The sequence below is a fragment of the Roseibium sp. genome, assembly GCF_965233565.1.
In the GTDB taxonomy this organism is placed as follows: Bacteria; Pseudomonadota; Alphaproteobacteria; order Rhizobiales; family Stappiaceae; genus Roseibium.
Genome location: NZ_OZ247494.1, coordinates 2,221,980 through 2,279,650 on the forward strand (window position 1 = coordinate 2,221,980; position 57,671 = coordinate 2,279,650).

Genomic DNA, 57,671 nt, shown 5'->3' on the forward strand with positions numbered 1-57,671 from the left:
TGGAACTCGGCAAGTCGTTGCTTGAAAAATATGGCGACCGCTATCCCATACCGCGCAAATCCCTGCCCAAATGGATCGTCTGGGCCGTCGGCCCGATCATCGGCGGCATTCCGCGCAAGTTCGTGACCAACAATGTCGACATCAAATGGCGCGCCGACAATTCCAAGAGCAAACGCACTCTTGGCGCAAGTTACCGCCCATTCAAGGACTCCATGGAAGACATGTTCCAGCAGATGATCGAGGCGGGCGCGTTTCGGAGGTAAGAGCACCAAAATCCGCTGCCCCCTCGTGTTCGTCATCCCATGGCTAGACCATGGGATCCATGCCGTTCCATTTCCAATCGCACGACCTTGCTTGCGGCACCGCCACGGCATGGATTGCAGGGTCAAGCCCTGCAATGACGGAGGCTAGGTCTGGGTGGATTCGCGGTGACCCAATCCGAGAGTATTCCGGATCCATAAAAAAAGGCGCGGCCTTCCGGCCGCGCCTCCCGTTCTTCAAGATCGCTACCGGCAAGACCTACATCTTGCACTCAGCTGCATAGGCATCCGAGTGACCGGTCAGACCGGTGGCAATGATCTTGTTGGTGTAGACGTCACCTTCCTTGATCACTTCACGCACATAAATGTCCTGGACCGGGTGATGGTTGGGACCGAAGCTGAAATCGCCACGCGTGGAGGCGAAATCTGCTTCTTTCAAAGCTGCCCGGAAGGCATCTGCATCCTTCACATCCGCCTTGGCCATCGCAGACAGCAGCAGGTTGGCCGTGTCGTAGCCCTGCGACGCATAGAGAGACGGCAGACGGCCATATTCGGCCTGGAACGCTTCAACGAAGGCCTTGTTGGCGTCGTTGTCGAGATCCTTGTTCCACTGGCTGGTGTTTTTCACGCCGAGCGCCGCATCACCGACAGCCTGCAGAATGCCCTGATCGAAGGAAAAGGCCGGACCGACCACCGGAAGATCGATGCCGCTGTCGGCATATTGCTTCAGGAAGGAAATCCCCATACCGCCGGGCAGAAAGAAGAAGACGCTGTCAGCACCCGACGCACGGATCTGCGCAAGCTCGGCCGCATAATCCGTCTGTCCAAGCTTGGTGTAGATTTCGCCGGCAAGATCGCCGCCGTAGAACCGCTTGTAACCGGTCAGGGCATCCTTGCCGGCCGGATAGTTCGGCGCCAGGATGAAACTGTTCTTGTAGCCGGTGTCCTTGGCATAAGCACCGGCAGCCTCATGAAGATTGTCGTTCTGCCAGGCCACATTGAAATAGTTCGGATGACAGCCCTTGCCCGCCAGTGCGGAGGGGCCGGCATTGGGCGAAAGATAGAACTTGCCCTGCGCGGTGACCGACGGCACCACGGCCATCGCCAGGTTCGACCAGATGATCCCGGTCAGAACATCGACCTTTTCCGACTGCACCATCTTGTCGGCGAGCTGAACGGCAATATCCGGCTTGCGCTGGTCGTCTTCGACGATCACTTCCAGGTCGGCGTTACCGGCCTGTTTCACGGCAAGCAGAAAACCATCGCGCACATCGATGCCGAGACCGGCGCCACCGCCGGAGAGCGTGGTGATCATGCCGACCTTGACCGGTTCGGCCAGCGCGCTGCCCGTCACAAGGGCGAGCACACTTGCCGCCGCAGCGAGTTGTTTGAACATTGGAAATCCCCTCTCTTAACAATCCCGTCGAGCCTTCTTGCAAGCCCTTGGCGGGTTACTCTATCGGCACTGGCGCAGATGGCAAACACGCAATTGGTCCAAAGGCCGGCGACCTTCCGTGGGCCTCAGAGCGCGGTGCGCACGTGCCAGAGTTCGGGAAAGAGCTCGACTTCGAGCATGCGCTTCAGATAGCTCACGCCACCGGTTCCACCGGTGCCGCGTTTGAAGCCGATCACCCGCTCGACCGTGGTCACGTGATTGAAGCGCCAACGGCGGAAATAGTCTTCCAGGTCGACCAGCTTTTCTCCGACTTCATAGAGCGCCCAATGTGCCGACGGATCCTGATAGACGGTCTGCCAGAGGGCCATGATTTCCGGAACTTCCGTGTGAGGCGCCGCTGCCGGTGTGTCGGTCACCGCCTCCGGTACGGTCAGTCCGCGCCTGCGGGCAAATTCCAGCACCACCTGGTAAAGGCTCGGCCGCGCCAGTTCGGCCTCAAGCAGGGCAACGCTCGCCGGATCATGGTCATGCGGCCGCACCATCGCAAGGTTCCGGTTACCCAGCGCATATTCGATCAGACGGTATTGCAGTGACTGGAAGCCGGAAGACATGCCGAGCGCATCGCGGAACTGGGTGTAGTCGCTCGGTGTCATCGTCCTGAGCACGTCCCAGGCCGAATTGAGCTGCTCCATGATGCGGCTGACCCGTGCCAGCAACTTCATGGCCTCGGGCATGTGATCCTCGGAAATGGCCTCCCGCGCCGCATTCAGCTCGTGAAGCATCAGCTTCATCCAGAGTTCGGAGGTCTGATGCTGGATGATGAACAGCAATTCATCCGGCGCTGTGGAAAGCGGCGCCTGTGCCGACAGGATCTGCGACAGACCGAGATAGTCGCCATAGGACATCTTGTCGGCAAAGCGCATCTCTGCGCCTTCGCTTTCCGGATTATAGGCGCTGTCCTTGTCCCTTGTGTCAGTCATCACTCTCTCCCCTGGGGTGCTTTCAGACCCTTTGACAGGTTTCTATAACGCCCTGACGCGGGCGTTGGATAGGAGAGAATTCAAGAAGTTAGGAAAACCACCAGAGTGCGCTCAAACAACCAGCGCTATTTGGCAGGAAGGCTTAGGGTCGGCACCCTAGCTCCCGGCGGCTTCAAGGATGGCCTCGGCCGAAAAATCATAATTGCTGTTGCCCGTACGCGATTTGCAGAACTGCCTGAAATCGATCTTGTTCCAGTCTCCATCGCCCAGACGCTGCATATACATCTCGACATTCTCGGGCGTGATCGGCGACATCTTGAACAGGACGTCCACGAAGATCTCCCCCTGTGCGTCTCTGAAATAGTGGTCGCGCAGCATCACGACGGACCAGGCTCCGGCGAAGAAATGACCGCCATGGCTCATGGTCATGCCGGATGTCTTGACGGCCTCCATGCCGCGCTTCGACCAGTTCAACCCGGCGAAGAAGATGTCCTTGCCGGCCACCAGGCCGGCTTCCTCCGCAGCCCTTTGCGCTCCGATCGCCAGATCGTCGTTGGCGCCCCAGACGACATCCACTGTCGTGCGGGACAGAACGGCCTTAGTGTGCCGGTAGGCCTCGTCCTCACTCCAGTTGACGGGAATGGAATGCAAAAGCGTGACATGTGGATGTGCAGCCACGGCGCGCATCATGCCCAGTTCACGCTGCAGCGCAGCTGGTGTGGCACTGTCGCCCGTCAGGGCCAGCAGTCTCAATTCATCCTTGTCAGGCTGCAACAGTCTTGATGTCTCGATGAGACTTTCCGCCATATCAAAACCGGCTGTCTCATTGTCTGGAACGATAGAGGCAATGACTTTCTCGACATCGATGTTGCGCCGCGTAAGCTCCGTTTTCTGCTTCGGGGTAAGATTGTTGAGCAGGAAGAGCACTTTGCTTCCATGCCCGTCCATCAGCTGCATCAACCGCGCCGCAGACTGGTTCTCGTTGACCAGGATGAAATAGTCCGGCAGATCGCCTTCCGCGAGACGCCGGGCGAGCAGGGCTTCCATTTCGTAGGGTTGGCGGCCGGCATGCAAAACTTCCAGGTCGACATTCAGGTCAGACGCGGCAGCCGCCATGGTCCGCGTGACTTCACCCCAAAACCCGCGGTGATCACCGGGATTGATGAAGGTGACGCGAAAGTCGGCAGCTTGGACCGCAAAGGAGACGATCCAGAAACAGAAGATGCACACCAATCTGACGATCATCGCATTCCTTCGCTCAGGCCCGCATTCGATACGGGAGTGTTCCAAACCGAAAGCGGTAATTGTGCCATCATACTAGCGACATTGGCTGAGATCACCGGTTGACGCAGCCACTTACGCACAATTTAGTTTATTCGCCTTTACCAGGTTTCCCGAAAGGCTGCGAAACAACATGCTCCACCAACCGTTCACGACCTTTCCCGCAAGCAGAGTTCAGCCTGCCCTGCAAAAATCAGCTTTCATTTGGCAATTCCACGACACCAAAGTCAAATATCTAGCCGCATCATAGAGCGGAACCGTCGCAAAGTGCTTAACGAAATCAGTAGGAACAGCTGACGATTACTAGCAATGCAGTGGTCGTCCACGTTTCCCGTCATTCACGAAACAGGTGACGGGAGGCGGTTGATCCTGTCGCACCGTCATTGCCTACAGATTGACGTGGTGCCGGGTCGAGTTTTGTGAAACCCTGAGCCCGCATGTGACCGGTAGCAGTTCGGGGCCCAGAAAATGTCCATAAGAGCAAGCATTTATCATCTTACGCATTATCGTTACGACCGGCCGGTCACCTTGAGCCCCCAGATCATCCGGCTCCGTCCCGCACCGCATAGCCGCACACGTGTGCTGTCGCATTCCCTGAAAGTTTCTCCCTCGGGTCATTTCGTCAATCACCAACAGGACCCCTACGGCAACTGGCTGGCGCGCTTTGTCTTCCCCGAGCCTGTGCGCGAGTTCAAGATCGAGGTCGATCTGGTCGCCGATATGACGGTCTACAATCCGTTCGACTTCTTCATCGAGGAAAGCGCCGAGGAATGGCCTTTCGACTATCCGCCCGAGCTCAGCGAAGACCTCCAGATCTACAGACGCCTTGACCCGACCGGACCTCGCATGAAGGCATTCCTGGAAAAGGTGCCGAGGGACAGTCAGCGCACCGTGGATTTCATTGTCGGGCTGAATGCGCGCGTGTCGCAGGAAGTCGGCTACGTCATCCGCATGGAACCGGGCGTTCAGACACCCGAGGAAACGTTTGAAAAGGGTACTGGCTCCTGCCGGGATTCCAGCTGGCTTCTGGTGCAGGCGCTCCGGCATCTCGGATTTGCCGCCCGGTTCGTGTCCGGATACCTCATTCAATTGAAACCGGATCTGGAAGCCCTCGACGGCCCGTCCGGCACGGATCACGATTTCACGGATCTTCACGCCTGGGCCGAGGTTTATTTGCCCGGTGCCGGCTGGATCGGCCTGGACCCGACCTCGGGCCTGCTGACCGGCGAGAGCCACATTCCCCTTGCCGCGACCCCGCATTACGCCAATGCGGCCCCAATTGTCGGCATGGCCAGCAAGGCCGATGTGGATTTTGCCTTTGACATGAAGGTGGCGCGCGTTGCAGAGCACCCGCGCATCACCAAGCCCTTTTCAGACGAGGCCTGGGCGGCCCTGAACCAGATGGGCGAAAAGGTCGACCGGATCCTGGGCCAGGAGGATGTCCGCCTGACCATGGGCGGCGAACCGACTTTCGTATCCATCGACGATTTTGAAGCGGCAGAATGGAACACGGATGCCGTCGGTCCCACCAAACGGCAGAAGGCGGACACGCTTATCCGCAAGTTGCGCGACCGGTTCGCTCCCGGCGGGTTCCTGCATTACGGCCAGGGCAAATGGTATCCGGGCGAAACGCTCCCCCGCTGGACCTTCTCTCTCTTCTGGCGCCGGGACGAAAAGCCGATCTGGCATGACCCGGACCTGATTGCCGATGAGGGCGGTGACGCAGACGCCACCCCGGCCAAGGCTGAAGCCCTGATGACAGCGATCGCAGAGCGGTTGGAGATCGATCCGGACCATGTCGTGCCCGCTTATGAAGACCCGGCGCACTGGATGATCAAAGAAGCCAATCTTCCTGCCAACGTTACGCCGGAAAACTCGGAGCTGGAAGACGCGGAAGCGCGGCACCGGATTGCCCGGGTGTTTGACCGTGGCCTTGCCACGCCGGCCGGATATGTTCTGCCGGTGCAGCGCTGGCAGGCCCGGTCAAGCGAAGAGCGCCGCTGGCGCTCCGAACACTGGAAGCTGCGCCGCAATGCGCTGTTCCTGGTTCCCGGCGACAGTCCGGTCGGTTACCGCCTGCCGCTGGAATCTCTGCCCTATGTGAGTCCGGCCCAGTATCCCTATACCAATATCGCCGATCCGACCGTGCCGCGGGACCCGCTGCCGGAGTTTCCTGCCGGCCCGAAACCGGATCGCGCCCAGGACATTGCCCGTTTCACTGCCAGCGAGACCCAACAGGACCGACGCGAACAGACACTGCCCGAGAGCGAGTTGGGAGACGCCGCTGTCCGGACCGCAATGTCGATCGAACCCCGCGATGGCCGGCTTTGTGTGTTCATGCCGCCTGTGGAACGGATCGAGGATTACCTGGAACTTATCTCGGTCGCGGAAGCCGCCGCGGGAAAACTCGGCCTGCCGGTTCATATCGAAGGCTACCCGCCTCCGCCCGACCCGCGCATGAATGTCATCCGGGTGGCCCCCGATCCGGGAGTGGTCGAGGTCAACATCCACCCGGCGGCCAGCTGGCAGGACTGCGTTGCCATCACCGAGGGGGTTTATGAAGACGCAAGGCAATCCCGGCTCGGCGCCGACAAGTTCATGATTGACGGCAAGCACACCGGAACCGGCGGCGGCAATCACGTCGTGGTGGGCGGTGCAACGCCCCTGGACAGCCCGTTCCTGCGCCGGCCCGACCTGCTGCGCAGTCTGATCCTGCACTGGCAGCGCCATCCAAGCCTGTCCTACCTGTTTTCCGGCCTGTTCATCGGTCCGACCTCCCAGGCGCCGCGCATCGACGAGGCCCGCCATGACGGGCTTTACGAGCTGGAGGTCGCCCTGTCGCAGATCCATCGCCCGCAGGAAGGCCCGACGCCCTTCCCCTGGCTGGTCGACCGGCTCCTGCGCAATCTGCTGGTCGATGTCACCGGCAATACCCACCGCGCGGAAATCTGCATCGACAAGCTCTATTCTCCGGATGGTCCAACCGGCCGGCTCGGTCTGGTCGAATTCCGCGGCTTTGAAATGCCGCCGGACCCGCGCATGAGCCTCGCCCAGCAGCTGCTTCTGCGCGCCCTGATCGCCCGGCTGTGGCAACACCCGCTCTCCGGCGACCTGACCCGCTGGGGCACGACCCTGCATGACCGTTTCATGCTGCCGCATTTTGTCTGGGCCGATTTCATGGACGTCCTGAAGGACCTTGACCACCACGGTTTCCAGATGCGTCCCGACTGGTTCAAGGCCCAGGGCGAATTCCGCTTTCCGTTCTGCGGCGAGATCGAGGTTGACGGTGTTCATCTGGAACTGCGCCAGGCACTCGAACCCTGGCATGTTCTGGGGGAAACCGGCGCGATCGGCGGGACGGTCCGCTATACCGACAGTTCGACGGAACGGCTGCAGGTCAAGCTTGCGACCAGCGACCCGGACCGCTATCTGGTCACCTGCAATCGCCGCATGATGCCTTTGCAGAAGACCGAAACCAACGGCGTCTCCGTGGCAGGCGTGCGCTACAAGGCCTGGCAACCGGCCATGGCCCTGCATCCGGTCCATCCTGTCGATGCTCCGCTCACCTTCGACATCTTCGATCGCTGGAGCGGACGGGCCCTTGGCGGCTGCGTCTATCATGTCGCCCATCCGGGCGGACGCAACTACGAGACGTTTCCGGTCAATGGCAACGAAGCGGAAGCCCGGCGTCTCGCGCGGTTCGAGCCCCACGGGCATACACCGGGCCTCTACATGCCCGAACCCGAACGGCCGCATCCGGAGTTTCCATTGACCCTGGACCTGCGCAGACCGCACAATGTCTGATGACCAGATCCGGCGGTCTGGGTTAGAAGATCAGGCAAAACGGGCAGAGCTTCCCAGTTTAACGGAGCGCAAACAAGATGCGCTACGATTTCTGCCGAGATCAGCTATTGTCTGTCAAAAACCTGACACTGACCCGCCGCTTGGAACCGATGCATGAGTCTGGACGAAAACGCAGAAAAAGGGGCACATGCCTACAGCCTGTTAAAGGCCTATCGTCCTTTTCCGGATGTCTCGGACGAACTCCTTGATCCCGAAGGCCGAGTGCGCCGGGTCTGGCGACCCTTCCTGGACCACCTGTCCTCCCTGTCAGCTGAAGACATTCTGGAGCGCTTTGCCCGCGGCAACCAGTATCTGAACGATGCCGGCGTCTACTTTCGCCAATATGGTCAGGACGGCGCCAATGAACGCGAGTGGCCGCTCAGCCATATCCCGGTGATCATCAGCCAGGACGACTGGCAGGTCATTTCGGAAGGCCTCATCCAGCGGGCGGAACTGCTTGAGCACGTGGTGGCCGATCTCTATGGGCAGAACCGGCTTGTTGCCGACGGCTTCCTTCCGGCCAGCCTGATCGCCCGGAGCCCCGAATGGCAGCGTCCCCTGGTTGGTGTCACACCGAAATCCGGTCATTTCCTGCATTTTCTGGCATTCGAGATCGGCCGGGGGCCGGACGGCACCTGGTGGGTGCTGTCAGACCGTGCCCAGGCACCGTCCGGTGCCGGGTTCGCTTTGGAAAACCGGGTGGCAACGGGCCGCGTCTTCAATGAATTCTTCGCCAAGGCCAATGTGCATCGCCTGGCCAGCTTTTTCCGCCGCTTCCGCGATCAACTGGTCGACTTGCGCGGCGAACCGGACAGCAGGGTCTCGATCCTGACGCCCGGACCGTTGAACGACACTTATTTCGAACATGCCTATATTGCCCGCTATCTCGGCTTCATGCTGCTGGAAGGCGAAGACCTGACGGTCGAAAACGGGAGATTGATGGTCAGGACCGTTGCCGGGCTCAGGCCCGTCAGCGTGTTGTGGCGCCGTCTCGACAGTGCCTGGATCGACCCGGTTGAAATGAACGAGACCTCCCAGATCGGCACACCCGGGCTGGTGCAGGCGGTGCGCCAGGGTGCCGTCACCATGATCAACGCACTCGGCACCGGCATTCTGGAGACCCGGGCCCTGCTCGCCTTCCTGCCGAGGATCAGCGAACACCTCATTGGAGAACAGCTGAAACTGCCCAATGTTGCCACATGGTGGTGCGGCGAGGCAGCAACGCGAAGCTACGTCAAGGACCACGCCGAAACCATGATGTTCAGTCCGGCGCTCAGCACGGCCCTGCCGTTTGCCTCGGCCCAGACCGATTTCATCGGCAAGGATTTTCATCGGTTGAACCAGGGGGTACTTGATAGCTGGATCGACAGCAAGGCGGGCGACCTGGTCGCCCAGGAAGCCGTGACGCTGTCTACGACGCCGGCGTACCAGGACGAACGTCTGGTGCCGCGCCCCATGTCACTACGGGTGTTTCTGGCGCGCACCGCCAGGGGGTGGGAAGTCATGTCCGGTGGTTTTGCCCGCATCGGCCGCACGGAAGATGCCAGCGCTATCGCGATGCAGGCGGGCGGTTCAGCCGCGGATGTCTGGATCGTTGGCGGCAAAAAACCCGTCAAGGAAACCCTGCTGCACCAGATCGAGTCGCCGTTCTTCAAGGCGCAGAGCGGCACCTTGCCCTCCCGTGCCGCCGACAACCTCTTCTGGCTCGGCCGCTATGTGGAACGCGCGGAAGGCGCAGTCCGGTTACTGCGTGCATATCACGCACGTCTCCTGGAAACCGCCGATCCGGACGCACCGCTTGTTGCCCAGACAGCGGAATTTCTAGACAAGATCGGCGTCGCCCCCGATCATCCGGTCCCGGCCGGGCTTTGCGACATGCTGCAGGCAGCGGTGGGAAGCGCCGGCAAGGTGCGCGACCGCTTTTCGGTTGATGGCTGGCTGGCACTGAATGATCTCGCCCAGACCGCCAATGGCGCGCGGCGCACCATGCGCGAGAGTGCCGACGTCACCCGCGCGATGGGGCTGCTGCTGCGCAAGATCACCGGCTTCTCCGGCCTGGTGCATGAAAACATGTATCGCTTTACCGGCTGGCGTTTCCTGAGCATAGGCCGCGCCCTGGAACGCGCTCACCGAATGGCCGATCTGCTGACCGAATTCACGACCGCAGACGCGCCTGAAGGCGCTCTTGAACTGCTGCTGGAGGTCGGCGACAGCGCCATGTCCATGAGCCGCCGTTACGCCGTTTCCCTCAGTCAGTCCACTGTACTGGACCTGTTGGCAATGGACGCGAAGAACCCCCGCTCCGTGCTCTATCAGCTGAGCGACATGAAGGATCACATCGAGGTCCTGCCCGGCGCGACGGATCAGGGGCACCTGTCGGACCTCGCCCGTTCCGTTCTGCAGGTTCACACCAGTCTGGCCATCTCGACACCCGAAACTCTGACGCCGGAAAAACTGGGTGAGCTGCGGGATCAGATTGCCTATCTCTCGGTTGAACTGACCGATGCCTATATCCGCTGAAAACAAAATCGAACCGGAGCAGGTTATCTGCTCCAAACACCGCCAATGAGGCACCTGTGCTTTACGATCTGAATCTGGAGATCAACTACACTTATGCCAGTCCGGCCAATTCCGGGATCCATGCCCTGCGCCTGATGCCGGCGACAATCCCGGGTGAGCAAAAGCTTCTGGCAGGACAGGTACATGTGAAACCGGGTCCATCGGAGCGCCACGACCGCGTCGATTTTTTCACCAACGCAGTGACTGATGTCAGCTTCCGCAAAGCCCACAACGAACTGGTTTTCACGCTCAAGGCGCGGGTCGACCGAACAGCGACGCCCGAAGAGTTCGACATTTCCCCTCCCCTGCGGTCTCTTGCCAGGGAAGTGTCCGCAATACAGTCCCTTGGCCCGAACGAACCCGTGCATTTCCTCTCTGCCTCACCGAGATTGCCATCCGATCCCGCTTTTGCAGTCTATGCCGAGGAACATATTACATCCGACATGAGCGCCATCTCGGCTGTCGAGACGATCGGCCGGGCGCTGCACGAGGACCTGACCTTCGACCCCGACGCGACAACCGTCGACACGCCGGCCATTGAGGCATTCGAAAGACGCCAGGGTGTCTGCCAGGATTTTTCGCATATCATGATTGCCTGCCTGAGGAGCATCGGCGTACCTGCCGGATATGTCAGCGGGTTTCTGCGCACGATCCCGCCCAAAGGCCAGCCGCGGCTGGAAGGGGCCGATGCCATGCATGCCTGGGTAAGGGCCTGGTGCGGTATCGAGGTCGGCTGGATCGAATATGACCCGACCAATGCCTTGCGCGTCGGGCAGGATCACATCGTTGTTGCCCGTGGCCGCGACTATGGCGACGTCGCGCCCGTGAAGGGTGTCTTGCGCACGGCCGGCGGCCAGACGACAGGCCACAAGGTGGATGTCATTCCACGGTAACCCGGTTTGCGCGACGAAACTTTTCCAACCTTATCAAGGGCCTGGAATCTTATCGCGAGATATCCCCCGCTGACCCGAACCATGCTGTTCCCTCATGCCCGCTTTTGTTAAACTGTGGAGCGCAATCAAGAGGTAGATTTTCATGCTCTAGGGTGCGGGAGCTGGTGATGCGTTCGGTGGTATTTGCAGTCCTTGTCCTTCTTGTTTCGGCAGGCGCGAGCCTCGCCGACTACGATCGCTCGAAGGCCTGGTTCAACGAATTGACCTACCAGGAACGCATTCGGACACAGTTCCTGCTTGTCTTCACCGGCGACTACGAAACGATCGTCGACGGCGCATTCGGCCCACAGACTTACAAGGCCCTGAAGAACTTTCAAAAACATCGGGAGTTCGGCTCCGACGGCGTGCTGGACGCCGCGCAAACCCTGACCCTTCAAAGAGACGGACTGGATCTGGTCAAACGGGTCGGGTTTGAAACACGAAACGAAGCCCTAACCGGCATAACCTTCGGCATTCCTTCCAAGCTGTTTGAAGCCAGTTCAAAATCGGAACGCGGACACCGCTGGCAGGCTTATGACCACAGCATCGAACTTGAAACACTGCGCATTGCAAAAGGCGACACGTCCTACAAGGAGCTCTATCAGCGCCTGACATCTTCAACAAACGGCCGCTCTCTCAAAACACGCCTGTTTCGCAACGATTATTTTGTCGTCTCCGGCCAGCAGGACGGCCGCGATTTCTTCGTCAGGATCATGAAAACGCCGGAAGACAGTCGGGGGTTTTCCTTGTTCTGGGACAAGAAACACGCCGTCTTCATGAAACGTGTGGCCGTCGCCATGTCCAACAGCCTGCGTTACTACGACGGCGGTCCGGAGGCCGGAAAACTAGATGCCATGACATCCGCACCGGAGCTGAGGTCCCTGCCGCGGGCAAACGGACCACAGGAGCAAACCGACCCGCCTGGCCAGGTCTACAAGAAACCCGCCGGCTCTTCTTCCGGTTCGGGTTACGTCCTGACCAAAGAGGGGCATATCGGGACCAATGCGCATGTCGTCAGCGAATGCAGCTATCTCGACGTTCCCGGATACGGTACAGCCACTCTGGTCCAGGCCGATCTCGTCAACGACCTGGCCATCATCCAGCTCGACAGGAAACACGCTGACCACGTTGTCAAATTCCGGGCGAAACAGCCGATCCTGCGCGGCGAGGAAATCTTCGTCCTCGGCTATCCCTTCGCGCAGCTGCTCGACAACAACCTGAATTTCACACATGGCATCGTGTCGTCGCTTGCCGGCGTGCAAGGCGACATCCGCCATTTCATGGTGTCCGCCCCTGTCCAGCCCGGCAATTCGGGAGGCCCTGTTCTCGACCGCACCGGCGCGTTGATCGGCACCGTTGTTTCCCGGCTCGACAAGTTCAAGACACTTCGGGTTGCCGGCGATTTGCCTGAGAACATCAACTTTGCGATCCGGGGCCGGCTGATGGCGACCTTCATGGAAAGCCTCGGCCTCGGCCCGTCCTACAACACGATCACAAGCCTCAAGAGCCCGACCCAGATCGACGAAGAAGCCGCACGCTACACAGTGCTGATCCTCTGCAAGAACTGAACCCGGTTTCCTCAACGCATCTGGTCAAAGGTGCTGTTGGACCAGGCAAGGTAGTTACGCAGCCTTCACTTCTGCCAGGAAGCCGTCCACTTCAAGTTTAAGCTTGGAGGACTGGTCGGTCAGTTCGCGGGCCGCCATCGTTACCTGGCTTGCTGCCGCGCCGGTTTCTTGAGAGGCCTGAGTGACACCGGATATGCTCTCCGACACGGCCTGTGTTCCTCTGGAGGCTTCAGAGACATTCCCTGCGATTTCGCGTGTGGCAGCATCCTGTTGTTCCATGGAGGCTGCGATATCGGCCGATGTTTCGTTTATCCGGGCAATGATCGTACCGATCTCGCCAATGGATGATACAGATGTTTGCGTCTGGTCCTGAATATCCTTGATCAGTTCCGATATGCTGTCTGTCGCTTTCGCCGTCTCGGTCGCAAGCGCCTTGACCTCGCTTGCCACAACCGCAAATCCCTTACCGGCCTCTCCAGCCCGCGCGGATTCAATGGTTGCGTTCAGTGCAAGCAGATTTGTCTGTTCGGCAATGTCCGAAATCAGCGAAATCACTTCACCGATTTTTTCTGCCGTTTGCGCAAGCTGATTCATCTGTCCTTCGGTCCGGGACACCTCTTCGACAGCCTGTCTGGAGATTTCGGATGCTTGCGAAATACGCATGCTGATTTCACCGACCGAACTTGAGAGTTCTTCGGTGGCCGACGATACGGTTGCCACATTGGTCGATGCTTCTTCGGTGGCTGCTGCCACAGATGTCGCCTGACCGCTGGTTTCCTCAGCGATGCTCGACATCGACTGGGCAGTTGTCTGAAGTTCTGCCGAAGCCGACGACACCGTCTCCACGATAATGCCGATATTCGCCGCAAACCGTGCCGAGGCGTCCGACATGCGTTGCTGGCGTTCCTGCTCCATCAGGCGCTTATTGTTCTGGTCCTGTTCAAGCTCCCTGGCGCGGATCATGGTTTCCTGGAAGGTTTGATAGGCCTCCGCGACCGATCCGATTTCATCCCGTGAGCGGATTTTGACCTCCACTGTGTAGTCACCGGATGTCAGGGCCTGAATACCGGCAACGACGTCACTTAAAGGTCGTGTGATAGCCTTGCGAATGAAGAACATCGCAAGGCCGATCGCAGCGACGAAAGTGACAATTGCCAGTGCGAGAATGCTTCTCAGTGCAAAGCGTTCCGTTTCAAGCGCGGCCTGCGCTGCGTGGAGCGTGAAGGCTTCAAGTTCCAGGACAAGGGCTTCAAGCTCGTGGTTGAGAGCTTTCTCTTCTTTCTCGATGCCCGGGAGCATGGCCAATGCCTCGGTCAGTGCGCCCACCTCTATGAACTTGAAGGCTTCATAGACGTGTTCATCATAGGCCTTGTGTTCTTTTGCAATCGTGTCGAAAGCCCGGTGGACTTTTTGAAACTCCGTTCTTGCCTTGTCCGAATTGGCTGTCTCTTCGGCAAACCGCGCAAGCTCCTGAGCCTCGACGATCTCTTGGTCTACCTTTTTGGCGTAGGTCAAGAACGTATCGCGAGCCTGCGTGAACTCGGCCCGCGCGCCGTCATGCTCTTCCATCATGACGCCCGCGCGGAAAGCGCGCTCCAGGCTGATCGATTGTTCCAGCTGATGGATCGTGATCTGACTGACCGCGTTGGTCAGGGGAATGTCCCGCTCCGCCACTCCTTCAATCAACAAACCAATCTGATTGAGTTGCCAGAGGCCCAGAACGGCGACAAGAACAAGTCCGGCAAGACAGGTTCCAACAATGCCCATGATCTTGGTGCCGATGCCGATTGATCGGCCCGAGGTCGTGGTTGGTGTCTCTTTCCGGGTTGAATTCATCGGCCCCTCCAACGTTTTATGGCGAACCCGATCTGTCCTGTTCTCCCGGGAGGTTCCTGAAAACCAGCGCGAGGTTAACGCGGCATTTCGCGCTCCCGCCCAGCGCGACTGACCCAGACAAGGACACAGATCTTGCCAAATCCGGGCAACCTTAAGTGACCCTACGTAAATTTTGATTTAACCGCCAGAAGCAAGCTTAAGACTATCCATGAACAGAGGAATAGAGCCCCTTCCAAATTCCTAGGGAACGACCACAATTATACCTTAGGCTGAACTTGGAACCTTAAGTTGTATTGGCGCCTAGTTAAATCTAACGCACTGACTGTCCACTCGCGTCAAAGAAATGCATGCGGCTCTCGTCAAACCTGAGGCCGATGCGCGCCCCCTCTTCCACGGTTTCCGAGCCGCTGATGCGCACCAGAACGGTGTCCAGGCCGTCCAGCGCGACATAAAGGAACGTGTCCGCCCCCAGATATTCGGCTACTTCGACCGTGCCCACACAATGTCCCTCGCCGGATCCAACGATGTGCATATGCTCCGGGCGAATGCCGAGTTTGACGGGCAATTGCGCGGAGCCGGCATGCGGATAGTGACCACCGCCGTGGCCCTGCAGGGAAAACTGATCGCCTTCCACCGAGCACGGCAGCACGTTCATTTTCGGAGAGCCGATGAACTGGGCGACAAACAGATTGTCCGGCCGTTCATAGAGCTCGCGCGGTGAGCCGACCTGCTCGATCTTGCCGCTTTGCAGCACCACGATCTTGTCGGCCAGCGTCATCGCCTCGACCTGATCGTGCGTGACGTAGATCATGGTCGTGCCGAGGCTCTTGTGCAGACGCGCGACTTCGAAACGCATCTCGACACGCAGGGCGGCATCGAGGTTTGACAGCGGTTCATCGAACAGGAAGGCGCTCGGTTCGCGCACAATCGCGCGGCCGATGGCAACCCGCTGACGCTGACCGCCCGAGAGCGCCTTCGGCCGCCGGTCCAGGTAATCGCCAAGCTTCAGGACGTCCGCCGCGTCATTGACCTTTCGATCGATCTCCGCCTTGGGCACACCGGCCGTTTTCAGACCGAAACCGACATTTTCACGCACGGACATATGCGGATAAAGCGCGTAGGACTGGAACACCATCGACAGCCCGCGCCCGGAGGGAGGCAAAGCCGTGACGTCCTTGCCGTCAATGTCGATCGTTCCCCGGCTGGTTTCCTCCAGACCTGAGATCAGGCGCAGCAAGGTGGACTTGCCGCATCCTGACGGTCCGACAAAAATCACGAACTCACCGTCCTGAATGTCCAGATCGATGCCCTTGATCACCTGGAGACTGCCGAACCATTTTTCGACCTTGTTGAGCTGGATCGCTCCCATTTTCCGCTCTCCTACTCTTAAGCTGCCTGTTGCGCATGTGAGGGTGAGGCCCAGGTGAGCCAGATCGCCGCCGTCCAGGAAAAGGAGCCGCCACCGGCACCTGCTCCCGTTTCCGGGCTGAAATATTCGGCAAAGCCGCTCGTCTGGATGAGCGCTGCCGTATCCTGGCGCAACCTGTCGGCCCGCGCCGTGTCGCCGGCTTCGGCAAAGCCGCGCGCGATCATGTAGTTGATCATTGCCCAGACCGGCCCGCGCCAGTAGCGCAGATGTTCAAAACACCGGTGGTCGGGATCATAGGAGGGCATCATGTAGCGAACCTTCGACGCGATCCGGTCGAAATGGTCTTGCAAGGCCCCAAGCGTGTCAGCGTCCCGCAGACCGGCATAGGGCGCCAGGAACGAGGCACTGGAAATGCCGTCGGTCATCTGCCCGGACCGCTGATCAACGGCGACATGCGCCTTGAGCTCCGCATTCCAGAGCGTTTCGGCGCCGGCCTCCATCAGGCCAATCCAGCCGCGGATTTCCGCTGCCTCCTCGGTCTTGCCGAGCCGCTCGGCAAGATCAAGAAGATCACGATTTGCCCTCAGGAAAATGAAGGTGATACCGGGATCGGCCACAAAGAAAGGACACGTCTCGGCCACCTTCGCCGGGTCCCAGCCGACTTTCCGGCAGGCCGCTACGATGCTCAGGTAGCGATCGTAGTCTTCCTTGTGCGGGCGCATTGCCGGATCGACATGGGACGTGTCCTTGCGCTCATAGGGTGCAATGTCCTTCACCTCGACGGCGCGCAAAGCCTCGTCCCAGTCTGGCAGGTTGTCGCGGCCGGACTCCCAGGGATGAATCACCGCCATGACGCCTTTGCCCTTCGGATCGCGGTAGTTCAGGTACCAGCGGTGCCAGGCCATCAGTTGAGGCAACAGCGTTGCAGCCCGCTCAAGTCCCTTTCCGGTTCGGTCGCTCTTGACCAGATCCAGGATGATGGAAGCCGCAACCGGCGGCTGGGAGTGGCCCGAACTCGGGATCGGGCCGCCATCCGTGCCCCAGACACCCGGTCCCGGGAAATAGCTCGGATCATCTTTCCGAAACAGGATGTGCGGCACCATGCCGTCGCGCCACTGCCCCTGAAACAGCATTTCGATTTCCCGCCAGGCACGATCCTGGTCGAATTCCGCAAATCCCAAAGCGACAAAGACGGAATCCCAATTCCACTGGTAGGGATAAAGCCCCTTGGTCGGGATGGTGTAGCCGCCCTGATCGTTTTCGATCAGGATGGTTTTGGCCGTTTGGTCCAGATCTGTGTGTGCCACAGTCAACTCCTTGGGCGTTTCGCCGCCCTTCACTTTTGAAAATTCAACCCTTGACGCTGCCGGCCGTCAGGCCCTGGACAAGGAAACGTTCGAACCACAGGAAGATCACGAGCACCGGAACCGTCGCGATCACGGCCCCCGCCATCAGATGCTGTCGCGGCACCTCTGAGGAATTCAGCGAAACGACACCGCGTGACAGGGTGAAGATGTCCGGATCGTCCAGGAACATGAAAGCAAACAGGAACTCGTTCCAGGCGATCATGAAGACATAGAGCGAGACGGATGCCAGAGCAGGCAGGGACAGCGGCAACGTGATCTTCAAGATCACGCCGATCCGCGACAAGCCATCCATCAGACCGGCTTCTTCAAGCTCGGACGGCAGACCGCGGAAATAGCCCTGCAACATATAGAGCGCCACGGGAATGGTCGTCGCCGGATAGACGATCAGGAGACCGGTCAGCGTGTTGCGCAAGCCAAGCTGCGAGAAGACCGCGTAGAGCGGGATCACCAGCACGATGGCAGGCACCATGTAGATCAGCAGCACGGACCGGGCGAGCATGGCCTGCCCCGGAAACCGCAGCCGCGACACCGCATAGGCGCCGGGCACGGAGAACAACAAGGTCAGTACAACGGTGGCCACCGAAACAAAGGCGGAGACCAGCAGGTAGCGGCCGAAATTGAACTGGGTGAACAGTTCCACATAGGAGCGGAACAGACCGCTCAGGCCCTGGCTGACATCGATCGAAAGATCGAGCGGATTGGCCAGAAGCGCCTGCTGGCTTTTCAGCGACGTCATGACCATCACGTAGAACGGAAGCGCCACAATGATGGTGAAAACCACAAATCCGACGCCTTTCGCGATACGGATATAGATGACCTCGCGCTCATAACGGGACATGGCACCGAGCCGGGCGCCCGTCAGCGTGATCCGGTTGGCCCCGGTGACACAGACAACAAAGGCGATCAGGCCCAGGCCCTGCCACACCGGTGCTTTTCCGAGCGGAAGGCTGAATGGCGCCGCGAAACTGGCGACCATCAGAACCAGAAAGAGCACAAGTGCTGACAGTGCCCAATCCGGCAGTCCGCCCTTGGTCTCCGACGAATGGCGCCAGACAAAGGTGAGTGCAGCGAGCAGGCCGGCGAGGCCACCTGCCGTTGCCTGCGGCAGGGCGACTTCCCCGGTGATCAGCGTCAATGTGACAGCGATCACGAGAGTGGCGGTGACGCCCCAGACAAGGCCGGTCAGGGCTGTCAGTAGGATACTGCCCGGTCTCATAGGCCTTCCTCCTTCGGCGAGAAGCGGATGAAGATTGTGGCGAAAGTGACGAGCACGACGAAGACGACCACCGCGACGGCGGCCCCTGCCCCGAGATTGGAGAGCGCAAAGCCCTGCTCATAGACATCGACGGTCAGCGTGCGCGTGCCCGCATTGCCGCCGGTCAGCAGGAAGATGTCGTCGAACTTGTTGAAGGTCCAGATGAAGCGGAGCAGGAACAGCACCGACAGGATACCCATCAATTGCGGCAGCGACAGATACCAGAACTGTTGCAGCGGTGTCGCACCATCCATCTCGGCAGCTTCATACATATCGGTGTTGATCGACTGCATGCGCGCCAGGATGAACAGGAACGACAGGGGAAAGTAGCGCCAGGCCTCGAAGGCGATGACCGTGGTCAGCGCCAGTGGAAACTCCATGGGAATGCCGAAGAACGAGAACTCGATTGCCCGCTGACCGAAGAAATTGATCGGGTCGGAGACGACACCCATCTTGGTCAGAAGCGCGTTGAGCGTTCCGGAAAACGGATCGAACAGAACCACCCAGGTAAAGGCAACCGCGATCACCGGCGAAACATAGGGGAACAGGAACAGGCCGCGCATCAGCCCGCGTCCGGGAAAGACCGTGTGCAGCAGCTGGGCTGCAAACAGCCCCAGTACCAGGGCACCGCCGGTGCCAAAGATCGTATAGTAGAACGTGACCCGCAGCACCGACCAGAACTCGTCGGCGCTGAAGATCCGCTGAAAGTTCTCGAACGTGAAATCGAGATTGGTCAGGACATTGTTGGCGTCACCGCTCACCTGAGGTGTGCTGGCGCGCTCTGGACGGTCAGCGGCAAGAAAAGCCTCCGTCACGGTTCCTTCCAGCCGCAGCCGGTCGCGCCATCCGGGTTCGATCGTCCCAAGAGTACAGGTCAGCGCGTTGCCTTGAAGGTTACAGACATCCGGAACAGTCACAGCATCAAAACCTGCGGGGATCTGGTCTGTTATGACCACGTTGCGGATCTCTTCCTCCTGCGAGGAATTGCGCACGCGATACTCCAGGGTCGCGGTGTCGCCGGGCGCTTCCGGCCGGCCGCGCACACGCTCGTTGACCAGCACGGTGGGCGGGCGAAGATCGGCGAGCTGCACCGGCTTCACGCTGATCCAGAAATTGGCCAGGAGCGGCCCGGCGACAATCATCAGGATGATGGCAAATGTCGGCGCCAACATCATGTAGGCCAGCCACATTTCCCGCCGTTGCATGGGACCGACGCCCTTTGGCGGGCCTAAAGAAGCGGTGTCCTGATCTTGCGAGCTCATCGTTCCGGCCCTGTCGTTCGTGCGTGGTGTTCAGGTCTTGATGTGCCCTGCCCCCGGCGATGAGGGACAAAGCTTCCCCGATCTCCCGCGCATCGCGCAGGATCCATTCGAGGTGGACAGGCCGGCCTTGGTTGCAGGCAGCGCCTGACCCTTGTTTTTGTTGATGGTGATGGGACCCGTCCCGCCTTTTGCAGAAGGCGGGACGGTGCAGCGTTACTGGACCTTGGCCAGTTCTTCGTTGAGCTTGGCAACAGTTGCCGCTGCATCGCGTTCGCCGTCGATATATTCACGGACGTACCGGTTGATCACCTGGCTGTTGATGATCTTGGAGGCAAGCGACAGCTGACCCTCGGTCACGCCCCAGCGGCTGGCAGTATCCAGACCGGACACGATCACGTTGATCGTGTCTGCGTCATAGAGATCCGTCAGCGGCGCCTTGCGATCGACGCCCACCGGCAGCTTGGCCCAGCCATCGACAAAGGCGGTGGCATTGTCCTTGTTGCCGCGGCGCACCGGGAACTTGCCTTCCGGAGCGATCGACAAGGTCGACATGTAACCATCGTCCACGGAGAACTCGACAAACTGCATCGCCGCTTCCGTGTCCGCATCATTGGTGATGCCGAAATAGCGAATGTCACCCCAGGCTGCCCCATCCGGGTTGGACGGACCCTTGAGGGTCGTCACGATGCCGGTCTTGGAAGCAAGTTCCTTGGAGGTCGGGTCGTCGGTAATGGTTGGCGGAGCGCTGTCGCGCAGGCCAGCCAGTTCGTCCAAGATGAAGGGCGACCAGATGATCATTGCTGCTTTGCCCGCAAAATATAGTTCGCGCGACTGTTTCCAGTAAAGATCACCAGGAGGAGACGCTTCTGCGATGGCCTTGTAGAACTCCAGTGCTTCGATGGTTTTCTTTTCATCCAGCGCCTTGAACCCGTTGTCGTCGACCGGGGTCACGCCATTGGCCAGAAGCACATGCTCCAGCACCTGGCTCATGAAGTTTTCGTCGATCTTGGTCGCTGCGACAAAGGCGAACATTTCCGGCGGATTGTGCAGTTTCTCGACCGCGGCCAGAATGGCTTCGTAGCTGTCGGGCGCCGCCAGGCCGTTTTCGTCGAACAGGTCCTTGCGGTAGACGACCATCTGTGTCCAGCCATCGACCGGCACGGACGCGATACCGTCTTCCACGGCTGCCATGGCAACAGCGCCCGGCGCAAACGTGTCAGCGCCGAGATTTTCAAGAACTTCCGATGCAGCTTCCGTGTCCAGAATGCCGGCTTCAGCCCAGGGCAGGGCATATTGCAGCGTGTGATAGATCACGTCCGGCAAATCACCGGCTGCGAATGCGGCGGTTGCGCGCGTACCGAGATCGGATTCAGACACCGGAATGACTTCGACCTCGATGCCGGTCTTGTCCTTGAAGGCCGCCGCCATTTCTTCCTGCTTGGCCAGACGCTCAGGCTGCTCTTCCGTTGTCCAGAACCGCAGCGTGTCCGCCTGAGCCGACGTCAGACCAAGTGCGAGCACACCCGCGATGGTCGAGGCCAGGAACTTACTCCTCCCAAACATATTACTCTCCCTTCCTGCCAGAAATTGGCTGTTGGTTCAGCCGGTTCCGGAGCGCATCAGCCAGCGCCTCCGGTGTCTTGCTTGGCGCACCGTCAGACGCGCGCCGGATCAGGTCAGCCTTTGCAAGCGCCTGCAAACTCGACGGATCCTTGCCGTCCAGTACATCGATCAGCATGCGCGCGACGCGGCCACCGGCCTCCTGCGCGCTTTGCGAGAAGGTCGTCAGCGGCGGATCGAGATATTCGCCGACCGGAAGGCCGTCATAGCCGATCACGGTGACGTCCGAGCCCACCCTCAGACCGAACTTGCGACAGAACTGCACGGCACCGATCGCCAGCGCATCCGTGACACACAGAAGCGCGGTTGGTGGCTTGTCCTGCGACAACAGTTCCTGTGCACCGGCAAAACCGCCCTTTTCGCCGACACTCTGCAAACTCTCCAGACTTGGGTCATGTGCAAGTCCCAGTGACTCCAGGCCCTGGCGAAAACCATTGCGGCGTTGCAATGCGAAATTCAGGTCCAGCGAGCCACCGATCAACCCTATGCGCTCATGACCCAGGCTGTAGAGGTGACGCACGCCGTCAGCAAAGGCGGCTTCATTGTCGATATCGAACCAGGCATAGCCGGATGGATCCCGGGTGCGGCCGTGGGCAACGAAGGCGAAATTCTGCTCTTTCAGATAGGCAATGCGCGGATCGTCGACCTCGGTACGCGTCACGATGAAACCATCCACTTTGCGCCGTGCAATCAGGCGCTGCATCGTTTCGATCATGTGGCTGCGGGAATGCGCCGTTGTCACCAACAGGTCCAGACCCAGTTCGTCCAGCGCCCGCGCAATGCCGTCGATGAATTCCGAAAGGAACGGGTCTGCCCCGCTGCCATGGCCGACCGGAATGACGATTCCAAGCGTATCCTGACGTCCGCGTTTCAGGTTCCGCGCTGTCGCAGACGGTTGGTAGCCGAGATCCTGAACCGCTTTCAGAATACGCTTGCGGGTCTCTTCCGAAATGTCTGTGTAGTTGTTCAGAACACGCGACACGGTGCCCTTGGCGACACCCACGTGCCGGGCCACGTCGTCGATCGTGACGGAACCGCGTATCCGCGACATCTTTCCTCCCCAGGGCCTTTCGCCCCGACCATGCCGCAGTCTTGGGTCGCCGCAGCTTTTGTTGAAGAAAGTGTTACAAAACCGATTTTGTAAGTCAACAAAATCGGTTTTGGTGCCGCGCACTATTTTTTTCGCACAGCGGGAAGGCACTGTCACTGCAACAAAACTACGCTGCGGAAAGTTTCGGAACACAATTGCCAAAAAGAAAGCCACCAGCTTCTGGAGAGGAAGCAGGTGGCCTCATTTCACGACCGGGTCGTGCAATATTCTAAAATGGGACGCCCGAAACAAGAATAAGATTGGCGTAAGGCGTGCACTCGCCTGTCCGGATGACAGCACGCGCGCCGCCGGTCCGGTTCTTAAAGGCATCGTGCGGAACCCGCACATGCTCGATGGGTTTGCCGGTTTCGGCCGCCCAATGCGCCAGGCGGACCTCGATTTCCGTGGTGAGTTCCAGTGAAGCCTCATCGGCAAAGATGGCCTGTTCCACGATCATTTCGTCAATCAGCGCATCAAGGACATCGAATAAGCCCGGCACACCCGGACTGACGGCCAGGTCAATGACACCGACATTCGGCGGCACGGGCAAACCGGCATCGGCCACGACGATCTCGTCCAGATGCCCAAGCGAGGCTACAAGCTTGCTCAGATGCCGGTTCAAAAGCTTGGTGCGTTTCATGGCCTCTTCCTTTCCTTCGCCCGGGATCTCATGTCAGCGACACAAGGGCTTCGCAGAGCGGCACCGGATCATAATAGGGAGCGGACGTCCGGCTGACGAGGTTCAATCGTAAGATGCTGATGCCCCTGGCCCGGATTTCCTGTACTTCCTCTTCCGGAACACTTTCGTCGACAATGACAAAATTCAACAATTTGTGCACCGGGCAACTAGAACCGGCATCCCGCAACAGATAGGTAAGCAACGTGTGCACCTTGTCCGGCAGGGTCAGCTCGCCCGTTTCCGGATCCGGTCCCAGGCTGGGCACATAGACCTTCGGTACCGTGCGCGAGGCAACCGCCTGACCAACTCCCCTCGGCAACAGATTTGCGACGAGACTGGTATAGAAACTGCCGGGTGCGTAACAGATAAGATCGGCCGATTGCACCAGTGACCGGTTCCGGTCCGGAAAAACAGCCTCCGCCCGATTTTTGACCTTGAGACCCTGGTTGAGAAAGAAGTCCTTGATCGGCGAGATCAGCGGCGCATGTTCCTTGCCAGTCAGCAAATGCTGGCCGATAACCGTCTCGCCATTCGCCAGCTCCGCACCAAGATGCAGATTGTCGTCAGCAACCGCCCGAACTGTTCCCTGCACGCCGACCAGCTTGGACACGAGAAAGATGATCGGTTCAAGCTGCTGGTTCTGATTGAGATAACCACCGGCCAGGATCAGGTTGCCGATGCTGGCACCACGAAGATCGAAACTCTTCGGACAGGCAGTCCGGAACGTCCCGAGCTGGTTCTGAATGAGCGTGCGCATCGGCTGCTCGATCGCCTCGACCAGCGGATGCGTGCCGGAAATCATGGCGTCCAGTTCCCCGGCCAGATCGACCTTATCCGCCGTCCTGGCATAGCGATGCGTGAACAACCGGAAGACATCCGGATGCCCGAGAACCGTTTCATCGGCCAGCGCCATCAGCCGGCTTCTGAGGTCGCCGATGGCCGGCATGTTGAAGGCCAGACGCAAGCCCTGCGAGCTGCCGCCGCTGTCAAAAGGTGTGACCAGATGAATGGAATTATGTGTAAAGCGCTTCAGCTGCTGTGACACGCCATTGAGGGCTGAGCCACCACTGAAAAACAGCAGCCTTGGCCCCAATTTGGGGTTGGACAGGAACCGCTCGATCCGGAACGGATCCGGCATGCGCACCGCGCGGGTGAGGGTGAGTTCGCTCACGCGTCCCCCTTTCGAAGCGCCGGTAGGATCAAGGGGGCTCCGACCCGTTTCCTCAAGTCACACCGCATCAAGAGGCATCCCAGCTGAAGAGAATATCGGAGAAATCCTTTTTCCCGAGTTTTTCAGAACTGATAAAAAAATGGCCGACACCGGTATCCCCCCACATGATCCCGTTGTCTGGATCCGTGTCGATCTGGAGAAGCAGGAAATCTTTGTCTGTCTGGGCGTCTGCCGCGTCAATCGCCCTGGGATCGAACTGTACAAAACTCGGATAGCCACCAATCCTGTGCGCAAATTCGTTCAACGAAGCGCCATTTCCGAAATTATCGTTTCTGTCGAGATACTCTTCATAGAGATCCTCGAAAAAGTCCGGCGTCCCTTTATACTGCTCTTCGAAGCGATAATCAGAGCTCGTTATCGGCATCCGACCCTGGCTGAACGTCAATCGGTAGGCCTGATCCGGAAATTCGAACACCGGCAACCTGCTGCCATCAGTGGTTACCTTTTCCGAACTCAGTTCCGCCGTCTCCACTTCTTCGTGAAATGTAACCTTGAAGTCGTCGGTATCCAGCGGGTCGCCCGCATTGAGCCAGAACTGAAGCAGGCCTTTCTCCGGCAGGGGCTCTATATCGGGAACGTCGGCAAAATTGATCTGTGCAATCAGATACATTTTCCTGCCATCCCGCCCGCGGGGATAGGCCGTGTCTTTCGATAGATAGGGAACACCCTGGAATTTGCTGTCCCAGGGTTTCAGATTGTCCGCGGCAATGGCCTCGACCTTCACGTATGGAATGACCGTCGCTTCCACCAGCCGCCGGTGTTTTTCCATCTCCTGAAAGATTTCGTCCAAAGGCTCGACCTCACTGATAGAACTTCACGCTCTAACCAGCCGCACCACCGCAGCTTACGGCAACCAAACCGGCCGGCGACCACGTCCTCAACGGCTACCCGATCCAGATAGCACGGAAATCATTGACATTTGTTAGTGTCGGTCCTGTGACCACCTGATCGCCGATTTTTTCAAAAAAACCGTGTGCGTTGTTGGCATCTAGCGCTTCCTGAAGGTTCTCACCCGCATTTCTGGCTTTTAAAGGCGTTTCCGGACCGATGACGGCACCGGCGACTTCAGCCGCTCCGTCGACGCCATCCGTGTCACAGGCAATCGCATAGATACCGGGTGCTCCATCAAGAGCGTGCGCGAGCGCCAGCGCATATTCTGCGTTGGGTCCACCGACCCCGTTTCCACGCCGCGTTACAGTCAGTTCTCCGCCCGACAGCAGCACCAGCGGCTTACTGCCCGCCGGACGCTCAGCCTGCAAAGAAAGGGCGAGCGCCGCATGCTCTGCAGCCACCTCCCGTGCCTCTCCTTCCAGGGCATCACCCAGGATCCGGACCTCACAGCCGTCGGCTTCTGCCAGTGCCCCGGCCGCCTCCAGCGACTGGGAGGGCGCTGCGAAAATCGTATTCGTTACATTGGCGAGCCTTGGATCGTCCGGCCGCAGCACACCGGTTGGTGCGGCCAGAACCTCGCTTACAGCGGCAGGCACTTCAATATTCCATTGCTCTATGATCACCCTGGCGTCTGCCGCTGTTGTGCTGTCACCGACAGTTGGGCCGGAGCCAATTTCGGCCGGGTCATCCCCCGGCACATCGGACAGGAGCAAGGCGAGCAGTCGCGCCGGAGAGGCCGCCGCCGCCAGCTGACCGCCTTTCACGCGGCTCAGATGTTTGCGCACGACGTTCATCTGACCGATCGGCGCACCGGAGGCGAGCAGGCTCTGGTTGACCTGCTGTTTCTCGGCCAGGGTTATGTTGCCAGCCGGAGCGGTCAGCAGGGCAGACGCTCCACCGGAGATCAGGGCCAGGACAAATGTGTCCTCGTCCAGAGACCCGAGGTAATCCAGCAGGCGCTGTGTTGCCTCCTGGCCAGCCGCATCCGGCACCGGATGGGCCGCTTCGACGATCTCGATGCCTTCACAGGGGCGCGCATAGCCATACCGTGTGAGGACCAGACCTTCGCACGGCCCCCATTCGGCTTCGACCGCTTCTGCCATGCGCGCCGATGCCTTGCCTGCGCCGATCACGACCACACGGCCGGACGGCTTTTCCGGCAGAAAGGCGGCAAGGCTTTTCATCGGATCTGCAACTTCGACGGCACGCTGAAACAGTTTTCTCAAGAAGTCGTTTTGTGTGCCGTTCATAGGTCGATTTTCCTGCTTTGAAACCAGAGGCTCTGTTTGAGCGCAGGTCACAGGCGAATTTCAAGGTCAAATTGGCGGCGTTCGGTTCCCGGACCGATCCGTCGCAGACGAAATCTGCACAGCTGCCGTTCGCCGGTTGCGTCTTTTCGCACCTGAACCATATCAGTTTAAGCTGAAGGAGAGAGAGATGACCGCAACGGCTTTGCAGGCTTTCAACGACGCGATCCGAAACCCGGGCAATCCCGATCATCTCATGGTGATCAAGGATGTGCCCCGCCGGATACGGATCTACCACGGTGCAACGCTGATTGCGGACAGCACCAGCGCGCTTCGTGTTCTGGAAATCGGCAAATCCTTTTACGATCCGGTCTTCTATCTTCCGGAAGCGGATCTGAAAACCGGCCTGGAGCCGGTCGACCGGTCAACGCACTGCCCGATCAAGGGAGATGCCAGCTATGTTGCCGTTGATGGCACCGAAATCGGCTGGGTCTACCGCACCCCGATCCCGATGGCCAACAGGTTGACTGCGCATTACGCCTTCTGGCCGGCCAAGGTGCGTGTCGTCGAGGGAGAGTAACCTTGTTGGACACAGAGGTTCACCCCTTGCCGACATCCTCGACATAAACCAGCGCCCGGCCCTGACAGACCCGCGTGCCATCCGAGGTCTGGCAGATTGTCTCCAGGTCAACAAGATGCTTTTCAGGCCTCAAGCGCGTGATCGTGACCGAGGCCGTCAGCGGCTCACCAACGGGCGCAGGGGCAAGAAACTCCAGGCTCTGCTTCAGATAATTCGTGCCCCGGCCCGGAAGTTTCACCCCGAGCAGATAGGAAAACAGTCCGCCGATCAGCGGACCCGGCACGGTTTCGGGCACACTTGTGTCTTCACCGGCCAAAAGCGCGAAGTCCTTCATATCCTGAACCGTATAGCTGCGGGTCAGTTCCGAACGATTGCCGAGTTCCAGGGTCATGCCGCGCCTCCAAGCTTGCAGCTTCCGGAAAGGGTCACGGCTCCGTCGGCGCTGCGTTTGATCTCGATATCGATCGTCCCGGGCTCATCATTCCTTTCGAGAAAGGAAAAAGTCAGTTCCTCGTCGGCATAGGACGGGTTCGGAAACATCAGGTTTTGAACCGTGTGCGTCCGGCCGGGAAAAAGCGCCTTCAGATGGGCAAAGACCCGCGTGTAGAGCAGCATGCCATGCGAAACAGTTCGTCCGAACCGGGTTCTGGCCGAAAATTCGGGATCGACATGGATCGGGTTGTCGTCACCGGAGAGTCTTGCAAAGGCATCAAAATCGGCCTGTCGCGGGATCCAGGTGAATGTTGCGCTCAAGGGCGCGTCTGCGGTGAGGCTCATGTCTCACGCATCCTCCGGTGTTCTTTCGGTCTGAAAATTGTCTTTGAGCACGTTCTTGCGCACCTTGCCGGCCGCCGTCCGAGGCAGATCTTCCACCACCTCGAAGCTTCTCGGGATCTTGTAGGGCGCAAGATGGGTACGGCACCAGGCAGGCAGAGCGGCGGTGTCGATCTCCATGCCCGGCCGGGCTATCAGATAGGCGGCACCGACCTCGCCCCATTTCTCATTCGGCACGCCGATCACCACCGCCTCAAGCACCGACGGGTGGGTGAGCAACACCTTTTCGACTTCGGCGGGGTAAACGTTCTCGCCCCCCGAAATGAACATGTCCTTGATCCGGTCGACGATGAAATAGTAGCCGTCCTCGTCACGCCGGCCGATGTCGCCGGATTTCAACCAGCCATCCACGGTGAAGGTGCCAAAGGTTGCGTCCGGGTTGTCCATGTAACCCGGCGTGATGTTCGGACCGCGGAACTGGAGCTCACCTTCACCTGGTCCTTCGACAATTCCGCCGTCACCATCGATCAGCCTGACATCCGTCAGAAGCTGTGGTTTACCGACAGAACCAATTTTTCTGGCCGCATGTGCCTTGTCCATCAGGAAGACGGTCGGTCCGGTTTCCGTCATGCCCATGCCATTGCAGATGGTAACACCCCTGCCCTGAAATTCGGTCAGGAGTTGCCTGGACACGGGCGCGCCACCGCACCCAAGTGACCTGACCGCGTCAAAGCGGGCAGCACCGATCTTGGAAGACAAGGAAAGCGCCTGATAAATCGCGGGCACACCAAAGAAACAGGTCACCTCACCTGAATCGATCAGGCCGAGAACGGTGTCCGGGTCGAACTTGCGCAGCACCGTCGAAGACCCGCCATTCAAAAAAATCGGCAGGGTCGGCAGGTTGATGCCGGCCGTGTGGAACAGCGGCAGAAAATTGACACCCTTCTCGCCGACGGAAAGCCCGCTCGCCTGGCTGTAATTGATCATGTTTGCATAGGCCATGCCGGCCGTCTGAATGACGGCTTTCGGCAACCCTGTAGTGCCCGAGGTATAGAGCAGATACCAGGGCGCGTTCGCCTTGATGCGTCCACATCCGATCGCCGCCGGGCTTGCATCCTCCAGCAACTCATCCAGACGGCTGCTGCTATCCACAGAAGCGCCGAGCGGCAACAGGTCCATGCGGTCCCCATCAGCCAGCTCTCGTGCCGTTTCGGCAAAGGTCTCGTCGTGAAACAGCAGCTTTGCGCCAGATGCCGCCAGGATGGGTCGGAGTTCACCTGCAGGCTGGCGCCAGTTGAGCGGCACCAGGAGAATGCCTGTCTTCTGCGCCGCGAACAGCAGCGCGAAGAAGTCGGGATGGTTGAGACACAACGCCGCCACCCGGTCGCCCTTGGCGAGCCCCTTGTTCAGGAGCAGATTTCCGAGACGACTGGCCCGGGTATTGACGTCGCAAAACGTGAATCGCCGACCTGTTTCATGATCGATAAAGGCGACAGCGTCCGGCGTCAGCTCGGCGCGTTTCGCAGCCATATCGGTAAAAAAGTCCATGCATCCTCCCAAACACCCGGCGCTCCAGCGATAGAAGCGGTGCGTCTCAGGCGCGTTTTCTCGTGAAGTCCTTCATGCCTTCCAGGGTGCCTTGCCGGCAGATCAGATCGAGAAACCGGGCTTTTTCCTGGTCGAGCCGTCGCCTGACGTCGGCGCGACGCGATGCGTCCCAGACATTCTGACGCGTCACCTGATGGGTCTGTGCGTAGCCCTTGCCCAGGTCTGCCACCCAACTGTCAATCGTTGCCGGCAGGTCCGGAACTGGCCCCAGGGTTGCCGCCAATCCCAGTTCAACTGCCTCAGCCGCGCTGATCCGGGTGTTGCGGTACTGGATTGCCAGCGCACGGGAAGTGCCGATCCTGTCAGGCAACAGCGCTGTCCAGCCACCGTCCGGCCCGAACCCGACCTGGCTGTAATAGGGCTGGATGAAAGCTGTTTCGGCAATCGCAACCAGGTCGGTTGCCAGCATGAGCCCGGTCGAGCCACCTGTGACCGGGCCATTCACGGCTGCCATGACAGGCGCGGGAAAGGACAGAAGATCCAGAATGGCATCATGCAGACCGCCGACCAGAAGGTCAGCATAGGCCCTGAGTTCGATCTGCGATCGGGCGTGATCGAGAAACCCGCCGAGATCACCGCCGGTCGAAAAACTGCTGCCCCGTCCGGACAGGACAAGCGCGACCGGGTCCTTGTCCGCGGCTTCGGCAATTGCTGTTCGCAGGTCGAATACCAGCGCCGGGATCAACGCATTGTGACGGTCGGGCCGGCTAAGCCAGAGCCAGATAGCACCGTTGCGATACTCGGTTTCAACGAAACTCATCAGCTTGGCCTCACGGCTTGATCCCGTTTTCAATGAGGTCATAGGCGCTGGCGACAAGGTCGGGGATCGGTTTGTCCGACTTGAACACAACGAGCTGTTCCCCCAGCGATCTGGCGATGCCCATGAGCGCCCAGGCCCGGGTTTCGCTGTCGCCGCTGGAAATCTGGCCGGCCGCTTCGGCGGCCTCCAGTCCCGTGCGATAGCCAGAGGCAAAGGCCTTGTAGTATTCTTCATAGGCGTCCGGATCGACGAACAGCGCCTCCTGGACAATGCGGTAAAGATCCGGATGGGCCTGCACGAAATCCAGAAAGGCATAAAGACCGGCCTTCTCCGCTTCCAGCCGATTGTCGATGCCCTGGGTTGCTTCGGCGATCGTGTGACGCACCAGACGGCCCATTTCCAGCACCAGCTCGGAAAAGACCTGCTCTTTTGTCGTGAAATAGATGTAGAAAGTGCCTTGGGCGACCCCGGCCTCGCTGGTAATATGACCGATGGAAGCGTCATTGTAGCCCTTGGCACCGATGACTTTCTCGGCTGCAGCCAGAATCGCTCGACGCGTGGCCTCTCCTCGCGCCGTCTTGGGTTGGTTGGCTGCCACCTTGCTTGGCATGTCCGCCGCTTCGGCCGGTTTGCGCACGTCCGAGGTCCTCCCAAATTCCTGAAACATGAATCAGTATTCATGTTTGATGACTGAAAGCAAGAAGCTTCTTCGAAAAACGGGCGATTTAGCGGATTATCAGGGCTTTCGGGACATTTGCCGGAGCGACCAGGACAAATGCCGGATGGATTTAAGCTCCAAAACATGCAAAAAATCATATATGACGTATGGACGCAGGCACGCAATTGACCTTGATCAAGGCCAAAACTTTGCTAAGCAGTTTTGAATGGCTATAACGTAGCCGCTGGTCTTGGTCAGGACGGATTGGACTGAGGCTGGAATGAGGCGCAGGCAAAGGGGCCTGCGAAGAGAGGATCCCGAAGATGGACGTGAACGCGTATCTGGAAGAGCGCCTGGGCAAACTGCATGACAACGGTAATTACCGTGTCTTTGCCGACCTCGAACGCCAGGCCGGCAATTTTCCGCGCGCAAAACGCTATCGAGAAGACGGCAGCATCCAGGACGTGACTGTCTGGTGTTCCAACGACTATCTCGGCATGGGCCAGAACGACAAGGTGGTCGGAGCCATGCAGGACGTTCTGTCGAAATGCGGCGCGGGCGCCGGTGGCACCCGCAACATTTCCGGCACCAATCACTATCATGTTCTCCTGGAACAAGAGCTTTCGGATTTGCATGGCAAGGAAGCCGCGCTGATTTTCACCTCCGGCTATGTCTCCAACTGGGCCGCGCTCGGCACGCTCGCCTCTCAAGTCCCGGGCATGATCGTTTATTCCGATGCCCTGAACCACGCTTCCATGATTGAGGGCATCCGCCATGCCCGCTGCGAGAAGCGCATCTTCAAGCACAATGATGTCGAGGATCTGGAGCGCCTGATGGCAGCTGACGATCCGGACGCACCGAAAATGGTTGCCTTTGAAAGCGTCTATTCCATGGATGGCGACATCGCGCCGATCAAGGAACTGTGCGACGTCGCAGAAAAATACGGCGCGCTGACCTATCTCGACGAAGTACACGCGGTCGGCATGTACGGCCCGCGCGGCGGCGGCGTTGCCGAACGCGAAGGTCTGATGGACCGCCTGACGATCATTGAAGGCACGCTTGGCAAGGCCTTCGGCGTCATGGGCGGCTACATCACCGGGTCGAAGACGGTGGTCGACTTCATTCGCTCCTTCGCCTCCGGCTTCATCTTCACCACGGCATTGCCGCCGGCGCTTGCCGCAGGCGCGACAGCCTCGATCCGCCACCTGAAAGAAAGCCCGTTCGAGCGCAAGGCGCACAAGGACCGGGTCGCCCAGCTGCGCGCGGCGCTCGACAAGCGTGGCATTCCGCATATGGAAAACCCGAGCCACATCGTTCCGGTGATGGTGGGCGATGCCAAGAAGTGCAAGTGGATCTCCGACATCCTGCTCGACACCTACGGCATCTATGTTCAGCCGATCAACTACCCGACCGTCCCGGTCGGCACCGAGCGCCTGCGCTTCACCCCGACCCCGCTGCACACGGCCGAAGACATCGAACACCTCGCCACCGCGATCAACGATCTCTGGTCGCAATGTGCGCTGGCCCGCGCCGTGGCGTAACTGCGGGTAAAGTTTTCTGTTCATTTGGAGCCGCGCCTCTGTGAAGCGCGGCTTTTTTCGTCATCCCGGACAAGTGAGGCGCAGCCGAACGATGATCCGGGATCCAGACATAATTCGCGCCGTAGGCGCGTCCATCTCACCTTCGAAACGAGTTCGCTGCGCTCACCCTGACTTCTGGTTTCCGGATCAGCACGCAGTTTCACTGCGCTTGTCCGGAATGACGGTCACGGCGTTTTCGCATGCCCCCTTTGCCAGCCCCTCTCCCTGCCCTAGCTACATCTTGGTGTGCCTAGCCCGGAGCGATGCCTATGCGGATCCTGTTTGCCCTTCTTGCCTGGAGCCTTTGGGCCACCGCGCCCGTCGTTTCGGAGGAGCTTGATCTCGAACTGGTGCTCCTTGCCGATGCAACAGGTTCGATTGACGACGCCGAAATCCGCTTCCAGCGGCAGGGATACGCCGAAGCGATCACGGACCCGTCAGTGCTCGATGCCATTGCCAGCAACGCCTATGGCAAGATCGCCGTCACCTATGTCGAATGGGCCGACATGTTCTCCCAGGACGTGGTTGTTGACTGGATGGTGATCGACGGCCCGGCTTCTGCCCAGGACTTCGCCACACGCCTGATGGAGCCACCAAGACGGGCGTATGGGCGCAATGCCATCGGGGCAGCACTGCTGAAGGGCAAGGAACTCATCGACACGAACGTCTACAAGGGGCTTCGCAGAGTGATCGACCTGTCCGCCGACAGTGCAAACAACTGGAACGGACCGACCATTGCGGAGGCCCGCGAAGCCGTGGTGTCGTCCGGGATTGTCATCAATGGACTGGCGGTGCTTTGCCGTCACTGTTCCGGCCGTCCGGTCGCCTATGACCTGGAAGACCGGTTCTTCCGCAACATCATTGGCGGCCCTGCCGCCTTTGTCGTGACCGCTGACAGTCCGGAAACCTTCGCCGACGCCGTGCGCAAGAAACTGATTCTCGAAATCGCCGCCCGTCCGGACGACGCCGACACCATTCTCCACCAGACCGCCCGGCTTGATACCGGATTGTCACAGGTGCCCCCCCGCCCGGTTCCTCCCGGTTCCGAACTGAAAACTTCCCTTGCGGAATTTCACGATTGCCACACAGGAGTGTCATCTGCTTATGATTTGAGATGACGGAGCAGACCTGCCCTAATGACGCCGTGGGCTTTGGGAGAGAGATGATTAGATGACCACCGGTCTTCTGATGCTGGCGATGTTTACGGTCTGCTACACGCTGCTGGCAAAAACCCTGTCCAATGGCATTCTTACTGCCCCGATCCTGTTTATCGGTTTCGGCGTCATGATGGCGCAGACCGGACTGTTTCCCTTCGCCGAGGCGGAACATCTTCTGCATATCGTTGCGGAGGTCGCCCTGATCATCCTGCTGTTTCTGGATGCCGCCCAGATCAATCTGAAAGCGCTTCGCGCCCGCCATCAGTGGCCGCTGCGCATGCTGGTCATCGGCCTGCCGCTCGCCGTCGTCATCGGCACTGCCGTGGCTGCCCCTCTTCTGTCACCGATGCCGCTGCTTGTGGCAGCGCTCGCTGCAGCCCTGCTGGCCCCGACCGACGCCGCCCTCGGTCAGGCCGTTGTCACCAATGAAGCCGTGCCGGAACGGGTGCGCCGGGCCCTCACCCTGGAAAGCGGTCTCAATGATGGCATGGCGCTGCCGATCATTCTTTTGTTCGCAAGCCTGGTGGGCGAAATGATGCAGCCGGAAGCCACCGACTGGCTGCTCTTCGGTGCCAAGCAGCTGGTCTTCGGCCCGCTGGTCGGCGGTGTGATCGGCGCTGTCGGCGGCGTCATGTTCCTGGCTGCAAAACGGCGCAAGATGACTTCGGTGACCATTGAAGGCATCGGCGCCCTTGCCATGGCGGGCGGCGCCTATCTGGCCGCCGGCATGGTCGACGGCAACGGCTTCATTTCCGCCTTTGTCGCCGGGCTCTTCTTCGGCAATGTCATCAAGGGGCAATGCGCCTTCATCTTCGAATTCACTGAAAGCGAAGGCCAGATGCTGGCCTGGGGCGCCTTCTTCCTGATTGGACTTGCCCTTGTCCCGAATGCGATTGCCCACCTGGACGCCACCACACTCGCAATCATTCTGACAAGCCTCTTCATCGTGCGCCCGCTGGCCGTCTGGTTGTCACTTGCCGGAACAGACGCAGCGCCGCTCACGAAACTCTTTTTCGGCTGGTTCGGCCCGCGCGGATTGGCAACGGCCCTGTTTGCGCTGCTGATTGTCGACCAGCTCGATCACGACATCGGCGAATATCTTCTGAACCTTGCCGTCAACGCGGTTTGGATCAGCGCGGTACTGCATGGCGTCACCGCCGTGCCCTTTGCCAAATGGTACGGCGCACGCATGTCCGCCAATGAAGGCGCAGCAGAAATGAAAGCTTCGCCACCGATGAGACCCGACATTTCAACTGACAAGATTTGACCGAAACAGCCAGGGCGAAAACGCCGTTAGCCGGGGGACAAGATGAAAAAACAATCCGTTGCCAAACTCAGCACATTGCCGGACAGAGAGCCCCAATATGCGCTGGTCGCCGATGTCGATCTGGTCGTCGTGCGCTTCGATGATGACGTCTCGGTTTTTTACGGCCGCTGCCTGCATCGCGGTGCGCTGATGTCGGATGGCTATGTCCAGGGCGACAACCTGATCTGCGGCCTGCACTATTGGGACTACCGCCTCGACAGCGGCGTCTCGGAATACAATAATTCCGAGGCCCTGCCCAAGTTCCAGAGCTGGGTCGAGGGCGACGACGTGCTTGTCGATGAAGACGAAATCGCGGCCTGGGCAAAAGATCATCCGCAACCGTTCCAGCGCGATCAGTATCTCGGCCTTTATGCCGATACCAGCCACGGCACCGAAGAAGAACCTTATACCGGACTCATTCAGCAATATGCCCGCGACGGCCTGTCGAAGACCGGCCATCACGGACGTGTCGACGCCATGGGCGTGCCGCGCACGCAGCTGCCTGACTGGGACGATATCCAGATCCTGACCGCCCAGCTGCAGCGCTTTCCCCTGCTTGACGACGACCCCGTCGGCACCGATGTCGTGATCGGCCCGAACGCCCAGAAGCCGCTGCGCCTGAAGATCCCGCTCTTTGTCTCCGACATGAGTTTCGGTGCGCTTTCGGAGCCGGCGAAGATCGCGCTTGCCCGCGGCGCCGAGCTTGCCGGCACCGGCATCTGCTCCGGCGAAGGCGGCATGCTGCCGGAAGAGCAGGAAGCCAATTCCCGTTACTTTTACGAACTTGCCTCGGCGCGGTTCGGCTTTGACTGGCCGAAGCTCAACAAGGTACAGGCCTTCCATTTCAAGGGCGGCCAGGGCGCGAAGACCGGCACCGGCGGCCATCTGCCCGGCGCGAAAGTCAAAGGCAAGATCGCCGAGGTCCGGGGGCTAGAAGAAGGTACGGATGCCATCTCACCGCCGCGCTTCCCGGACTGGACGGAATGTTCTGAGGTGAAGGACTTTGCCGACGAGGTGCGAAGCCGCACGGGCGGCATCCCGATCGGCTACAAGCTTTCTGCCCAGCATATTGAGAAGGACATCGACGCCGCGCTTGAGATCGGCGTGGACTACATCATCCTGGACGGCCGCGGCGGTGGCACCGGGGCGGCCCCGATCATCTTCCGGGACAACATATCCGTGCCGACCATCCCGGCGCTCGCCCGCGCGCGGCGCCATCTCGACAGAAGCGGCCGCAACGATGTGTCACTGGTCATCACGGGCGGCCTCAGGAAACCGGCCGACTTCGTCAAGGCCATGGCTCTTGGTGCCGACGCGATTGCCGTTTCCAACTCGGCGATGCAGGCGATTGGCTGCATTGCCATGCGCGCCTGCCACACCAACAACTGTCCGGTCGGGATTGCCACCCAGAAACCCCATCTGGTCAACCGCCTGCAGATCGAAAAATCCGCCCGCCAGCTGACGAATTTCTTCGAAGCGTCCGTAGAGCTGATGCAGGTAATGGCGCGTGCCTGCGGCTATTCGCATCTGAACCAGTTCAACTTGGACGACCTGACGACCTGGAAACGGGAAATGGCCGATCTGTCCGGTGTCGCCTACGGCGGCGTTGCCTGACCTGAAACGACTTTGAGGGAGAGAGACTTATGGACACGAAAAATCTCGACTGGATCAAGGTCGGCACCACTGACGATCTGCCCGAAGGCCGGGTCAAGACGGTCACGGCCCGCACCACCTCGATCTGCCTGTCCCATTTCGACGGCCAGTGGGCGGCCATGGACAACCACTGCCCGCATCAGCGCGGTCCTCTGGGCGAAGGCTCCATCGAAAAGGGAACGGACGGCAAATGCTGGATCCGCTGCCCCTGGCATGGCTGGGACTTCGACCCGCTGACAGGTGCCCCTCCCGGTGGCCATGAAGATTCGGGCCAGAAGATTTTCCCGCTCAAGATCGAGGACGGCGAGATCTTTGTCGGCCTGGAAGCGGAGCCGCCGCACGAGCGAACGGTGACCGACGTCATGGCCGAGACCATGGTCAACTGGGGCGTGAAACGCATTTTCGGCATGGTCGGCCATTCCAATCTCGGCCTAGCGGATGCCATTCGCCTGCAGGTCAACAAGGGCAATCTCGGTTATGTCGGTATTCGTCATGAGGGTGCAGCCGCCTTTGCGGCCTCCGCCTATGGCAAGCTGACCGGCAAACCCGCCGGCTGCCTGACAATTGCCGGACCGGGGGCCACCAATCTCCTGACCGGGCTCTGGGATGCCAAGGTCGACAGGGCGCCCGTTCTGGCCCTGACCGGCCAGGTGCAGACCCAGGTGTTCGGGCCGGGTGCCTTTCAGGACATCGATCTGAAATCGGCGTTCGAGGCCGTTGCCCGGTTTTCGCAGCCCGTCCTGTCCTCATCCAACCATGCGGAACTGATGACGCTCGCGCTGAAGACCGCCACACTGGAGCAGGACGTCAGCCACCTGATTTTCCCGGACGACGTCCAGACCATCGCGAGCGACCAGGCTCCGTCCGGGCCCGAAGGACGGGTCTCCCGGTCCGAAATCAGCCCGCCGCCGGAGGACCTGCAAAAGGCCCGCGAGATGTTGCAGGAGGCCAAACGGCCCGTGATCATCATGGGTTACGGTGCGTTGCAGGCCCGTGAGAAGGTCATCGAACTGGCCGAACATCTGGGCGCACCGGTGCTGACGACCTTCAAGGGCAAGGGCCTGATACCGGACAATCATCCGAACGCCGCCGGTGTTCTCGGGCGGTCCGGCACGCCGATCGCAAGCTGGCTGATGAACGAGGCCGATCTGATCCTGGCGCTCGGCAGTTCCTTCTCCAACCACACCGGCATTGCGTCTTACAAGACCATCATCCAGGTCGACTACGAGCGCATGCAACTCGGCAAGTTCCATCCCGTTTCACTTCCCATCTGGGGCGAGATCGGCGCCTTCTGTGACGCAATCCGGCCGACGCTGGAAAAGTCCGCGCATGCGGCCTATCAGCTCGCCGAACTTTTCGAACGCTGGCAAATCTGGCGTGATGAAAAGGAAACCCGTCTGACGGAAGACCGTGGCCAGGGCATTCACTCGGCTGCAATCTTCAAGGTCCTGACGGAGCTTTGCCCGGAAGACGCAATCATTCCGGTCGATGTCGGCAACAACACCTATTCCTTCGGCCGCTATTTCGAACCGCGCGGCCAGCGCATCCTGATGTCCGGCTATCTGGGCTCCATCGGCTTCGGTCTGCCGGCGGCGATCGGCGCCTGGTGCGCCACCCGGGATTTCGAGGAATACCGAGGCCGCAAGGTGATCTCGATCTCGGGCGACGGTGGCTTCGGCCAATACGCGATGGAATTCACCACCGCCGTGAAATACGGCATGAACATCACCCATATCCTCCTGAACAATTCCGAACTCGGCAAGATTTCCAAGGAACAGCGGTCCGGCGAATGGCCGGTCTGGGAGACCACACTCACCAACCCCTCCTTCGCCGCCTTCGCCCGGCTTTGCGGCGGGCATGGCCACCGGGTCACGGACGCCTCTGAGCTAGGGGATGCCATCGGGGCGGCAATCGCCCATGACGGTCCGTCGCTGGTGGAAATCGTCACGGATGCGGATCTGGTGTGATGATTTGCAGATTTTTTGAATTGTCATCCCGGCCAAAGCAACGCGGAGAGCCGGAACCCAGAACTCCCGGGAAATACTGCGGTGGTCGACCGTCTGATGATGAAGGTTCCTGGGTCCCCGCTTTCGCGGGGATGACAAAACGAATGAAACCAAACCTCTTGGCAACGCAGCCGTCTCGGCTAGTCTGTTGTCAGGGCATTCCGAGCTGAGGGAGGGGAGCACGCAGTGCAGACAGCATCCTTGTTGCTAGAGATCGGCCGCTATTACCTGATGTCCGGCGGTGTGGTCGCCGCCGCCTTCCTGGTGATCGGCATTGACCGGGTCGAGCCCTCCGCGCGCGGCTCTTACGTCTTCCGGCCCCTGCTCATTCCCGGCATCTGCCTGATTTGGCCCCTTGTGCTCTATCGCTGGCTCAAGCTCGAACGCGGTGGGGAGGACGCAAGATGAAACGTGCCCACCGAACCGCCCACGCCCGGATCTGGACCGTTCTCGGCCTCCTGCTGCCCCTGGTCTTCTTCACGATCCTGGCCCTGAGGCAGACACCACCGGCCGACCGGCCTGCCGTCCTGATCGAGGCTCCCGCCGCCACCTCCGCCGGAGAGACCGCACAATGAGTGTTCAATACACCCCGGTCATCTGGAACCGGAACAAGATCTTCTACGACGCGGTCCTTCTGATTGCCGTTGCGCTCTATCTCTATGTCTTCATCCGCGTCGGCCCGTCTTATGAGGATGTCAGCAAGCCGATCGACGGCGCCATCCTGCGCATGCGGGCCTTCGGCAGCTGCGCCTTCCTGATGTTGACCGTGATCCTGTGCATTGGACCGCTTGCCCGGCTTGACCGGCGCTTCCTGCCGCTCCTGTACAATCGCCGGCATTTTGGCGTGATGACTGCCGGCATCGCGGCCGTGCACGCCAATTACGTCCTGACCTGGTACTTCAACTTCTCGCCGACGGATCGCTACGTCGCGCTTCTTTCTTCCAACACCAGCTATGGTCAGCTTCTCGGATTTCCGTTCGAGACCCTGGGGATCGTCGCGCTTCTGATCCTGTTCGTCCTGGCAGCCACCAGCCATGATTTCTGGCTGAGTTTCCTGGGCGCACCGATCTGGAAGGCGCTGCATATGTCCATTTATGTGGCCTATGCCTGTGTCGTCCTGCATGTCGCGCTCGGCGCCTTGCAGGGCCCGGCCGATCCGATCTTCACCAGTGTCGTGGCTGCAAGCGTCGTACTTGTCTCCGGCCTTCATTTTGCGACCGGTCGCATGGAAGCGAGGCGCGAACGCGGTGAACGCACCGCTCAAGCCTCGCTGGAGCGGCAGGGCTGGGTCGTTGCCGGTGACCTCGACGAGATCGATAACGACTGCGCGAAGGTCGTCACGCTTGCCGAAGACGAACGGGTCGCAATCTTCAAGTATGACGGCAAGCTGTCGGCGATCACCAATGCCTGTGCCCACCAAAATGGTCCGCTCGGTGAGGGCAAGGTGCTCTGGGGCTGCATCACCTGTCCCTGGCATGGTTACCAGTACAATCTGGCTGACGGGCGCGCCCCGGCACCGTTTACCGAAAAGATCTCCACCTACCGGCTGCAGCTGATCGGCTCGACCATCCTGCTGGATCCGAACGCCCTTCCCCCCGGAACCCATGTGGACCCTGTCGAGATCGGAGACGCGGCATGAGCTGGAGACAGACAAAAGATGCGCCGTTTTTCGTCGGCTACCTGAACGCAGTGCCAAAACCCCTAGTGATGTTCCTGGCCGTCTTCTCGGTCTGCTTTGCCGCTGGCCTCGGACTGGCGGCGCTGGCGCTGTCCTCCACCCAGAACGACCCGGGCAGCGGCGGCTTTCAGTGGGGCAACCGTTTTGAAAATGTCGGCATCCTGGAACTCCGCCCCTACCCCGTTTTGCGGGTCCCTTCAGACGGTGAGACACCTGCGCGGACCTACATGCTGACCGGACAGGGCAAACGCGGTGCATTTGACCAGGCCGAAACCAACAGGGGCGAATCCGTGACCCTGCGCGGTGTCCCTGTTGCCAGGGGCGACCTCACGATGATTCAGGTCGGCCGTGTTGAAGCCGTTGAAGGTGAAGTTGCCGGATTTACTCCGTCAGAACCTGTCCCCCTTGGTCGCTGGAAACTGACCGGCGAGATCTGTGACGGCAAATGCTACGCCGGAGCCATGCGTCCGGGCCGGGGCCTCGCCCACAAGGCCTGTGCCGATCTGTGCCTCACCGGCGGTATCCCGCCCGTGTTCGTCTCCTCAGGCGACGTCAATGGCCGCAACTTTTTCCTGATGGCCGACAGCGACGGCAATCTCCTGGGCGACGAGATCGATCCGCTGCTGGCGCTTTTCATCGAGGTGGAAGGCGATGTCGAACAGCTCGACGATCTCCTGGTCTTCAAGGTGGATCTGGCAAGTGCGAGGATCCTGAAATGAGCGACACACCACAAAAGCCCGCCTGGCAAACCATCCTGGTGGCACTGATCGCAACCGCGATCTTTGTCACCGCCGCCTATTACGTCTGGATCTACGCAAATATCGGTGTCAGGACGTTCGACCTCACCAAAGGCACGCTGTTCACCGACCTCAGGTTCTTCATCGGTCTGCTTGCCGTGTTTCTGGTCCTGTCAGTGCTCGACAGGGTCATCGAATTCGTGAAATCGAAAAGGGGCGGCGGACACTAGGCCTTATCTCTCCCTGTCATCCCCGCGAAAGCGGGAACCCAGGAAGCTTCCAAACTAGCAGCTTCAATCAAGTTGTTGTGGGGATCAGGGCTCCGGATCTCCGATACGCTCCGTCCAGGATGGCGATCGGTCTCCACCTTTTCACCTCATCCTGAGGAGGGCCGAAGGCCCGTCTCGAAGAATGGGCAGCAAACACTGGAACAAGCGACCACTCCTTCAAGACGCGCGCAAGCGCGCTCCTCAGGATGAGGCTTCACAGGGAGCTGGCTAGTTAACCGCGCACCAGGTCCTGCAGCAACGCGTTGAACTTCTCCGGCTCTTCCATGTGTGGCGCATGGCCGGAGTTTTCGAAGCCGTAGAAATGATAATTCGGCACGTTCGCGGCGTGCCAGGCATGCACGCCTTCACCATAAAGCTGGCTTTTGAGGCCTGCCACCAGATGGAACGGCACCGGGAAGTCTTTCAGGAGTGGCCGGAAGTCCTGTGCCGTCAGCGACGCCCACATCGGGCGCAGCATTTCCGGGTCTGCCGCAGCGATTTCCTTGCGGGCGGCGGCCAGTTGCCCCGGAGCGGGTTCAATCCCTTCCGCAAACAGCCGCAACGCGATCCGGCCGGGCAGTTTTGGCCAGTCGGCCACCATGGCCTCCAGCACATGCCGGTTCAGGTCCGCATTCAGGCCGTTCAGGGTGCCGTTCGCCCAGTCTGCCGTGTTCAGCACTTTCGGCGACATGTCGATGGCCACGAATTCTGCAATCCGGTCGGCGCCGTATCGCTCGATGAGCGCGTAGGAAACCAGTGCTCCCATCGACCAGCCAACCAGGATGATATCTTCAAGTTCCCGCTCGACCAGGGCGCCATAGACCGCATCGGCCGCCGAAGCGATGGAGAGCGGCAGGCGTCCCCCCGTTATCCCGTGTCCGGGAAGGTCTGGAACGATGCACCGCGCGTGCGATTTCAGCGCATCGATCTGGTCTTGAAAGAACTGCCCGGGACAGGACCAGCCATGGATCAGGACCAGCGGCCGGCCCGTACCTTCATCCCGAATATGCAGCAAATTGTCGTTCACGCACGCCCTGCCCGTAATCGCCCGACAATGCCTGACGGGAAGAAATAAACCGACAAAATAAACAGGACCCCCAGCCAGAGCAGCCAGCGTTCGGGCGCCACCAGTGTCGACAGAAACGGCACGGCACTGGTCGCTTCGGCCGCCACGCCCATCAGGTTCTGCAGATAGGTCTGCGCCAGGATGAACAAGGTGGCCCCGAGCACGGCTCCATAGAGCGTCCCCATGCCCCCTATCACGACCATGAGCAGTATGTCGATCATGATTTCCATCGAAAGTGTAGTTGCCGGCCCCGTGTAGCGCAGCCAGATGGCCAGCAGCGACCCGGCCAGGGCAGCCATGACAGCGGACAGAACCGTTGCCGTCGTCCGGTACCAGACCACCCGATAGCCGATCGCCTCGGCACGGAAGGCATTGTCCCTCACCGCCTTCAGCGTTCGGCCGAAGGGCGAGTTGACGATGCGCAGCATGACCAGGAACAGGATCGCGGAACCGAAGAACACCAGGTAATAGGCGAGCAGCTTGCCATTGATCCGGACCCCGAACACCTTCTCCTTCACCAGCTTGAAGGCAGGCGTCAGCTCTCGCGGGATCTTGTAGTTGAGCCCGTCCTCGCCGCCGGTGAGCCAGGACATCTGCGAGATGAAAACGGCAAAGGCGCTCGCGACCGCCAATGTCACCATGGCAAAGAAGATGGCCTTCACGCGCAGGGAGAACAGTCCGATGGCCAGCGCGAAGAGGGCCGCCACCAGCGCGCCGGCAGCCGTGCCCCAGATGAGCGACGTATAGGACGGGCCGGTGGAGGACAGCGCAAGCGCTGTTCCATAGGCGCCGATGCCGAAAAACATCGTATGGGCAAAGGACACGATCCCGGCATAGCCGAGCAGCAGGTCATAACTTGCCACCAGCACGATGAAGATGCAGATGCGCGCCGCCGTCTCCAGCGACTTGGTGCCCGGAAACAGAAAGGGGGCGAAAGCAAGCGAGATCAGTACGATCAGCAAGAGCGCGGTCAGGAGGCCGCTGCGCGGTGTGTCGCCCGAAAGAAGTCTTGTCAGCATGTCTCTTTCCGCCCCTTACTTCGCCTTGACCACGGGATAGAGCCCCTGCGGCCGCCACATCAGGATCACCACCATCAATGCAATCGTTGAAATCAGCGCCACCTTTGGCGCCAGGAACGCCGTGTAATTGGCCAGGAGCCCGACCAGCATCGCACCGATAAAGCAGCCCTCGACCGAGCCGAGCCCGCCAATGATCACGACGATGAAGACCAGCACCATGATCTCCGAGCCCATATGGGCCGTGATCGTTTCCTGGTAGAGCCCCCACATGACACCCCCGAGCCCGGCCAGCGCCGAGCCGGTCATGAACACGATCAGGAACAGGCGCCGGATCCGGTAGCCGAGTGACTCGACCATCTCGCCGTTTTCCACGCCAGCCCGCACCAGCAATCCGATCTTGGTGTTCTTGAGAATGTGGCGCATGGCCAGAAACAGCGCGACCCCGATGCCGACGGCGACCAGCCGGTATTTCTCGATGGCGGCTTCCCCGAGCACCCAGGACCCCTGAAGGGCCTCAGGTCGCGAAATATGCAATTCGTCCGGGCCCCAGACCACATAGATCATCTGCTGGGCAACGATCAGTCCGCCCATGGTCACCAGGATCTGTTTCAGGTGCTCGCCATAGACGGGCATCACAATCACCCGTTCAAAGGCATAGCCGAGCAGACCGGTGACCAGCATCGCGGCCAGAATGGCGATCAGGACGGCGACCAGATTCATCATCACGCTTGGCGAGGCCGTCCAGCCGGCAAGCCAGGCCAGGACAGTGAAACCGACAAAAGCGCCAACCGCCACAAAGGCTCCGTGGCCGAAATTGATCACGTCCATCAGGCCGAAGACCACCGTCAGGCCGGATGCCATGATGAAGATCATCATGCCCATGGCAAGACCGGCGACTGTCAGCGTCAGCCAGCTCGCCGGATTGCCGATCGCGACAAGGCCGGCAACTGCCAGCAGCGGCACGAGCAAAAGCGGCAGCTTCTGGAAAAACTGCTCGCTGAGCGGCACTTTCTCGATACGGGGTTTGATCGAAGTTTCGCTCATTGATGTGCCTCCAGGCTCAGTCCCATCAGCTTTTCCTGCAAGCCGGCGTCGTTCGAAAGCTCCTGCATGGAGCCGGAATGAATGATGCGGCCGTCATCCATGACGGCGACCGTGTCGCCGATCGAAGAGGCCATCGCGAAGTTCTGCTCCACCAGCAAGATCGTGGTGTCTGTTTCCTTCAGCTCCCGCAGCGCATCGGTCATCGCCCGGATGATTGCCGGTGCGAGCCCCTTGGTCGGTTCGTCGATCAGGATCAGGCGCCGCGGCTCGATGATTGCCCTTGCAACCGACAGCATCTGTTTCTGGCCGCCGGACAGGGTTCCGGCAGAAGAATTCCAGAACGTGCCGATCGGCGGGAACAGCTCCTTGATCCAGGCGAGCCGCTTGGTGTCCAGGGGGCCGCGGGCCGCGGCCAGGATCATGTTCTCCGCCACGGTCAGATCTGTGAAGATGCCCATGTCTTCCGGGACAAAGGCGATGCCCCGGCGGGAAATCTCCGGTGTCGACAGCCGTGTGATGACATGGTCCTCGAAACGGATGTCCCCCTGGCTGGCCGTCCAGAGCCCCATGATCGTGCGCAAGGTGGTGGTCTTGCCGGCACCATTGCGGCCCAGAAGCACCGTGACCCCGCCCACAGGCACGGTCAGGTCCACGCCCTGGAGAATGTGATAGGGGCCGATATGGGTGTGCACACCGGAGAGTGTCAGAAGATTGTCGGCCATCAGGCTGCCTCCCCGGCTGCGTCCGGCGCCTTGCCGAGATAGGCCTCCTGCACCACCGGCAGGGCAATCACCTCTGCCGGTTCGCCGTCGGCAACGAGTTCACCGTTATGCAGGACAATGATCCTGTCCGCGAGTGTGCGGATGACGTCCATCTTGTGTTCGACCAGCAGGATGGTGCGGTCCATATCTGCCTTCAGCTTCTGGATCAGCTCCAGGATCACCGGCACTTCATCGACACTCATGCCGGCGGTCGGCTCGTCGAACATCAGCACCTGCGGCCCGAGCGCGATCAGCAGCGCCACTTCCAATTTGCGTTGATCGCCATGAGGCAATGCCGAGACGGTCTGGTCGGCCTGGTCGATCAGCCGGACTTCGGACAGAACATGGTCGGCCCGCTCCAGAAGCTCGACATGGCTTTCGGCAATGGAGAAGAGATCGAAGCCCTTGCGTGCCTTGGCCTGAGCCACCAGCCGCACATTCTCGCGCACGCTCAAGGTCGGAAAGAGATTGGTGAGCTGAAATGCCCGCCCGATGCCGCGATCCGTACGGTCCGGCACGGACATCTTCGTGATGACTTCCCCATTCAGGAGCACCGTGCCGCTGGTCGCGGTCAGCTGGCCGGAGATCAGGTTGAAATAGGTGGTCTTGCCGGCCCCGTTCGGTCCGACAATCGCCGTCAGCGTGCCCCGGTCGAAAGCGCAGGAGACATGATCGACCGCCACGTGGCCGCCAAAGCGGATCGTGAGGTCCTTGGTTTCAAGAATCGGGTGTTCCTTGGCCACGGTAAGTGTTCCTAGGTTGCAACGAAGACGAAACTGTATCGGATGAGACACCGGCTGCACAGGCAAGCGAATGCCGGTCGAAATCTGACCTGAAGGTCGCGGGCGCGGACCACGAAGGCCCGCGCCAAGGGAATTCTACTGGTTGCGGATCGGAATGTTCATGTCCTCGATCTTGAGCTCACGCACCAGCTCCGGGATGCCCCATTCGACGTCCGGATCGACCCGGATCTTGAAGTGATACATCGGCTGCAGAGCCTGGTGGTCTTCGGCGCGGAACATCATCTTGCCCTTCGGGCTGTCGAATTCCATGCCTTCCATCGCCGTGATCAGCTCTTCGGTATCGGTGGACCCGGCCTTGCGGATCGCTTCAACGATCGCGATCCCCGCGGACATGCCACCTGCGGTGAAGAAGTCCGGCGGTGCATCGAAACGCTTCTGGTGTTCAGCCACCAGCCAGTCATTCACCGGGTTTTTCGGGATTTCATAATAATAATACGTCGCACCTTCCATGCCCGGCAGTTCCTTGTAGGCCTTCATGGCCGCCAGGATGTTTCCTCCGGTCGCGATCTCGACACCGAAGCGCTCCGGTTCCATTGCCTTGATCTTGCTGATCGGGTTGCCGCCACCGGCCCAGATCACGAACAGGAACTTGCGGCCCGGCTCGTCCTTGAGCGCATCAAAGACACGCTGCGCATTGGCCGTGAAATCCTTGGTATCGGTCGGCGCATATTCCTCGAACACCAGCTTGGCACCCGTGCCTTCCAGCGCTTCCTTGAAGGCGGCCACACCGTCACGCCCAAAGGCATAGTCCTGAGCCAGTGTTGCGATGGAAACGCCTTCCTGACCAAGCGCAACGGCATTGGCAATGGCGTCCTGCGAGGAATTTCGCGACGTGCGGAAAACGTAGCGGTTCCAGTTGGCACCCGTGATGGAGTCTGCCACAGCCGGCTCGACGATCAGAAGTTTTTCATATTCCTCCGCGACCGGCAGCATGGCCAGTGCAACACCGGAGGAAACCGGCCCCACCGCAACATCGACTTCATCGTCGCCATAGGCTTCGGCAAGCGCCGCCTTGCCGATATCCGGCTTGAGCTGCGTGTCCTTCTCGATCACCACGATCTTGCGGCCATCAATCTCCATCGTGCCGTCAGTGGCATATTCCAGCCCCATGAGAAGGCCGGTATGCGATTGCTTGGCATAGGCTTCGAACGGCCCGGTCTTGCCGTATACATGCGCGATCTTGATATCTTCTGCCATGGCACCTGCCGCAGAAGCCGCCGCGAAGCCGAGACCGGCCAGAACCGGCACTGCCCAGCGGAATACGCGTTTCGTCATGAATTCTCCTCCCGTTGCGCGCGAGGCTGGCGTCTTGACGAAGCCGCTCCCACAGCCCGCCAACGCCCGAATTGCCGCCTGACGCTGCAATATATGACACATGAATCAGTATTCATGTCAAGAAAGAAAACGAAGGATTTGCAAGCAGTTTGGTGAAGTTGCCGCTGTTCACCATGCGATTTCGAAGCGGTGGTGAACGGGTCAAACGCTGCAATTACACCGAGAGATCAATCCGATAACGCGCGCTTGACACGTCATGATGACAGAGGCCGCGTGAGCCCCGCAACCTGTAAGTTCAACAGTCGTGGCTGGTGCCCCTCGCCGCTGCTCCGGACAAGAACAAAGTCTCAGAACGAAAGACAGAGCGTATTGGAAGGCCCATCTGGTGATGCAGCTTCGCAGCAACATCAACACCAAGACGGCAGAGCGCACCTTCGCAGCCACAAATCTTCGAAAACACCAAGACAATGGCCCTCACTCCACATATGCTCGTCAAAAATGACAATTAATCGGGGGAACATCATGCCAAAGACCATCAAGGGACGTTTGTTATCACTGCTGCTGGCAGCATCTGGAGCCATTGTTGCCGTTCCGGCGCTCGGCACCGCAGAAGAGGTCATCACTGTCGACTTCACGAGCGCCACGACGCCACCGAGCAAATTCAAGATCAAGCAGGCCAAGGCCAAAGGCATCGAGCTGAAGCCAAAGCCGGGCTTTCCGATCTCCGGCAAGCTTGGCTTTCCTGAGAGCGAAGGCCCCTTTCCGGCCTTGGTACTGCTGCATGACTGCCAGGGGCCTCAGGACTTCCAGGACAGCTGGGCCGAAATCTTTCGCCGGTCCGGCTACGCCACGCTCCAGGTCGACAGCTTCTCTTCCCGCGATGTCTCGGGCACCTGCGAAGACGTGCTGGGCGAAGGTGTGAGCGGGCTCGGCGGGGAGCGTGTCATGGATGCCTTTGGCGCCCTGGCCTACCTGAAAACACACCAGAAGATCGATCCGGACCGGATCGGAGCCGTTGGCTGGTCGAGGAGCTCGACCACGGGCAGCGCTCTAAGGGACGGTTCGCGCCAGTTCTTCGGGGCGGGTTTCAAAGCGGTCGTCTCTTTCTATCCCAACTGCAAATCGGTGGCGTCAGCAGTTTTTGCCGATCCGATCCTGATCCTGAACGCCGGCAGGAATGACTGGACCCAGCCGGAGCTCTGTTCCTCCCTTGCCGCCGCGGATGCAAATGTCGAGATCGTCGAATTGCCCGATGTCCTTCAGGGCTTCGATGATCCGAAATGGGGCACGGAAACCGTGATGACGGACTATCAGAACACGCTGAAAAGCCCGACCTATGGCGTCACCTTCGGATTTGACGAAGCAGCGCGCGCCAAGGCCGAAACGTCCGCTCTGGAGTTCCTGAAGGAGAAAATCTAGGCGGGTCAAATGCAGTACCTGACCAATCCACCCCCCCTCTCCGCGAATGCGGAGAGGGGTGAGATCCCAATTCAATTGCCACAGGCTCAATTGACAGCTACTGGGAGGCTGATCGCGCGAAAGAACTCAGATTCGGACCTGAAATGAAGATTTCAATTGCAGCATTGAGCCTAGCCCTGATCGTCGCCGGCTGCTCTTCCGATCCGGCTCCCACCTCCTCCGACGTCGTTGCCTTTCTTGAAGCCAATACCCAAGGTGCTGATCAAGCGAAGATTTCGCTGGATGCCTGCCACCTCAAGATAACTTTTGAGAGTGATGTAAAGGGACCGAACGCGCTAGCCCTCCTGAGCAGGGCTGTGCTCATGGCCGATCTTTCGAAATTCGATTTTCAGACGGTCGGGATCCGGCCGCTGCAGGACGGTGGTTCCGTGCTCATCGCAAAATGGCTTGGTACGGCGGACGACCCGATAGCACTCGCAAGCAGGCTGCTCGATCTCTCAACACGGACCCACAAGGATTTTCAGCCCGGGGAGCTGACCCTAAAGGCGTCAGATGGCTCAGTCAGTGAAGAAAAACGCATGACAACGAGCGATCTACAGGGGGCCGATGCGCAGGATCTCGCGGGTCTCTTTCAAAAGCCCGGCGGAACAGTCAGTTTTCGCCTGAGCAGCCTCATGACCGGGGACGCGAACGGTGTCACCCAAACGCCAGCGCCGCACGAGGACGGCCCGGCGTTTCATGCATTCGCCGAAAATGCACTTACCCTGGAAAAGCCGGAGGCGCTGCTGGTCAACCTTACCTTTCTCGGTGACACCGCAGCCCCGGACCAGCTGTTTGGCGGCCTGGTGACGATCCCGAGACAGTTGACCTTCAGTGTCGGTTCCGACGAGAAGGCAAAGGAGCTCACAGGACTGTTTTATCACTACGTCCAAGGCTCCTGCGGCCCTTGAGACACACCACTGGCACTCTGAAGCAGAGCCGGCTTGTCGCTGCATCATCGCTGCAGGACATGATCAGCCCGCAGAATTGCAGTGGCGCCTGCCCCTTCTTTCGGACAAGCACATCACCAGCAAACTCTTGCAGATAGCTTCAGCAGGCGGGAGATTTCTAACGCAACCTCTGTTCCGTCTTGGCATCGAAGAACAGCGCCGAGGCCGGGTCGAAGCTGAAGGAAACCCTCCCGTCGGAAACAGGCGCATCTTCGCCCTTGGTCTCGACGATCACACGTTCTCCGGTCGGGCAGATGATGTAGGAATAGGCAACACCGCCGAGCTGCTCGCACAGGTCCACCTTGGCCCCTTCGCTCGCGGCTGAGACCTGCAGATGCTGCGGACGCAGGCCGACCAGCACCTTTTCTCCCTTGGCCGGCAAGGTGACGGAAGTCGGTACGGAGACATCGCCGAAGGCGGCAATGCTGACAGCCCCCTCACCGGCAACGCCTTCGACAAAGTTCATGCTCGGTGACCCGATGAAACCGGCGACGAACTTGTTGTCGGGATCGGCATAGAGCTGCATCGGCGAACCGACCTGTTCGATATTACCGCCGCGCAGCACCACGATCTTGTCGGCCAGCGTCATCGCCTCGACCTGGTCGTGGGTCACGTAGATCATGGTGGCGCCGATATCCTTGTGCAGGCGGGCAATTTCGACACGCATGTCGACGCGCAGCTCCGCATCCAGGTTGGACAGGGGTTCGTCGAACAGGAAGACTTCCGGTCCACGCACGATGGCCCGCCCAATGGCAACACGCTGGCGCTGGCCACCGGAAAGCGCCTTCGGCTTGCGCTTCAGATAGGGGTCGAGTTTAAGGATCCGGCTGGCTTCGGCGACCTTTTCCTGGATCTCGGCCTTGGGGTGGCCATTCATCTTCAGCCCGAAACCCATGTTCTCTTCGACCGTCATATGCGGGTAGAGCGCATAGGTCTGAAACACCATGGCAACGCCGCGCTCGGCCGGATCGACACGCGTCACATCCCGCCCGCCGATCTGGATCTGCCCTGCGGTGGTTTCCTCCAGGCCGGCAATCATGCGCAACAGCGTGGACTTGCCGCAGCCGGACGGGCCGACAAAGACGCAGAATTCGCCATGCTCAATCTGCAGATCCACCCCGTGAATGACTTCCAGATCGCCATATTGCTTGACGGCTTTTGTCAGTGTGACGCCAGACATGAAATTCTCTCTCCCAGGACAAGGTTCAGACGGGGAACTGCCAGTCTTCGACCGCCGAAGCGATCTTGGACGCGGTGTCGAGCAGAACCGGGCGCACGTCGAGGAGTTGCTCCAGGTTCTTCCGTTGTGTGGATGTGGTGACAGACAGGGCCCCGATGGGCCTGCCCTTTGAATTCAGGATCGGTGCGGCAATGCAGATAATGCCCGGCTCGTGCTCCTCGCGGTCAAAAGCAACACCTTCCTTGCGGATCTGGTCCAGATCGGCACGCAGGGCAGCTTCTGTGCTGAGGGTCGCGGGCGTATAGGCATAAAAGGACTGCTTGCGCAGCACGTGGTCGAGTTCGGAGGGTTCCAGAAACGCCATCAGCGCCTTGCCGACACCGGTGCAATAAGCCGGACCGACCTTGCCGGCCTGCGAATACATGTCGATGGCATTGAGTGGATTGCGCTTATCGACATAAAGCACCTGGCCACTGTCAAGTTGCGCCAGGTGAACGGTCTCGCCGGCGGCTTCGGAAAGGGTCGTCACGAAGGGCCGCGCGATCGGCGCAATCGAGCTCTGCCGCCAGGCCGCATGCGCAAGACGCACCAGCCGGATGCCAAGCGAATAGGTCTGCGCCGTGTCGTCATAGGCCAGCATGCCCTGGCTCACCAGGGTCTGCAAAAGCCGGTAAAGCGTTGCCTTGGGGTGGGTGCTGTCCGCCAGGAGTTCGGAGAACCGCACCGGCCGGCCGACGGCCGCCACACGATCCAGAACTTCCAACGCCTTTCCCACCGTGCCGTCGCCGGTCGTCGGGCCCGCCTGTTTGTTCATTCATTCCTCCATTCGTCCGTTTCTTTACGTCGGACCTGTTGACAACCTACCCCGTTCGCATCAAAGTATCAATATACAAAACTAAGTTTCACATAATGGAACCACAAGGGAGGACACCATGCGTTCCATGCTGAAAACGTCCGTAGCGGCATTTGCCATGTTGGCAACCGCGATGGGCGCTGCATCTGCTGACGGCCTGACCGGCAATCTGAAAATCTTCCTCGACACATCGAATCCGGCGCCCCGTGCGACCATGGAAAAGATGATCGCGGACTTTCAGGAACTGAATCCGGACCTCACCATCGAAACCACGGTGATCGACCGGGAAGCCTACAAGACCCAGATCCGCAACTTCCTGTCTGCAAACGCGCCGGATGTTGCCACCTGGTATGCCGCGAACCGCATGCGTCCTTACGTGGAAGCCGGTCTCTTTGAAGATGTGTCAGACCTTTGGGACGGCACGGAACTCGGTGAGAACCTTGCCTCCACGAAAGGCGCGATGACCATTGACGGCAAGCAGTGGGGCGTGCCCTACACCTACTATCAGTGGGGCGTTTACTACCGCAAAGACATCTTCGACGAACTGGGCCTGTCAGAACCGACAACCTGGGAAGAAGAAAAAGCCAACTGCCAGAAGATCATCGATGCTGGCAAGAAGTGCTACACCATCGGCACCAAGTTCCTCTGGACGGCCGGCGGCTGGTTCGACTACCTGAACATGCGCACCAACGGCTTCGACTTCCACATGGATCTGCTGACCGGCAAGGAAAAGTGGACGTCCGACAAGGTTCGCCAGACATTTGCGAACTGGCGTGAACTCATCGACATGGGCGCGTTCATCGACAATCACCAGACCTATTCCTGGCAGGAAGCCCTGCCGTTCATGGTCAAGGGTGATGCCACCGCCTACCTGATGGGCAACTTCGCCGTTGCACCGCTCCGCGATGCGGGCCTCACCGACGACCAGCTCGATTTCTACCAGTTTGTTGAAATCACCCCGGGCGTCGAAAAGGCTGAAGACGCACCGACCGATACGTTCCACATTCCGGCCAATGCCGAAAACAAGGAAAACGCACGCGAATTCCTGAAATATGTGGCGTCCGCCGATGTCCAGACCTGGATCAACGACGGCAAGAACCTCGGTCAGCTTCCGGTGAACTCCAAGTCCTCCGTGGACAGCGACAAGTTCCTGGAGCAGGGCTTTGAAATGCTGTCGACCAATTCTCCGGGTGGCGTTGCGCAGTTCTTCGACCGCGACGCACCGGCTGAAATGGCCAAGGTTGCCATGGAAGGCCTGCAGGAGTTCATGGTCAAGCCGGACAATCTGGACCGGATCCTGGACCGCCTGGATCGCGCTCAGGAGCGCATCTACAAGTAAGCGCCGTCTAACGCGCGCGGACGGGGAGACCTCTCCCCGTCCTCTTTACCGTTTAGCCAACGCGCCCAAGAGTTCACGACAATGGCCCAAGCGACCGTCACGGAGGCCCGCCAGAGTTCCTGGTGGCACCGCAACCAGCAACAGCTGACACCCTGGCTGTTCCTGGCCCCGGGGATCCTGTTTTTCCTGTTCTATGTGATCTTCCCGATCTTCCAGTCCTTCAACTTGTCCCTTTTCGAATGGGACGGACTGGGACAGGCGGAATTTGTCGGTCTCTACAATTACGAAGAACTCTACTATGACGACGCGTTCTACACGTCGCTGAAGAACAATGTCATCTGGCTGTTGCTCTATCTTCTGGCAATCCCGGCCGGCCTGTTCATCGCGCTTTTCCTGAACCAGACCGTCACCGGCATCCGGCTTTACAAGTCACTGTTTTTCTTTCCTTTCGTGATCTCCCAGGTGGTCGTCGGCCTCGTCTTCACCTGGTTCTACGATCCGACTTTCGGCATCCTGAACGTGCTGCTCGGCGCCGTCGGACTGCCGCCAGTGAACGTGCTTGGCGACGAGAACTGGGTCACGGTCGGCATTATCGTTGCCGGCCTCTGGCCCCAGACCGCCTATTGCATGATCCTCTATCTCACGGGCCTGAACGCGGTCGACCCGGAGCAGATCGAAGCCGGGCGCCTGGATGGCGCCAAGGGCTGGCGCATGCTCTGGTACATCATCGTGCCGCAGCTCCGCCCGGCGACCTTCATCGCTTTCGTCGTGACCATCATCGGCGCCCTGCGCTCCTTCGACCTGATCTCCGTCATGACCAATGGCGGTCCGTTTGGCGCCAGCCGGGTGCTCAGCTTCTACATGTTCGAGGTCGCGCTCTCCGAATACGGCTTCCGCATGGGCTATGGCGCTGCCATTGCCGTAGTGCTGTTCCTGATCATGCTGGCCTTCATCGCCTACTTCCTGTGGTCGATGTACAAAGAAGAAAGGGCGCGCTGAGATGTTTCCGACACCGATTGAACGCTCGCCCCGCTCCTGGCAGATCACCTACCAGGCCCTCCTGCCCCTGGCACTGATCCTGTGGCTGCTGCCGCTGATCGCGGTCGCAATCTTCTCCGTCAAGCCGGATGCGGATTTCGCCAACGCCAATTACTGGGGCTGGCCCTCCTCCTTCGAGGGCTTTACCAACTACGCGCTGGTCTTCACCGGCTCGGACATGCCTCAATATCTCCTGAACTCGTTCAAGATCACCATTCCGACCGTGATCGGGGCGGTGGCCCTGTCCTGCATGACCGGCTTTGCGCTCGGCATCTACAAGTTCAAGGCGAATATCTGGATCTTCTTCATGTTCGTCGCCGGCAACTTCGTGCCGTTCCAGATCCTGATGGTGCCGGTCCGCGACCTCACCCTGCAGATGGGTCTCTACAACACGATCACCGGCCTGGTGCTGTTCCACATCGCCTTCCAGACAGGCTTCTGCACCCTTTTCATGCGCAACTTCATCCGCGCATTGCCTTTCGAGCTTATCGAGGCGGCCCGGGTTGAAGGCATCGCAGAGTGGAAGATCTTCTGGTACGTGGTGCTGCCGCTGATGAAACCGGCCATTGCCGCTCTGTCCGTCCTGATCTTCACCTTCATCTGGAACGACTATTTCTGGGCGGTTGTCCTGACCCAGGGCGTCGAAAGCCAGCCCGTGACTGCCGGCATTACCTCTTTCAATGCCCAGTACCGGGCCGCCTATCACCTGATGAGCGCCGGCTCGATCGTCGCGGCCCTGCCGCCGGTCGCCATGTTCTTCCTGATGCAGCGGCACTTCATTGCCGGCCTCACACTCGGAGCCGTGAAGTGATCAACCTGCCCGTGAAGACCTGGCATCTGGGGGATCCGCACCAGAGCCTGGTGCTGGCCAGCTTTGACAACAGGTTGCCGGAAGCCGTCTATTGGGGCCCAGCCCTTCCCACAGGCGAGTCCCACAAGACGCTTTCGGCAGCCTCGCTCATGGATGTTACCGGTGGCATGGTCGATGAAAATGCGGCCATCAGCCTGTGCCCGGAAGCCTCGCAGACATTTCCTGGACAGACCGGGCTGACGGTCCGGAGCCGGGACGGCAATCCGCTGGCGCCGGCCTTCCGATATGAAAGCGAGGCTGCATCGGAGCACGGCCTGACCCTTGTCTTTGCCGACAAGGCGCTCGACCTCACCCTTGTTCTCGATCTGACGCTGACGCCGGAAACGTCGCTCCTGAAACTGCAGACCAGGCTGGAAAGCGCGGACATCGTCCAGGTTGACTGGCTTGCCGCCCCCGTTCTACCCGTCCCGGCCCATACCGGGGAGATGATCGAGTTTTCCGGCCGCTGGTGCGCGGAATTCCTGACCCGCCGCCTGCCGTTTGCGCCGGGCGCACGCCTGCGTGACAATCGCAGCGGACGCACGGACCATGCCCATTTCCCGGGTCTGATCGTCTGCACCCCCGGCACATCCAACACGCAGGGCGAGGCTTTTGCCTTTCATTATGGCTGGTCCGGCGGACACAGGATGGTCGCCGAAGAACTTGCCGACGGCCGCCGTCAGGTCCAGTTCGGCCATGCCGGCGGTTCGCAGGCCGCAGGGCGGCATTTCGTGACAGCGCCGCTTTATGCCACCTATTCGGCAGGCGGTTTCAACGGTGCGGCCATCCGTTTCCAGCGCCATGTTCGGGATGCGATCGTCCAGGACATGCGCACGCCTCGGCCGGTGCACTACAATTGCTGGGAAGCGGTCTATTTCGATCACAAGCTTGATGAACTCAAAGCCATTGCCACGCATGCGGCGGGCCTGGGTGCCGAGCGCTTTGTGCTGGACGACGGCTGGTTCGGCCTGAGAGACGACGACACGTCCTCTCTTGGCGACTGGATCATCGACGGCCGGAAATATCCGGACGGCCTGACCCCGCTCATCGACCATGTCAAAGCGCTCGGCCTCGAATTCGGCCTCTGGTTCGAACCGGAGATGATCAACGAGGACAGCAACCTTTACCGCGCGCACCCCGACTGGGTGCTCGGCCCGTCCGACCAGACCCGGGGCCGGCAGCAGCTGGTGCTCGACATGGCACGCGAGGACGTCCGCACCCATCTTCATGACCAGATCGCCGCTATCCTTCGCGACAATGACATCGGTTACATCAAGTGGGACCATAACCGGGTCCTGCCGCTTGTCGATGCCGCTCAGACCGAAGGCGTTTATCAGCTGATCGATCGGCTGCGGGCTGACTTCCCACAGGTCGAAATCGAAAGCTGCGCCTCCGGCGGCGGACGCATTGATTTCGGCATCCTGGAGCGCACCCAGCGGGTCTGGCTGTCAGACAGCAACGATGCCCTGGAACGCCAGCGCATCCAGCATGACGCGGCCCTCTTTCTACCCGCCGCTGTCACCGGTTCCCATGTCGGACCACGCCGCTGCCACACCTCCGGCCGAACGCTGGACATCCGGATCCGTGCCTGGACTGCAGCCCAAAGGCACATGGGCTTCGAGATGGACCCGAGCGAGCTGACGGAAGAGGAAACCGATGTCCTGCGTGAGGTCACGTCCTGGTGGAAATCCAATCGGGACTGGATGATGCGTGCCGACATCTTGCGCCTCGACAGCTCCGACCCGGCCGTGATTGCCGAACAGCAGCTGGCCGAAAACGGCGACCGATTTGCAGTGTTCGCAGCCCTGATACGTGCTTCCGACCAGATCCTGCCGCATCCGGTGCGGCTGACGGGGCTGGACCCGGCAAGCCTATACAAGGTATCTCTCGCCAATCGCGATCAGGCCCCGCGGCTTTCACGCGGATCGCCTTTCCTGAAAACAGAAGATCTTGAGGTCAGCGGACAGTATCTGATGTCCCATGGCCTGACGCTGCCCTGGCGGTTCCCGGACACAATCTGGGTGCTGGAAGGCCAGCGGCTCTGAGTGCTGTTGCACTTCGAATATCAATAGAGCGGCGTTGCCGCCAAACCGAACAGAGGACCGTCCATGTACGCGAATTTTCCGGATCTCAAGGACGCTTCGGTTTTCATCACCGGCGGCGGCTCCGGCATTGGCGCTTCCCTGACCGACGGCTTTCTCGCCCAGGGGGCGAAGGTTGCCTTCGTGCAGCGCTCCGACGCCTCGGCCTTTTGCGACGAGATGGAACAGAAGCACGGCCGCCGGCCGCTTTATCTCCCGTGCGACATCACCGACATGACAGCCCTCAAGGCGTCCCTCGACAAGTCCGCGGAAGCACACGGTCCGGTGACCGTTCTGGTCAACAATGCGGCCAACGACAAGCGGCACACGACCGAGGAAGTCGACGAGGAATTCTGGGACTGGTCCCAGGCGATCAACCTGAAAGCCTATTTCTTTGCCTGTCAGCACGTAGTGCCGGGAATGCGGGCTGCAGGCGGCGGCTCGATCGTCAACTTCACCTCGATTTCCTACATGATGGGCAACGCCGGATATCCGGCCTACACGACCGCGAACTCCGGCATC

At 59.9% G+C, this 57,671-nt stretch carries 50 protein-coding genes (2 of these 50 cut by a window edge); 23 read left to right on the forward strand and 27 right to left on the reverse strand.

All coding sequences use genetic code 11. From position 1 onward, the window contains the following. Positions 1-263 carry the 3' end of an NAD-dependent epimerase/dehydratase family protein gene (locus ACO6TG_RS10220; RefSeq protein WP_422378076.1) on the forward strand. It extends 793 nt beyond the left edge of the window, so only the last 263 of its 1,056 coding nucleotides appear in the window; its start codon lies beyond the left edge, outside the window; the stop codon is at positions 261-263. 256 nt (positions 264-519) lie between these two features. Here ACO6TG_RS10220 and ACO6TG_RS10225 read toward each other — a convergent pair whose 3' ends face one another. From ACO6TG_RS10225 to ACO6TG_RS10235, 3 genes are all read right to left on the reverse strand, one after another. Further along, positions 520-1,656, reverse strand: coding sequence for an ABC transporter substrate-binding protein (locus tag ACO6TG_RS10225; RefSeq protein ID WP_422378077.1), 1,137 nt, complete (start codon positions 1,654-1,656; stop codon positions 520-522). A 125-nt stretch (positions 1,657-1,781) separates the two neighbouring features. Then, positions 1,782-2,636, reverse strand: a complete 855-nt coding sequence (gene kynA, locus ACO6TG_RS10230) for a tryptophan 2,3-dioxygenase (RefSeq protein WP_422378078.1) — start codon at positions 2,634-2,636, stop codon at positions 1,782-1,784. Positions 2,637-2,792: 156 nt separating this feature from the next. Then, positions 2,793-3,881 carry an ABC transporter substrate-binding protein gene (locus ACO6TG_RS10235; protein WP_422378079.1) on the reverse strand — a complete coding sequence of 363 codons (1,089 nt, stop codon included), beginning with the start codon at positions 3,879-3,881 and terminating at the stop codon, positions 2,793-2,795. A 504-nt stretch (positions 3,882-4,385) separates the two neighbouring features. Here ACO6TG_RS10235 and ACO6TG_RS10240 point away from each other — a divergent pair. The 4 genes from ACO6TG_RS10240 to ACO6TG_RS10255 all read left to right on the forward strand — a co-directional run bounded on the left by ACO6TG_RS10240 (position 4,386) and on the right by ACO6TG_RS10255 (position 12,819). Next, complete coding sequence (locus tag ACO6TG_RS10240; RefSeq protein ID WP_422378080.1) at positions 4,386-7,721, forward strand: DUF2126 domain-containing protein; 3,336 nt, start codon at positions 4,386-4,388, stop codon at positions 7,719-7,721. Positions 7,722-7,874: 153 nt separating this feature from the next. Further along, positions 7,875-10,280: a circularly permuted type 2 ATP-grasp protein gene (locus ACO6TG_RS10245; RefSeq protein ID WP_422378081.1), complete on the forward strand. Its 2,406-nt coding sequence runs from the start codon at positions 7,875-7,877 to the stop codon at positions 10,278-10,280. A 56-nt stretch (positions 10,281-10,336) separates the two neighbouring features. Further along, positions 10,337-11,212 carry a transglutaminase family protein gene (locus ACO6TG_RS10250; RefSeq protein WP_422378082.1) on the forward strand — a complete coding sequence of 292 codons (876 nt, stop codon included), beginning with the start codon at positions 10,337-10,339 and terminating at the stop codon, positions 11,210-11,212. Positions 11,213-11,379: 167 nt separating this feature from the next. Then, positions 11,380-12,819 carry a trypsin-like peptidase domain-containing protein gene (locus ACO6TG_RS10255; RefSeq protein ID WP_422378083.1) on the forward strand — a complete coding sequence of 480 codons (1,440 nt, stop codon included), beginning with the start codon at positions 11,380-11,382 and terminating at the stop codon, positions 12,817-12,819. 54 nt (positions 12,820-12,873) lie between these two features. On the opposite strand, the gene ACO6TG_RS10260 is transcribed toward ACO6TG_RS10255, so the two are convergent. The 11 genes from ACO6TG_RS10260 to ACO6TG_RS10310 all read right to left on the reverse strand — a co-directional run bounded on the left by ACO6TG_RS10260 (position 12,874) and on the right by ACO6TG_RS10310 (position 26,669). Continuing rightward, positions 12,874-14,655, reverse strand: a complete 1,782-nt coding sequence (locus tag ACO6TG_RS10260) for a methyl-accepting chemotaxis protein (protein ID WP_422378084.1) — start codon at positions 14,653-14,655, stop codon at positions 12,874-12,876. A gap of 310 nt (positions 14,656-14,965) precedes the next feature. Further along, positions 14,966-16,024: an ABC transporter ATP-binding protein gene (locus ACO6TG_RS10265; RefSeq protein ID WP_422378085.1), complete on the reverse strand. Its 1,059-nt coding sequence runs from the start codon at positions 16,022-16,024 to the stop codon at positions 14,966-14,968. 17 nt (positions 16,025-16,041) lie between these two features. Next, on the reverse strand, positions 16,042-17,331 hold the full coding sequence (locus ACO6TG_RS10270) for an MGH1-like glycoside hydrolase domain-containing protein (protein WP_422378086.1): 1,290 nt from the start codon (positions 17,329-17,331) through the stop codon (positions 16,042-16,044). A gap of 43 nt (positions 17,332-17,374) precedes the next feature. Then, positions 17,375-18,607, reverse strand: coding sequence for a carbohydrate ABC transporter permease (locus ACO6TG_RS10275; RefSeq protein ID WP_422378087.1), 1,233 nt, complete (start codon positions 18,605-18,607; stop codon positions 17,375-17,377). Further along, a complete protein-coding gene (locus ACO6TG_RS10280) occupies positions 18,604-19,851 on the reverse strand; it encodes an ABC transporter permease subunit (RefSeq protein ID WP_422378088.1) in 1,248 nt (415 codons plus the stop codon). Before ACO6TG_RS10280 ends, ACO6TG_RS10275 begins: the two co-directional genes overlap by 4 nt. A gap of 270 nt (positions 19,852-20,121) precedes the next feature. Continuing rightward, entirely contained in the window at positions 20,122-21,471 is a 1,350-nt protein-coding gene (locus ACO6TG_RS10285; protein ID WP_422378089.1) for an ABC transporter substrate-binding protein, read from the reverse strand. 1 nt (position 21,472) lies between these two features. Then, entirely contained in the window at positions 21,473-22,579 is a 1,107-nt protein-coding gene (locus ACO6TG_RS10290; protein WP_422378090.1) for a LacI family DNA-binding transcriptional regulator, read from the reverse strand. Between the two features lie 268 nt (positions 22,580-22,847). Next, positions 22,848-23,258 carry a D-ribose pyranase gene (gene rbsD, locus ACO6TG_RS10295; RefSeq protein WP_422378091.1) on the reverse strand — a complete coding sequence of 137 codons (411 nt, stop codon included), beginning with the start codon at positions 23,256-23,258 and terminating at the stop codon, positions 22,848-22,850. A gap of 28 nt (positions 23,259-23,286) precedes the next feature. After that, positions 23,287-24,468: a GAK system CofD-like protein gene (locus ACO6TG_RS10300; protein WP_422378092.1), complete on the reverse strand. Its 1,182-nt coding sequence runs from the start codon at positions 24,466-24,468 to the stop codon at positions 23,287-23,289. A 67-nt stretch (positions 24,469-24,535) separates the two neighbouring features. Beyond that, positions 24,536-25,297 (reverse strand): YwqG family protein, encoded by a 762-nt coding sequence (locus tag ACO6TG_RS10305; protein ID WP_422378865.1) that lies wholly within the window; start codon positions 25,295-25,297, stop codon positions 24,536-24,538. A 115-nt stretch (positions 25,298-25,412) separates the two neighbouring features. Further along, complete coding sequence (locus ACO6TG_RS10310) at positions 25,413-26,669, reverse strand: glycerate kinase type-2 family protein (protein WP_422378093.1); 1,257 nt, start codon at positions 26,667-26,669, stop codon at positions 25,413-25,415. A gap of 187 nt (positions 26,670-26,856) precedes the next feature. On the opposite strand from ACO6TG_RS10310, the gene ACO6TG_RS10315 reads away from it, so the two are divergent. Then, positions 26,857-27,246 carry a DUF427 domain-containing protein gene (locus ACO6TG_RS10315; protein WP_422378094.1) on the forward strand — a complete coding sequence of 130 codons (390 nt, stop codon included), beginning with the start codon at positions 26,857-26,859 and terminating at the stop codon, positions 27,244-27,246. A 19-nt stretch (positions 27,247-27,265) separates the two neighbouring features. Here the strand turns inward: ACO6TG_RS10315 and ACO6TG_RS10320 are convergent, their stop codons facing one another. Genes ACO6TG_RS10320 through ACO6TG_RS10340 form a run of 5 tightly spaced genes read right to left on the reverse strand, consistent with a single transcriptional unit; the run spans position 27,266 to position 31,055 of the window. After that, complete coding sequence (locus ACO6TG_RS10320) at positions 27,266-27,637, reverse strand: phosphate acetyltransferase (RefSeq protein ID WP_422378095.1); 372 nt, start codon at positions 27,635-27,637, stop codon at positions 27,266-27,268. After that, positions 27,634-28,023, reverse strand: coding sequence for a MaoC/PaaZ C-terminal domain-containing protein (locus ACO6TG_RS10325; protein ID WP_422378096.1), 390 nt, complete (start codon positions 28,021-28,023; stop codon positions 27,634-27,636). The genes ACO6TG_RS10320 and ACO6TG_RS10325 overlap by 4 nt, the downstream gene beginning before the upstream one ends. A 3-nt stretch (positions 28,024-28,026) precedes the next feature. Then, on the reverse strand, positions 28,027-29,568 hold the full coding sequence (locus ACO6TG_RS10330; protein WP_422378097.1) for an AMP-binding protein: 1,542 nt from the start codon (positions 29,566-29,568) through the stop codon (positions 28,027-28,029). A gap of 46 nt (positions 29,569-29,614) precedes the next feature. Next, a complete protein-coding gene (locus ACO6TG_RS10335; RefSeq protein ID WP_422378098.1) occupies positions 29,615-30,388 on the reverse strand; it encodes an enoyl-CoA hydratase/isomerase family protein in 774 nt (257 codons plus the stop codon). A gap of 10 nt (positions 30,389-30,398) precedes the next feature. Beyond that, a complete protein-coding gene (locus ACO6TG_RS10340; RefSeq protein WP_422378099.1) occupies positions 30,399-31,055 on the reverse strand; it encodes a TetR/AcrR family transcriptional regulator in 657 nt (218 codons plus the stop codon). Between the two features lie 314 nt (positions 31,056-31,369). Here ACO6TG_RS10340 and hemA point away from each other — a divergent pair, with 314 nt between their 5' ends. The 10 genes from hemA to ACO6TG_RS10390 all read left to right on the forward strand — a co-directional run bounded on the left by hemA (position 31,370) and on the right by ACO6TG_RS10390 (position 41,393). Further along, positions 31,370-32,587 carry a 5-aminolevulinate synthase gene (gene hemA / locus ACO6TG_RS10345; protein WP_422378100.1) on the forward strand — a complete coding sequence of 406 codons (1,218 nt, stop codon included), beginning with the start codon at positions 31,370-31,372 and terminating at the stop codon, positions 32,585-32,587. Positions 32,588-32,895: 308 nt separating this feature from the next. Beyond that, the gene (locus ACO6TG_RS10350) at positions 32,896-33,744 is read left to right on the forward strand and encodes a DUF1194 domain-containing protein (RefSeq protein ID WP_422378101.1); all 849 of its coding nucleotides are present in this window, start codon (positions 32,896-32,898) and stop codon (positions 33,742-33,744) included. A 52-nt stretch (positions 33,745-33,796) separates the two neighbouring features. Further along, positions 33,797-35,050: a cation:proton antiporter gene (locus ACO6TG_RS10355; protein WP_422378102.1), complete on the forward strand. Its 1,254-nt coding sequence runs from the start codon at positions 33,797-33,799 to the stop codon at positions 35,048-35,050. Between the two features lie 42 nt (positions 35,051-35,092). Next, positions 35,093-36,703, forward strand: a complete 1,611-nt coding sequence (locus ACO6TG_RS10360; protein WP_422378103.1) for a glutamate synthase-related protein — start codon at positions 35,093-35,095, stop codon at positions 36,701-36,703. 29 nt (positions 36,704-36,732) lie between these two features. Next, complete coding sequence (locus ACO6TG_RS10365; RefSeq protein WP_422378104.1) at positions 36,733-38,709, forward strand: thiamine pyrophosphate-dependent enzyme; 1,977 nt, start codon at positions 36,733-36,735, stop codon at positions 38,707-38,709. A 225-nt stretch (positions 38,710-38,934) separates the two neighbouring features. Next, positions 38,935-39,156 (forward strand): hypothetical protein, encoded by a 222-nt coding sequence (locus ACO6TG_RS10370; protein ID WP_422378105.1) that lies wholly within the window; start codon positions 38,935-38,937, stop codon positions 39,154-39,156. Next, complete coding sequence (locus ACO6TG_RS10375; RefSeq protein WP_422378106.1) at positions 39,153-39,323, forward strand: hypothetical protein; 171 nt, start codon at positions 39,153-39,155, stop codon at positions 39,321-39,323. Before ACO6TG_RS10370 ends, ACO6TG_RS10375 begins: the two co-directional genes overlap by 4 nt. Beyond that, positions 39,320-40,387 carry a Rieske 2Fe-2S domain-containing protein gene (locus ACO6TG_RS10380; RefSeq protein WP_422378107.1) on the forward strand — a complete coding sequence of 356 codons (1,068 nt, stop codon included), beginning with the start codon at positions 39,320-39,322 and terminating at the stop codon, positions 40,385-40,387. Before ACO6TG_RS10375 ends, ACO6TG_RS10380 begins: the two co-directional genes overlap by 4 nt. Next, a complete protein-coding gene (locus tag ACO6TG_RS10385; protein WP_094072326.1) occupies positions 40,384-41,145 on the forward strand; it encodes a hypothetical protein in 762 nt (253 codons plus the stop codon). The genes ACO6TG_RS10380 and ACO6TG_RS10385 overlap by 4 nt, the downstream gene beginning before the upstream one ends. Then, on the forward strand, positions 41,142-41,393 hold the full coding sequence (locus tag ACO6TG_RS10390) for a hypothetical protein (RefSeq protein WP_422378108.1): 252 nt from the start codon (positions 41,142-41,144) through the stop codon (positions 41,391-41,393). The genes ACO6TG_RS10385 and ACO6TG_RS10390 overlap by 4 nt, the downstream gene beginning before the upstream one ends. 271 nt (positions 41,394-41,664) lie before the next feature. On the opposite strand, the gene ACO6TG_RS10395 is transcribed toward ACO6TG_RS10390, so the two are convergent. From ACO6TG_RS10395 to ACO6TG_RS10420, 6 genes are all read right to left on the reverse strand, one after another. Further along, on the reverse strand, positions 41,665-42,459 hold the full coding sequence (locus ACO6TG_RS10395) for an alpha/beta fold hydrolase (protein WP_422378109.1): 795 nt from the start codon (positions 42,457-42,459) through the stop codon (positions 41,665-41,667). After that, positions 42,456-43,517, reverse strand: a complete 1,062-nt coding sequence (locus ACO6TG_RS10400) for a branched-chain amino acid ABC transporter permease (RefSeq protein ID WP_422378110.1) — start codon at positions 43,515-43,517, stop codon at positions 42,456-42,458. Before ACO6TG_RS10400 ends, ACO6TG_RS10395 begins: the two co-directional genes overlap by 4 nt. Before the next feature lie 15 nt (positions 43,518-43,532). Further along, complete coding sequence (locus ACO6TG_RS10405) at positions 43,533-44,561, reverse strand: branched-chain amino acid ABC transporter permease (protein WP_422378111.1); 1,029 nt, start codon at positions 44,559-44,561, stop codon at positions 43,533-43,535. Next, positions 44,558-45,283: an ABC transporter ATP-binding protein gene (locus tag ACO6TG_RS10410; RefSeq protein WP_422378112.1), complete on the reverse strand. Its 726-nt coding sequence runs from the start codon at positions 45,281-45,283 to the stop codon at positions 44,558-44,560. Before ACO6TG_RS10410 ends, ACO6TG_RS10405 begins: the two co-directional genes overlap by 4 nt. Further along, entirely contained in the window at positions 45,283-46,065 is a 783-nt protein-coding gene (locus tag ACO6TG_RS10415) for an ABC transporter ATP-binding protein (protein ID WP_094072331.1), read from the reverse strand. Before ACO6TG_RS10415 ends, ACO6TG_RS10410 begins: the two co-directional genes overlap by 1 nt. A gap of 135 nt (positions 46,066-46,200) precedes the next feature. Beyond that, positions 46,201-47,400: a substrate-binding domain-containing protein gene (locus tag ACO6TG_RS10420; RefSeq protein ID WP_422378113.1), complete on the reverse strand. Its 1,200-nt coding sequence runs from the start codon at positions 47,398-47,400 to the stop codon at positions 46,201-46,203. A 522-nt stretch (positions 47,401-47,922) separates the two neighbouring features. Here ACO6TG_RS10420 and ACO6TG_RS10425 point away from each other — a divergent pair. Continuing rightward, positions 47,923-48,819: a dienelactone hydrolase family protein gene (locus tag ACO6TG_RS10425; protein ID WP_422378114.1), complete on the forward strand. Its 897-nt coding sequence runs from the start codon at positions 47,923-47,925 to the stop codon at positions 48,817-48,819. Between the two features lie 143 nt (positions 48,820-48,962). Further along, complete coding sequence (locus tag ACO6TG_RS10430; RefSeq protein ID WP_422378115.1) at positions 48,963-49,769, forward strand: hypothetical protein; 807 nt, start codon at positions 48,963-48,965, stop codon at positions 49,767-49,769. Between the two features lie 157 nt (positions 49,770-49,926). Here the strand turns inward: ACO6TG_RS10430 and ACO6TG_RS10435 are convergent, their stop codons facing one another. Further along, a complete protein-coding gene (locus ACO6TG_RS10435) occupies positions 49,927-50,988 on the reverse strand; it encodes an ABC transporter ATP-binding protein (protein ID WP_422378116.1) in 1,062 nt (353 codons plus the stop codon). A 25-nt stretch (positions 50,989-51,013) separates the two neighbouring features. Further along, on the reverse strand, positions 51,014-51,802 hold the full coding sequence (locus ACO6TG_RS10440) for an IclR family transcriptional regulator (protein ID WP_422378117.1): 789 nt from the start codon (positions 51,800-51,802) through the stop codon (positions 51,014-51,016). 118 nt (positions 51,803-51,920) lie between these two features. On the opposite strand from ACO6TG_RS10440, the gene ACO6TG_RS10445 reads away from it, so the two are divergent. The 5 genes from ACO6TG_RS10445 to ACO6TG_RS10465 all read left to right on the forward strand — a co-directional run. Further along, on the forward strand, positions 51,921-53,180 hold the full coding sequence (locus ACO6TG_RS10445) for an ABC transporter substrate-binding protein (RefSeq protein WP_422378118.1): 1,260 nt from the start codon (positions 51,921-51,923) through the stop codon (positions 53,178-53,180). Between the two features lie 81 nt (positions 53,181-53,261). Further along, the gene (locus ACO6TG_RS10450) at positions 53,262-54,179 is read left to right on the forward strand and encodes a carbohydrate ABC transporter permease (protein ID WP_422378119.1); all 918 of its coding nucleotides are present in this window, start codon (positions 53,262-53,264) and stop codon (positions 54,177-54,179) included. Position 54,180: 1 nt separating this feature from the next. Beyond that, a complete protein-coding gene (locus ACO6TG_RS10455; RefSeq protein WP_422378120.1) occupies positions 54,181-55,029 on the forward strand; it encodes a carbohydrate ABC transporter permease in 849 nt (282 codons plus the stop codon). After that, the gene (locus ACO6TG_RS10460) at positions 55,026-57,113 is read left to right on the forward strand and encodes an alpha-galactosidase (protein WP_422378121.1); all 2,088 of its coding nucleotides are present in this window, start codon (positions 55,026-55,028) and stop codon (positions 57,111-57,113) included. Before ACO6TG_RS10455 ends, ACO6TG_RS10460 begins: the two co-directional genes overlap by 4 nt. A 63-nt stretch (positions 57,114-57,176) precedes the next feature. Next, positions 57,177-57,671, forward strand: the 5' portion of a protein-coding gene (locus ACO6TG_RS10465) for an SDR family NAD(P)-dependent oxidoreductase (protein WP_422378122.1). 270 nt of this gene lie beyond the right edge of the window; 495 of the gene's 765 nt are visible here — the first part of the coding sequence; it begins with the start codon at positions 57,177-57,179; the stop codon falls past the right edge of the window.

What these genes read in the sequence shown, in the direction of transcription:
- ACO6TG_RS10225 (WP_422378077.1), bottom strand. Translation starts at nt 1,656, where the DNA reads ATGTTCAAACAACTCGCTGCGGCGGCAAGTGTGCTCGCCCTTGTGACG.
- kynA (WP_422378078.1), bottom strand. Translation starts at nt 2,636, where the DNA reads ATGACTGACACAAGGGACAAGGACAGCGCCTATAATCCGGAAAGCGAA.
- ACO6TG_RS10235 (WP_422378079.1), bottom strand. Translation starts at nt 3,881, where the DNA reads ATGATCGTCAGATTGGTGTGCATCTTCTGTTTCTGGATCGTCTCCTTT.
- ACO6TG_RS10240 (WP_422378080.1), top strand. Translation starts at nt 4,386, where the DNA reads ATGTCCATAAGAGCAAGCATTTATCATCTTACGCATTATCGTTACGAC.
- ACO6TG_RS10245 (WP_422378081.1), top strand. Translation starts at nt 7,875, where the DNA reads ATGAGTCTGGACGAAAACGCAGAAAAAGGGGCACATGCCTACAGCCTG.
- ACO6TG_RS10255 (WP_422378083.1), top strand. Translation starts at nt 11,380, where the DNA reads ATGCGTTCGGTGGTATTTGCAGTCCTTGTCCTTCTTGTTTCGGCAGGC.
- ACO6TG_RS10260 (WP_422378084.1), bottom strand. Translation starts at nt 14,655, where the DNA reads ATGAATTCAACCCGGAAAGAGACACCAACCACGACCTCGGGCCGATCA.
- ACO6TG_RS10265 (WP_422378085.1), bottom strand. Translation starts at nt 16,024, where the DNA reads ATGGGAGCGATCCAGCTCAACAAGGTCGAAAAATGGTTCGGCAGTCTC.
- ACO6TG_RS10275 (WP_422378087.1), bottom strand. Translation starts at nt 18,607, where the DNA reads ATGAGACCGGGCAGTATCCTACTGACAGCCCTGACCGGCCTTGTCTGG.
- ACO6TG_RS10280 (WP_422378088.1), bottom strand. Translation starts at nt 19,851, where the DNA reads ATGCAACGGCGGGAAATGTGGCTGGCCTACATGATGTTGGCGCCGACA.
- ACO6TG_RS10285 (WP_422378089.1), bottom strand. Translation starts at nt 21,471, where the DNA reads ATGTTTGGGAGGAGTAAGTTCCTGGCCTCGACCATCGCGGGTGTGCTC.
- ACO6TG_RS10290 (WP_422378090.1), bottom strand. Translation starts at nt 22,579, where the DNA reads ATGTCGCGGATACGCGGTTCCGTCACGATCGACGACGTGGCCCGGCAC.
- rbsD (WP_422378091.1), bottom strand. Translation starts at nt 23,258, where the DNA reads ATGAAACGCACCAAGCTTTTGAACCGGCATCTGAGCAAGCTTGTAGCC.
- ACO6TG_RS10305 (WP_422378865.1), bottom strand. Translation starts at nt 25,297, where the DNA reads ATGGAAAAACACCGGCGGCTGGTGGAAGCGACGGTCATTCCATACGTG.
- ACO6TG_RS10310 (WP_422378093.1), bottom strand. Translation starts at nt 26,669, where the DNA reads ATGAACGGCACACAAAACGACTTCTTGAGAAAACTGTTTCAGCGTGCC.
- ACO6TG_RS10315 (WP_422378094.1), top strand. Translation starts at nt 26,857, where the DNA reads ATGACCGCAACGGCTTTGCAGGCTTTCAACGACGCGATCCGAAACCCG.
- ACO6TG_RS10320 (WP_422378095.1), bottom strand. Translation starts at nt 27,637, where the DNA reads ATGACCCTGGAACTCGGCAATCGTTCGGAACTGACCCGCAGCTATACG.
- ACO6TG_RS10325 (WP_422378096.1), bottom strand. Translation starts at nt 28,023, where the DNA reads ATGAGCCTCACCGCAGACGCGCCCTTGAGCGCAACATTCACCTGGATC.
- ACO6TG_RS10330 (WP_422378097.1), bottom strand. Translation starts at nt 29,568, where the DNA reads ATGGACTTTTTTACCGATATGGCTGCGAAACGCGCCGAGCTGACGCCG.
- ACO6TG_RS10335 (WP_422378098.1), bottom strand. Translation starts at nt 30,388, where the DNA reads ATGAGTTTCGTTGAAACCGAGTATCGCAACGGTGCTATCTGGCTCTGG.
- ACO6TG_RS10340 (WP_422378099.1), bottom strand. Translation starts at nt 31,055, where the DNA reads ATGTTTCAGGAATTTGGGAGGACCTCGGACGTGCGCAAACCGGCCGAA.
- hemA (WP_422378100.1), top strand. Translation starts at nt 31,370, where the DNA reads ATGGACGTGAACGCGTATCTGGAAGAGCGCCTGGGCAAACTGCATGAC.
- ACO6TG_RS10350 (WP_422378101.1), top strand. Translation starts at nt 32,896, where the DNA reads ATGCGGATCCTGTTTGCCCTTCTTGCCTGGAGCCTTTGGGCCACCGCG.
- ACO6TG_RS10355 (WP_422378102.1), top strand. Translation starts at nt 33,797, where the DNA reads ATGACCACCGGTCTTCTGATGCTGGCGATGTTTACGGTCTGCTACACG.
- ACO6TG_RS10360 (WP_422378103.1), top strand. Translation starts at nt 35,093, where the DNA reads ATGAAAAAACAATCCGTTGCCAAACTCAGCACATTGCCGGACAGAGAG.
- ACO6TG_RS10365 (WP_422378104.1), top strand. Translation starts at nt 36,733, where the DNA reads ATGGACACGAAAAATCTCGACTGGATCAAGGTCGGCACCACTGACGAT.
- ACO6TG_RS10375 (WP_422378106.1), top strand. Translation starts at nt 39,153, where the DNA reads ATGAAACGTGCCCACCGAACCGCCCACGCCCGGATCTGGACCGTTCTC.
- ACO6TG_RS10380 (WP_422378107.1), top strand. Translation starts at nt 39,320, where the DNA reads ATGAGTGTTCAATACACCCCGGTCATCTGGAACCGGAACAAGATCTTC.
- ACO6TG_RS10385 (WP_094072326.1), top strand. Translation starts at nt 40,384, where the DNA reads ATGAGCTGGAGACAGACAAAAGATGCGCCGTTTTTCGTCGGCTACCTG.
- ACO6TG_RS10390 (WP_422378108.1), top strand. Translation starts at nt 41,142, where the DNA reads ATGAGCGACACACCACAAAAGCCCGCCTGGCAAACCATCCTGGTGGCA.
- ACO6TG_RS10400 (WP_422378110.1), bottom strand. Translation starts at nt 43,517, where the DNA reads ATGCTGACAAGACTTCTTTCGGGCGACACACCGCGCAGCGGCCTCCTG.
- ACO6TG_RS10405 (WP_422378111.1), bottom strand. Translation starts at nt 44,561, where the DNA reads ATGAGCGAAACTTCGATCAAACCCCGTATCGAGAAAGTGCCGCTCAGC.
- ACO6TG_RS10410 (WP_422378112.1), bottom strand. Translation starts at nt 45,283, where the DNA reads ATGGCCGACAATCTTCTGACACTCTCCGGTGTGCACACCCATATCGGC.
- ACO6TG_RS10420 (WP_422378113.1), bottom strand. Translation starts at nt 47,400, where the DNA reads ATGACGAAACGCGTATTCCGCTGGGCAGTGCCGGTTCTGGCCGGTCTC.
- ACO6TG_RS10425 (WP_422378114.1), top strand. Translation starts at nt 47,923, where the DNA reads ATGCCAAAGACCATCAAGGGACGTTTGTTATCACTGCTGCTGGCAGCA.
- ACO6TG_RS10430 (WP_422378115.1), top strand. Translation starts at nt 48,963, where the DNA reads ATGAAGATTTCAATTGCAGCATTGAGCCTAGCCCTGATCGTCGCCGGC.
- ACO6TG_RS10435 (WP_422378116.1), bottom strand. Translation starts at nt 50,988, where the DNA reads ATGTCTGGCGTCACACTGACAAAAGCCGTCAAGCAATATGGCGATCTG.
- ACO6TG_RS10440 (WP_422378117.1), bottom strand. Translation starts at nt 51,802, where the DNA reads ATGAACAAACAGGCGGGCCCGACGACCGGCGACGGCACGGTGGGAAAG.
- ACO6TG_RS10445 (WP_422378118.1), top strand. Translation starts at nt 51,921, where the DNA reads ATGCGTTCCATGCTGAAAACGTCCGTAGCGGCATTTGCCATGTTGGCA.
- ACO6TG_RS10450 (WP_422378119.1), top strand. Translation starts at nt 53,262, where the DNA reads ATGGCCCAAGCGACCGTCACGGAGGCCCGCCAGAGTTCCTGGTGGCAC.
- ACO6TG_RS10455 (WP_422378120.1), top strand. Translation starts at nt 54,181, where the DNA reads ATGTTTCCGACACCGATTGAACGCTCGCCCCGCTCCTGGCAGATCACC.